Source organism: Tanticharoenia sakaeratensis NBRC 103193 (assembly GCF_000963885.1).
Classification (GTDB): Bacteria; Pseudomonadota; Alphaproteobacteria; order Acetobacterales; family Acetobacteraceae; genus Tanticharoenia; species Tanticharoenia sakaeratensis.
The window spans coordinates 114690-172360 of the sequence record NZ_BALE01000010.1; the positions used below are offsets into that span (position 1 = coordinate 114690).

Annotated in this window: 49 protein-coding genes and 1 pseudogene (2 of these 50 cut by a window edge); 36 read left to right on the forward strand and 14 right to left on the reverse strand. The window is 64.8% G+C overall.

Annotated elements, in window-relative coordinates:
• A protein-coding gene (locus tag B8446_RS04385; protein WP_048847614.1) for a P-II family nitrogen regulator crosses the window boundary here: on the reverse strand, positions 1–130 show its 5' portion. The gene continues 209 nt to the left of window position 1, outside the view; 130 of the gene's 339 nt are visible here — the first part of the coding sequence; its start codon is at positions 128–130; its stop codon lies off the left edge, out of view.
• Between the two features lie 165 nt (positions 131–295).
• Between B8446_RS04385 and B8446_RS04390 the strand changes: the two genes are divergently transcribed.
• The 4 genes and pseudogenes from B8446_RS04390 (at position 296) to B8446_RS04405 (ending at position 4039) form a co-directional block, all read left to right on the forward strand.
• Complete coding sequence (locus tag B8446_RS04390) at positions 296–1489, forward strand: UbiH/UbiF/VisC/COQ6 family ubiquinone biosynthesis hydroxylase (RefSeq protein WP_048847616.1); 1194 nt, start codon at positions 296–298, stop codon at positions 1487–1489.
• Between the two features lie 15 nt (positions 1490–1504).
• Entirely contained in the window at positions 1505–2338 is an 834-nt protein-coding gene (gene cysE, locus B8446_RS04395) for a serine O-acetyltransferase (RefSeq protein ID WP_048847619.1), read from the forward strand.
• 265 nt (positions 2339–2603) lie between these two features.
• Positions 2604–3608, forward strand: a pseudogene (locus B8446_RS16750) (Gfo/Idh/MocA family oxidoreductase).
• On the forward strand, positions 3605–4039 hold the full coding sequence (locus B8446_RS04405) for a DMT family transporter (RefSeq protein WP_048847621.1): 435 nt from the start codon (positions 3605–3607) through the stop codon (positions 4037–4039). Before B8446_RS16750 ends, B8446_RS04405 begins: the two are co-directional and overlap by 4 nt.
• A 4-nt stretch (positions 4040–4043) precedes the next feature.
• Here the strand turns inward: B8446_RS04405 and B8446_RS04410 are convergent, their stop codons facing one another.
• Positions 4044–5318: an MFS transporter gene (locus tag B8446_RS04410; RefSeq protein WP_048848027.1), complete on the reverse strand. Its 1275-nt coding sequence runs from the start codon at positions 5316–5318 to the stop codon at positions 4044–4046.
• Between the two features lie 277 nt (positions 5319–5595).
• Between B8446_RS04410 and B8446_RS04415 the strand changes: the two genes are divergently transcribed.
• The gene (locus B8446_RS04415) at positions 5596–6504 is read left to right on the forward strand and encodes an EAL domain-containing protein (protein ID WP_048847622.1); all 909 of its coding nucleotides are present in this window, start codon (positions 5596–5598) and stop codon (positions 6502–6504) included.
• A 132-nt stretch (positions 6505–6636) separates the two neighbouring features.
• Here B8446_RS04415 and B8446_RS04420 read toward each other — a convergent pair whose 3' ends face one another.
• Positions 6637–7362 (reverse strand): pirin family protein, encoded by a 726-nt coding sequence (locus B8446_RS04420; protein ID WP_048847623.1) that lies wholly within the window; start codon positions 7360–7362, stop codon positions 6637–6639.
• 110 nt (positions 7363–7472) lie between these two features.
• Here B8446_RS04420 and B8446_RS04425 point away from each other — a divergent pair, with 110 nt between their 5' ends.
• The 5 genes from B8446_RS04425 (at position 7473) to purF (ending at position 12651) form a co-directional block, all read left to right on the forward strand.
• Positions 7473–8396 carry a LysR family transcriptional regulator gene (locus tag B8446_RS04425; protein WP_048847625.1) on the forward strand — a complete coding sequence of 308 codons (924 nt, stop codon included), beginning with the start codon at positions 7473–7475 and terminating at the stop codon, positions 8394–8396.
• A 44-nt stretch (positions 8397–8440) separates the two neighbouring features.
• Positions 8441–9646, forward strand: coding sequence for a 5-aminolevulinate synthase (gene hemA / locus B8446_RS04430; RefSeq protein ID WP_048847627.1), 1206 nt, complete (start codon positions 8441–8443; stop codon positions 9644–9646).
• Positions 9647–10024: 378 nt separating this feature from the next.
• Complete coding sequence (locus B8446_RS15980; RefSeq protein WP_148505839.1) at positions 10025–10387, forward strand: hypothetical protein; 363 nt, start codon at positions 10025–10027, stop codon at positions 10385–10387.
• Positions 10388–10590: 203 nt separating this feature from the next.
• The gene (locus B8446_RS04445) at positions 10591–11124 is read left to right on the forward strand and encodes a CvpA family protein (RefSeq protein ID WP_048847631.1); all 534 of its coding nucleotides are present in this window, start codon (positions 10591–10593) and stop codon (positions 11122–11124) included.
• A gap of 93 nt (positions 11125–11217) precedes the next feature.
• Entirely contained in the window at positions 11218–12651 is a 1434-nt protein-coding gene (gene purF / locus B8446_RS04450) for an amidophosphoribosyltransferase (protein ID WP_048847633.1), read from the forward strand.
• 22 nt (positions 12652–12673) lie between these two features.
• On the opposite strand, the gene B8446_RS04455 is transcribed toward purF, so the two are convergent.
• The 5 genes from B8446_RS04455 to B8446_RS04475 all read right to left on the reverse strand — a co-directional run bounded on the left by B8446_RS04455 (position 12674) and on the right by B8446_RS04475 (position 16507).
• Positions 12674–13066, reverse strand: a complete 393-nt coding sequence (locus B8446_RS04455; RefSeq protein WP_048847634.1) for a YbjN domain-containing protein — start codon at positions 13064–13066, stop codon at positions 12674–12676.
• A 102-nt stretch (positions 13067–13168) separates the two neighbouring features.
• The gene (locus B8446_RS04460) at positions 13169–14095 is read right to left on the reverse strand and encodes a 2-hydroxyacid dehydrogenase (RefSeq protein ID WP_048847636.1); all 927 of its coding nucleotides are present in this window, start codon (positions 14093–14095) and stop codon (positions 13169–13171) included.
• A 98-nt stretch (positions 14096–14193) separates the two neighbouring features.
• On the reverse strand, positions 14194–15027 hold the full coding sequence (locus B8446_RS04465; protein WP_241767631.1) for a fructosamine kinase family protein: 834 nt from the start codon (positions 15025–15027) through the stop codon (positions 14194–14196).
• Entirely contained in the window at positions 15024–15539 is a 516-nt protein-coding gene (locus B8446_RS04470; protein ID WP_048847638.1) for a low molecular weight protein-tyrosine-phosphatase, read from the reverse strand. Before B8446_RS04470 ends, B8446_RS04465 begins: the two co-directional genes overlap by 4 nt.
• A 14-nt stretch (positions 15540–15553) precedes the next feature.
• Positions 15554–16507 carry an AEC family transporter gene (locus B8446_RS04475; RefSeq protein WP_048847640.1) on the reverse strand — a complete coding sequence of 318 codons (954 nt, stop codon included), beginning with the start codon at positions 16505–16507 and terminating at the stop codon, positions 15554–15556.
• Positions 16508–16736: 229 nt separating this feature from the next.
• Between B8446_RS04475 and B8446_RS04480 the strand changes: the two genes are divergently transcribed.
• From B8446_RS04480 to B8446_RS16700, 9 genes are all read left to right on the forward strand, one after another.
• The gene (locus tag B8446_RS04480) at positions 16737–17036 is read left to right on the forward strand and encodes a hypothetical protein (RefSeq protein ID WP_048847642.1); all 300 of its coding nucleotides are present in this window, start codon (positions 16737–16739) and stop codon (positions 17034–17036) included.
• A gap of 713 nt (positions 17037–17749) precedes the next feature.
• Positions 17750–19948 carry an AfsR/SARP family transcriptional regulator gene (locus B8446_RS04485; RefSeq protein WP_048847644.1) on the forward strand — a complete coding sequence of 733 codons (2199 nt, stop codon included), beginning with the start codon at positions 17750–17752 and terminating at the stop codon, positions 19946–19948.
• 147 nt (positions 19949–20095) lie between these two features.
• Positions 20096–20617, forward strand: a complete 522-nt coding sequence (locus B8446_RS04490) for a DUF3576 domain-containing protein (protein ID WP_048847646.1) — start codon at positions 20096–20098, stop codon at positions 20615–20617.
• 38 nt (positions 20618–20655) lie between these two features.
• Positions 20656–23253, forward strand: a complete 2598-nt coding sequence (gene leuS, locus B8446_RS04495; protein WP_048847648.1) for a leucine--tRNA ligase — start codon at positions 20656–20658, stop codon at positions 23251–23253.
• A 5-nt stretch (positions 23254–23258) separates the two neighbouring features.
• Positions 23259–23924 (forward strand): lipoprotein, encoded by a 666-nt coding sequence (locus tag B8446_RS04500; protein WP_048847650.1) that lies wholly within the window; start codon positions 23259–23261, stop codon positions 23922–23924.
• A gap of 7 nt (positions 23925–23931) precedes the next feature.
• Positions 23932–24936 carry a DNA polymerase III subunit delta gene (gene holA / locus B8446_RS04505; protein WP_048847652.1) on the forward strand — a complete coding sequence of 335 codons (1005 nt, stop codon included), beginning with the start codon at positions 23932–23934 and terminating at the stop codon, positions 24934–24936.
• Positions 24937–25287: 351 nt separating this feature from the next.
• Positions 25288–25749, forward strand: a complete 462-nt coding sequence (locus B8446_RS04510; protein ID WP_048848030.1) for a GNAT family N-acetyltransferase — start codon at positions 25288–25290, stop codon at positions 25747–25749.
• Positions 25750–25938: 189 nt separating this feature from the next.
• Positions 25939–26988 carry an SDR family oxidoreductase gene (locus B8446_RS04515; RefSeq protein ID WP_048847654.1) on the forward strand — a complete coding sequence of 350 codons (1050 nt, stop codon included), beginning with the start codon at positions 25939–25941 and terminating at the stop codon, positions 26986–26988.
• 116 nt (positions 26989–27104) lie between these two features.
• On the forward strand, positions 27105–27236 hold the full coding sequence (locus B8446_RS16700; RefSeq protein ID WP_264921613.1) for a hypothetical protein: 132 nt from the start codon (positions 27105–27107) through the stop codon (positions 27234–27236).
• On the opposite strand, the gene B8446_RS04520 is transcribed toward B8446_RS16700, so the two are convergent.
• The 6 genes from B8446_RS04520 to minC all read right to left on the reverse strand — a co-directional run bounded on the left by B8446_RS04520 (position 27227) and on the right by minC (position 32764).
• Positions 27227–27955 carry a DUF72 domain-containing protein gene (locus tag B8446_RS04520; protein ID WP_048847657.1) on the reverse strand — a complete coding sequence of 243 codons (729 nt, stop codon included), beginning with the start codon at positions 27953–27955 and terminating at the stop codon, positions 27227–27229. The genes B8446_RS16700 and B8446_RS04520 overlap by 10 nt on opposite strands.
• 11 nt (positions 27956–27966) lie before the next feature.
• Complete coding sequence (locus tag B8446_RS04525; RefSeq protein ID WP_048847659.1) at positions 27967–30273, reverse strand: TonB-dependent receptor; 2307 nt, start codon at positions 30271–30273, stop codon at positions 27967–27969.
• Positions 30274–30431: 158 nt separating this feature from the next.
• Positions 30432–30806, reverse strand: coding sequence for a YidB family protein (locus tag B8446_RS04530; RefSeq protein ID WP_048847660.1), 375 nt, complete (start codon positions 30804–30806; stop codon positions 30432–30434).
• A gap of 27 nt (positions 30807–30833) precedes the next feature.
• Positions 30834–31109, reverse strand: coding sequence for a cell division topological specificity factor MinE (gene minE, locus B8446_RS04535; RefSeq protein ID WP_048847662.1), 276 nt, complete (start codon positions 31107–31109; stop codon positions 30834–30836).
• Positions 31106–31921: a septum site-determining protein MinD gene (gene minD, locus B8446_RS04540; protein ID WP_048847664.1), complete on the reverse strand. Its 816-nt coding sequence runs from the start codon at positions 31919–31921 to the stop codon at positions 31106–31108. The genes minE and minD overlap by 4 nt, the downstream gene beginning before the upstream one ends.
• 120 nt (positions 31922–32041) lie before the next feature.
• Entirely contained in the window at positions 32042–32764 is a 723-nt protein-coding gene (gene minC / locus B8446_RS04545) for a septum site-determining protein MinC (RefSeq protein WP_048848032.1), read from the reverse strand.
• A 258-nt stretch (positions 32765–33022) separates the two neighbouring features.
• Here minC and fzlA point away from each other — a divergent pair, with 258 nt between their 5' ends.
• From fzlA to rpoC, 17 genes are all read left to right on the forward strand, one after another.
• The gene (fzlA, locus tag B8446_RS04550) at positions 33023–33691 is read left to right on the forward strand and encodes an FtsZ-binding protein FzlA (protein ID WP_048847667.1); all 669 of its coding nucleotides are present in this window, start codon (positions 33023–33025) and stop codon (positions 33689–33691) included.
• A 26-nt stretch (positions 33692–33717) separates the two neighbouring features.
• Entirely contained in the window at positions 33718–34899 is a 1182-nt protein-coding gene (locus tag B8446_RS04555; RefSeq protein ID WP_048847669.1) for a BaiN/RdsA family NAD(P)/FAD-dependent oxidoreductase, read from the forward strand.
• Positions 34900–34962: 63 nt separating this feature from the next.
• Positions 34963–35514 (forward strand): type 1 glutamine amidotransferase domain-containing protein, encoded by a 552-nt coding sequence (locus B8446_RS04560; protein ID WP_048847671.1) that lies wholly within the window; start codon positions 34963–34965, stop codon positions 35512–35514.
• 113 nt (positions 35515–35627) lie between these two features.
• On the forward strand, positions 35628–36440 hold the full coding sequence (gene lpxA, locus B8446_RS04565) for an acyl-ACP--UDP-N-acetylglucosamine O-acyltransferase (RefSeq protein ID WP_199484044.1): 813 nt from the start codon (positions 35628–35630) through the stop codon (positions 36438–36440).
• A gap of 191 nt (positions 36441–36631) precedes the next feature.
• Entirely contained in the window at positions 36632–36901 is a 270-nt protein-coding gene (locus B8446_RS04570; protein WP_048847673.1) for a hypothetical protein, read from the forward strand.
• Between the two features lie 63 nt (positions 36902–36964).
• Positions 36965–38206 carry a DNA recombination protein RmuC gene (locus B8446_RS04575; protein WP_048847675.1) on the forward strand — a complete coding sequence of 414 codons (1242 nt, stop codon included), beginning with the start codon at positions 36965–36967 and terminating at the stop codon, positions 38204–38206.
• 78 nt (positions 38207–38284) lie between these two features.
• Entirely contained in the window at positions 38285–39010 is a 726-nt protein-coding gene (locus B8446_RS04580; RefSeq protein WP_048847677.1) for a response regulator transcription factor, read from the forward strand.
• Positions 38997–40463 (forward strand): sensor histidine kinase, encoded by a 1467-nt coding sequence (locus B8446_RS04585; protein WP_084712073.1) that lies wholly within the window; start codon positions 38997–38999, stop codon positions 40461–40463. Before B8446_RS04580 ends, B8446_RS04585 begins: the two co-directional genes overlap by 14 nt.
• 158 nt (positions 40464–40621) lie before the next feature.
• Positions 40622–43807 (forward strand): efflux RND transporter permease subunit, encoded by a 3186-nt coding sequence (locus tag B8446_RS04590; RefSeq protein WP_048847678.1) that lies wholly within the window; start codon positions 40622–40624, stop codon positions 43805–43807.
• A gap of 50 nt (positions 43808–43857) precedes the next feature.
• The gene (locus B8446_RS04595) at positions 43858–45156 is read left to right on the forward strand and encodes an efflux RND transporter periplasmic adaptor subunit (protein ID WP_048847680.1); all 1299 of its coding nucleotides are present in this window, start codon (positions 43858–43860) and stop codon (positions 45154–45156) included.
• On the forward strand, positions 45153–46868 hold the full coding sequence (locus tag B8446_RS04600; protein ID WP_084712074.1) for an efflux transporter outer membrane subunit: 1716 nt from the start codon (positions 45153–45155) through the stop codon (positions 46866–46868). The genes B8446_RS04595 and B8446_RS04600 overlap by 4 nt, the downstream gene beginning before the upstream one ends.
• A 131-nt stretch (positions 46869–46999) precedes the next feature.
• Complete coding sequence (gene rplK, locus B8446_RS04605) at positions 47000–47434, forward strand: 50S ribosomal protein L11 (RefSeq protein ID WP_048847682.1); 435 nt, start codon at positions 47000–47002, stop codon at positions 47432–47434.
• A 3-nt stretch (positions 47435–47437) separates the two neighbouring features.
• The gene (gene rplA / locus B8446_RS04610) at positions 47438–48133 is read left to right on the forward strand and encodes a 50S ribosomal protein L1 (protein ID WP_048847684.1); all 696 of its coding nucleotides are present in this window, start codon (positions 47438–47440) and stop codon (positions 48131–48133) included.
• A gap of 355 nt (positions 48134–48488) precedes the next feature.
• Positions 48489–49013 carry a 50S ribosomal protein L10 gene (rplJ, locus tag B8446_RS04615; RefSeq protein WP_048847686.1) on the forward strand — a complete coding sequence of 175 codons (525 nt, stop codon included), beginning with the start codon at positions 48489–48491 and terminating at the stop codon, positions 49011–49013.
• Between the two features lie 132 nt (positions 49014–49145).
• A complete protein-coding gene (gene rplL, locus B8446_RS04620) occupies positions 49146–49523 on the forward strand; it encodes a 50S ribosomal protein L7/L12 (protein WP_048847688.1) in 378 nt (125 codons plus the stop codon).
• A 247-nt stretch (positions 49524–49770) separates the two neighbouring features.
• Positions 49771–53949 carry a DNA-directed RNA polymerase subunit beta gene (gene rpoB / locus B8446_RS04625; RefSeq protein ID WP_048847690.1) on the forward strand — a complete coding sequence of 1393 codons (4179 nt, stop codon included), beginning with the start codon at positions 49771–49773 and terminating at the stop codon, positions 53947–53949.
• A 123-nt stretch (positions 53950–54072) separates the two neighbouring features.
• On the forward strand, positions 54073–57671 hold the 5' portion of the coding sequence (rpoC, locus tag B8446_RS04630) for a DNA-directed RNA polymerase subunit beta' (protein ID WP_048847692.1). 592 nt of this gene lie beyond the right edge of the window; only the first 3599 of its 4191 coding nucleotides appear in the window; the start codon lies at positions 54073–54075; the stop codon falls past the right edge of the window.

Below are 57671 nucleotides of genomic sequence, written 5' to 3' on the forward strand. Positions count from 1 at the left end.
CGGTCTGGCCCTTCTGGCGGCCGAAACCCTTGACCTCGGTGACGGTCAGACCCTGTACGCCAAGCGGGGTGAGTGCCTCGCGCACGTCATCGAGCTTGAACGGCTTGATGATGGCGGTAATGAGTTTCATCGGAACCGATCTCCTAAGGCGCGCGCACGGACCGGCAGTCCCGGCCGCCATGGGCCGCGAACGGCCCCTGTCATGATGGTCCGACCATAGCCAAATTTATGCCGCTTGCGAACCGGCTTGCGCGCCGCCTTGGCGCGGGCCCGCGTTGGTGAGACAAGCGTGCGCATGACCGAGATCTGCATCAATGGCGCCGGCCCCGTCGGCGCAGCACTCGCCTGCCGCCTCGCCGCGTCGGGCTGGCGTGTCCTCGTGGTCGATCGGGCGGGCCTGGCCGAAGCCGAGGACCCGAGCCTCGACGGGCGCGCCTATGCGATCGCCGAAGGGGCGCGCCGAATGCTTGAGGCAGCCGGCGTCTGGCAGCATCTCGGCGCGATCCCGCAGCCGATCACGGAAATCCGCGTGGCCGACGGCCGCCCCGGCGAGCGGCCATCCGCCCTTGGCCTGCAGTTCGCATCCGACGATCGCCCGTCCGACGATGTGCCGTTCGGCTGGATGATCGAGGCGCGTGACCTGCGAACCGCCCTGAACGCCGCCTTGCGCACGCAGCCGCTCATCACTGTCGCGGCTCCTGACCAGGCCCGTTTTTCATTCGGGCGGGACGGCGTGTCGGTCGCGCTCAATTCGGGCGCGACCCACGAGGTCAGGCTCGCCATCGCGGCGGAAGGCCGCCGCAGTCCCCTGCGCGAGCAGGCCGGGATTGCCGTCACGCGCATTCCCTATCACCAGTGCGGACTGGTCGCGATGATCGGCCATGAGCGCCCCCATGACGGAACGGCACTCGAGCAGTTCCTGCCGCAGGGGCCCTTCGCCCGGCTGCCTATGCGCGGCACGGATGCCCATCCGAACCGTTCCGCGATCGTCTGGGCCGAAAGCGAGATCCGCGCGCGTCGTTATTACGATCTTCCCGATGCTGCATTCGCCGCCGAAATCGCCGAACGGCTGCGGGCCGAGGACACGGGCGCGATCACAATGGCGGGGCGTCGCTGGATCTATCCCCTGTCGGCGCAATATGCGCATTCCTATATCGCCGATCGGATGGCGCTCGTGGGCGACAGTGCCCATGGTATTCATCCGATTGCAGGCCAGGGGCTCAATCTCGGCTTTCGTGACGTGATCGCGCTCGCACGCACCCTGGGTGAAGCGCGAGGTCAGGATCCCGGAAGCCGCGACTGCCTCATGCGTTATCAGCGCGCGACACGGCCCGGCAATCTCGCCATGCTGGCGGCAACCGACGGGCTAGAGCGGCTGTTCGGCAACGACAACCCGGTTCTGCGCCTGGGCCGCGATCTCGGCATGGCGGCGGTCAACCGGCTCCCCCGCCTGCGTCGCGCCTTCGCGCGCCGGGCGATGGGTCTGTAGAAGGAAACGCGGACCATGGGCAACACGGTGCGCCTGATCTCGGATGCGAACCCGGACGGCGTGGATCTCGCAGCACTCTGGCGCGTGATGCGGACGCAGGCCAATGTGTGCTGCGACGTGCTCATCCAGGGCGTGTTCGCGACCGGCATCAACGATCATGCGACGTTCGCACAGGCCCTGTCGGCACTGCTCGGTGACAAGCTGGCGGATCGGGCGATTGCGGCCCCCGCGCTGGCGTCTCTCGTCAGTTCATGCCTGGCCGACGAACCGGCCATCGCCGATGCGGCCGCCTGCGACATGATTGCGACGTGCGAGCGCGATCCGGCGTGCCCGGACTACGTGACGCCGTTCCTGTTTTTCAAGGGATTCCACGCGATCCAGAGCCAGCGCGTGGCCAACTGGCTATGGCGCAACGGGCGCCGTCATCTCGCCTACCATCTGCAGAGCCGGATGTCGGAGCGCTTCGGTGTCGACATCCATCCTGCCGCAACGCTCGGCCGTCGTCTGATCTTCGACCATGGAACCGGGATCGTGATCGGCGAGACCTCGATCGTCGAGGATGACGTTTCGATGCTGCAGGGTGTCACGCTGGGCGGCACCGGCAAGGAGATCGGCGATCGTCATCCGAAGGTGCGGCGCGGCGTGCTGATCGGCGCCGGCGCCAAGGTTCTGGGCGCGATCGAGGTGGGCGAGGGCGCGAAGATCGGCGCGGGCTCGATCGTGCTCGAAAACGTGGCGCCTTTCACGACCGTGGTCGGCAATCCCGCGCGGCGCGTCGGAACGCGGCATACGGCATTGCCCGCGCTCACGATGGATCAGAGGCTGCCGCCCGTCGATTATGTGATCTGATCCGGCTCGGCAGGGGCGCGCAACCGCCTCCACCCGCCGCCCGTTGGCCGTCCGACGCCCGCGCCGGGTGACGAAGGTGAGGAATGCGAGCCTCATGAGCGATGATCTGCCCGTATCGGGCGCCAACCTGCCGCCGTCTCCCTTGGACGTGGGCACGGTCCGGAACGGACGTGTGACCTTTCCGAACTGGCGAGGGGATGCGGATCCGCCCGAGCCAGAGCCTCCGGCCCCGTTGCCGCCGGACGAGCGGGTCGGCTTTGCGATCATGGGTCTCGGGCGACTGGCGCTCGGACAGATCCTGCCTGCCTTTGCACAATGTCGCCTTGCGCGCCCGGTCGCCCTCATTTCCGGAGATGTGGAGAAGGCGCGTGTGGTCGCCGCACAGTACGGCATCCCGCCTGATGCCGTGTATGGCTACGACGAATGCGACCGGCTTTCGCGCAATGATGCCGTTCGTGCGGTCTATGTCGTGACGCCGAACGGCCTGCATCGCGAGCACGTCCGTGCGGTCGCGGCGACGGGACGGCATGTCCTGTGCGAAAAGCCGATGGCCAATACCAGCGACGAAGCCCGGGCGATGGTGGCTGACTGTGCGGCGGCAGGCGTGAAGTTGATGATCGCCTATCGCTGTCAGTACGAGCCTTACAATCGTGAACTGGCCGAGCACGTGCAATCGGGCCGGTTCGGCCGTCCCCGTCTAGTTGTCGCGACCAACACGCAGGTTCAGGGTGCTGCCGATCAATGGCGACACAAGCCGGCACTTGCCGGAGGCGGGGCGCTGCCGGATATCGGGCTCTAATGCCTCAACGGCGTGCGCACACTGCTCGGCGAGGAACCGCTGGAGGTCTCCGCACAGATGGTCCGCGGGGACGAGCGGATTGGCGAGCTCGACGAGACGATCGCCTTCACGCTGCGATTTCCCTCAGGCGCCATCGCCCAGTGCAGCGCCAGCTACGCCGCCTACGAAACCAAGGATCTCCGCCTCTACAGCGAGGACGGCGCACTCGAACTGGAAAATGCGTTTGCCTATACCGGGCAGCGTCTGTTCACCCGTCATCGTCTTGGCGATGCGCGTGGCGTGGAAGAGACGCGCCTGGCGCACGCAAGCGCGTTCGCTCAGGAAATCGATCATTTTGCCGATGCGATCCTGCATGATCGCGCACCGCAGACGCCGGGCGAGGAGGGCGTTCGGGATCATCTGCTGATGGAAGCGATCTACCGCGCAGCAGGGCTCGGGCATCCGGTGGATGTATCGGACATCAGCATATGAAGATGCTGATGCTGGCACTTGCCGTGCTGGCTGGAATAAGCAACCCGATCCAGTCGGCGGCCAACGCGGCGCTGAGCAAGACGGTCGGCCCGATCCTGACGGTGGCGGCGGTCTATGCCGTGGCGATCGTGACGCTGGTCCTGGTGGCGCCGGTTCTCGGTGTCGGGAAGCCCGCGAAATTCGCCGAGGTGCCGTGGTGGGCATGGACCGCCGGCCTCTGCAACATCATCTTCGTGCTGGTCGGGACGACGGTCACGCGCAAGATCGGGTCCGCGACCTTTGTCGTGACGACGCTGACGGCCGCGGTCATCGTCTCGATCCTGCTGGATCAGTTCGCAGTCATGGGCCTGCCACAGCGGTCCATCACGCTGTGGCGTGTCCTGGGCGGTGGCCTTGCAGTCGCGGGCGTCGTCATGGTGGCCCGAGGATAGGAGGTCAGGTGACCTCCCCTTCCATTTCCTCGCCCGGCAGATGGGCAGGCTCGGCCAGGGCGACCGCTGCCGACAGGATGCTCGAGCCGATGACGAAGCCTTCCGCCGACAGCGGCAATGCCGCGCCGCGGCCGAACAGCGAGATTGCCTGGGCTGCGACACCCTGACCGATCGAGCCGATGGCATAGCCGAGACCCATGCCGAACGAGCGCGTTTCCGACGGAAACCGCTTGGACAGGTAATGCGGCACGAGCGCGAACACGCCCGACGCGGCGGCGCCGATGGTGAAGGACGCAGCGCACAGGATCGCATAGGTCGGTCCGCTCATGAACGGCCAGGCAACCAGCACGACGATGGCCAGCGCCACCAGCATGACCCGTACATCGCCGAAACGTTCCGCGATTCGCCCGCAAACCAGCTTCCCGCAGAGTGATCCGATGCAATACAGCCCGACCGGCCAGAAAACCTGCGCCGGGGTGAGGTGGTGGGGACCGCGCAGGATGGTCGGATAGAACGTGAAGATCGCGGCCTTCTGAAATTCCAGAAGCGTCATGATGACGACGGCCTGAATCGCGGCGGCATCGAAGCGGAAACGAACGCGCGGTTTCCTGGTCGCGGCCAGCTTGTCGCGCGTCTTCAGCCAGACCGGGCTTTCACCCACGCCTGCGCGGATGAACAGGGCGAGCAGGGCCGGCGCCAGTCCGATGACGAACAGCCAGCGCCAGCTGTAATGCGGCAGCACGATCGCCTGAACCCCGGCCGCGACGAGATAGCCGACCTCGTAGCCCGACATCATGAGGGCCGAGGCCATCGGGCGCGCCCGCGCCGGCACGCTTTCCATCAGCAGGGTCGCGGACGCGGTCCATTCGCCGCCGAAGCCGATCCCGAACAGGAACTGCACGAGCACCAGAACCGAATAGGTCGTGGCGATGGCCGTCGCGCCGGAGAATGCGGCGAACCACAGGACGCCCGCCATGAACGCGATCCGGCGGCCGTAGCGATCCGAAAGCCAGCCCCAGCCGGTGTTGCCGATCGCGCGCCCGATGCTCTGGATCAGGAGCACGGTGCCCATGGCCTTGAGCGGGACGCTGAAATCATGGGCGATGTCGGGCATCGCGAGCATGAGCGCGGTCTGGTCGAACGCGTCGAGAAACCATCCCATGAAGGCTGCGAACGTCACGCGCCAGTGGGGACGCAACAGGGTCAGGGACCCGACGTCCTGCCTTCCGTGCGAGTCGGTGCGGGACATGGGCGGGGATACGGCAGTCTGGTCCGTCATGGCGAGAAATCCTGTCTGGCGGGCCGAAAGAGGGGCATGCATGGCGGAAAACCATGCGCCGTTAGGGGAGTGTTATCTTTTGCTCCCGCATACCGGGGCGATTGAGGGGCTGTGCCGGAAGCGGCGTCGCTCACCAACGCTCACGGGTCCGGCCAGATGCCGGGCTCCCTGTCATGAACGAGGTTGCCGCTTGGACGCTCTGGCTTGGGATGAAACACCTTCGCATCTTGCGGAGCCGCACGATAGACCGCCGCCCGATGAACCTGCGACCCGTTCCATGGACCCGGCAATCCTGTCGGAAGCGACTGCCGGATCGCACGGGACGTTTGCCGCGACCCTGCGCCGCAGGCGGGCGCGCAGCCGGGCACATCCGGGCACGCTCAGCTTCCTGCCTCGCCTGGACGCCGTCGGCGGCCATCTGATCGGCGTGCAGGCGGACCTGCAGGCGATCGATCCGCTTCCGCGCCTGGCCTCGACGCGCGCCATCGGTCGCGCCACGGGGGCGAGGGGACGCCGGACTGCCGCATCGCTCCAGCAGATTCGCGATCGCGATGTGCTGCGCCTTGCCTGCCGTGCGGCGGCGTCCTGGCCGGAGGCGGTGCGCCTCATGATCGCATTGTCCGATCACGCGGCACCGCATTCGGATTTCGCATCCGAACTGCGCGACATGCTGCAGGAGACCGGCCTGCCGCCCGCACGGCTCGATCTCGCCTTTGCCGAGGACGGATTGGCAGCGGACGATCCCGCGCTGCATCCGATGCTGGCGGCCATGCGTGATTGCGGCATCGGCATCTTCTGGTCGGGTTTCGGCGGCGGCACGTCCAGCCTGACGTTGCTGCGCGATCTCGCGGATGCCGGCCTCATCAGCGGTGTCCAGCTGGACGCAGGCGTCCTGTGCACCAGCCCGGTCCAGTGGCGCGACAAGGCGCTGTTGGGTGAAGACGCGCCGTCGGCTGCGTTCTTCGCAGCCGAGATCGCGGCCATCCGTGCACTGGGCCTGCGAATACGCCTGGTCGGTGTCGATCGGCCACAGGCACTGGCCTTTGCCGGCAGCACCGGGTTTGACGAAGTTTCGGGCATGCTGGTCGCGCCGATGCAGAGCGAGACCGATTTTCTGGCTGAGGTGAACGGGGATGCGGACGCAGGCAAAGGACCTGCAAGGCGGAAATCTCGCAGGCCTGCGTGAACAGGGTCGATGTTCACCGTGCCCGCTGCATGAGCACGAGGCCGAAGCGCGAACAATACATCGTTCCGGCATGTGATAACGCAGAGGGTGTCGCTGGCCCCCTCGCATGTGGGGGCCAGCGTTTGTGCGGCCTTAGAGCGGCGCGCTCTCGACAAGCACGATCTCCGCATCATCAAGAGCACGGAGCGCTATGAACGACGTCTCCGCGATCGCCGCTCCGTCGCGCGGGTTCAGTGTGGCTGATGCACCTTCGACCTCGATTGCAACGCGACCCACCGACGGCACGAGATAGGCCAGCCTGTCGCGGTCGAGTTCGTAGCGAACCTGCTCTCCCTGGCGGAGACGTACGCCTGACAGCCGTGCATCCGAACGGATCGGAAGGACATCCGGATCTCCCGCATCGCGCGGATCACCCGAAGCCAGCAGCGCGAAGCGCCCGTTGCGCGCGTCCTTCGGAAACGGCCGCGTATCCCAGCGCGGTGCCTCGCCCGCACGATCCGGCAGCAGCCAGATCTGGAACAGGGTCGTCGGTTCCGCTTCGGCATTGGCCTCGCTGTGAACGATCCCCGTTCCCGCCGACATCACCTGCACGTCGCCGGCCAGCGTCCGGCCCTTATGGCCCAGGCTGTCTTCGTGCGTGATCGCGCCGGTCCGCACATAGGTGATGATTTCCATGTCCCGGTGCGGATGTGGCGGAAAGCCGGTGTCGGGCGCAATCTCGTCATCGTTCCAGACGCGCAGCCGGCCCCAGTTCATCCGGTTCCGGTCGTGATAGCTGCCGAACGAGAAATGGTGGCGTGCGTGCAGCCAGCCGTGATCGGCACCGCCGAGAGAGGCAAAAGGTCTGATGTCCAACATGAGGGCAATCCTCCGTCGCGTTTCGATCCTGCGGATATAGGCGCTTGGGTATCGTCAAGAAACGGCAATCACGCTACCAAACAGTTTCCATTTCTTGACAGGTGGTACGCATGGCCCGTTTGCCGGATCTCGAGGCGTGGGCGATCTTCGCCAAGATTGCCGAAACAGGATCGTTCGCCGCTGCGGCGCGGGCGCTCAGCCTGTCGCGGCCAACGGTGTCCAAGGCGATCGCACGGCTCGAACACCGGCTGCGTGGCGCGTTGTTCGTGCGGGGCGCGCGCCGTGCCACGCTGACACAGGCCGGACGCGCCGCCATCGCGCATGCAAGCGCCTTGCTTCATGAGGGGGAGGTTCTGGAAGCCACCCTGCGTGACGATCTCGCCTCACCCGCAGGGCTCGTGCGGCTGACCGTCCCCGTCTCCTTCGGAATCGCGCACGTTGCGCCTTTGATCGCGGGATTTCTGCGGGCCTATCCGGGTATCGAGCTCGACGTCGACCTGCGCGACGAAACCGTGGATCTCGGCACCGGCGCCTTCGATCTCGCGGTCCGGATCGGCCGCCCTGAGGCCGCCAATCTCCCACCGCCGGTCTGCACGGTTGCGCGCCTGCTGGTGGCAAGCCCTCTCTATCTTTCGAGATATGGCACGCCGCAGATGCCTGAGGATCTGGCGCAGCATGCGGCGATCGGGTTCAGCCAGACACAGGCCCCGGACCTGGTGCGCCTGCATCATGCTCGTCTTGGCGAACGCAGCATGCGGCTGCGCACGCGGATGCGCGCCAATAACGGTGACGTCGCGCTCCCTGCCTTGCTGGATGGGGTAGGGCTGGCCGTGCTCCCCCATTTCATGGTGGCGGAAGCCCTGCGCGACGGCCAACTGGTGCGTCTGCTACCAGAGTGGCGGATCGCACCGCTGCATCTGCGGCTGCTGGTTCCGGGCGACAATCCAAGCGCTCCGGTCATCCCTGCACGCATACGCGCCCTGCGTGATTGGCTGGCACGCGGACTGGCCACAGATGAAATCCCCGTGTCATAGTCACGGGCAATTGTTCTGAAGCTCGCTGAAAGACCGCCGAAGCCATGGATTACGACGCCTATTTCCGCTCAGCACTCGATGGTCTGCGTGCTGACGGCAGCTATCGCTACTTTGCGGAGCTGGAGCGACGTGCCGGGAACTTCCCTCGGGCATTCCACCATGGGATCGGCCGCGAAGTGACGGTCTGGTGCTCGAACGACTATCTGGGCATGGGACAGCATCCGGCCGTTCTCGAAGCCATGCACAAGGGCCTCGACGAAGGCGGCGCCGGTGCCGGTGGAACGCGCAACATCTCGGGCACCAACCACTATCACGTGGCGCTCGAGGCCGAACTCGCCAGCCTCCACGGCAAGGAAGCGGCCCTCCTGTTCAACTCGGGTTATCTGTCGAACTGGGCGACACTCGGCACGATTGCCGCGCGACTGCACAACTGCGTTGTCCTGTCGGATGCGGCGAACCACGCTTCCATGATCGAGGGCATCCGTCATTCCCGCGCCGAGAAGCAGATCTTCCGCCATAACGATGTGGAGGACCTGGAAGCGCGCCTGAAGGCGCTGCCGCGCGACGTGCCCAAGATCATTGCCTTCGAATCCGTCTATTCGATGGATGGCGATATCGCGCCGATCGAGCAGTTCTGCGATCTGGCCGACCAATATGGCGCGATGACCTACCTGGACGAGGTGCACGCCGTCGGTCTCTACGGCCACCAGGGCGGCGGCATCGCCGAGCAGCGCGGTATCGCGCACCGTCTCGATGTGATCGAAGGGACGCTGGGCAAGGGCTTCGGCGTGGTCGGCGGGTATATCAGCGGCAGCGCCGCGCTGTGCGATTTCGTGCGCAGCTTCGCATCAGGCTTCATCTTCTCGACGGCACTTCCTCCGATGATCGCGGCCGGCGCGCTTGCCAGCGTGCGTCATCTGCGCAGCAGCCAGGCCGAGCGTGACGGCCACGCCCGCGCCGTCGCGTCCCTGCGTGCGAGGCTGGACGCGGCGCGCATCCCGCATCTGGCCAACCCGAGCCATATCGTGCCGGTCATCGTGGGCGATGCGGAACGCTGCCGGATGCTGTCCGATCGGCTGCTGGAGCGGTTCGGCCACTATATCCAGCCCATCAACTACCCGACGGTTCCGCGCGGTACGGAGCGCCTGCGCATAACGCCGGGTCCCTTGCACACCGATGCCGATATCGAGGATCTGGCGCAGGCTCTCGCGACGTTGTGGCAGGAACACGATCTGGCCCTTGCGGCGTAAAAGGCATCACGCGTCATAACGAGAATGAACTCTCTGTAACCTTCTCACGTTCTTCTTTTGATGACACTGCGGATCGGGCTTTCCGGTCCGCCAGATCGAAGGAGACGTGATCGCGATGTGCATGTTCTTCTTTCAGGTGCTTGGCGAATATCGCGCTCACCAGACGCACCAAAAAAACAGACAGGCCCCGACACGGCCTGTCGCGCGCGCCCGCATCGTGCTTGTGAATGATGCAGTGGCGGGATCAATAGCGATGACATCGCGGCATGATTTCGATGCGGAGGCCGGGCACAAGCCGAAAAGGACCGGCGGCAGACCGAAACCGGCAGCTGTTGCCTAGTGCATGACGCGATCTGTATCTGATCGTTTCGGAATCGTTTGACGGTCTGGTCTCGCCGCGCCCATGGTCGTGCGATGCATGCCTCCACCCGAGAGCCGTCATCACCGTTCCACGCGTCCGAGATCCGTGAACTGGCGGAGCGTTTTGGCAAGGCGGCCACCCTGTGCGTAGGCCTCGCGGCGGAGAACCAGCACGACGAGCTGGTGGACGCCAGTGCCGAGCTGATCCTCATCCTGCGCCGGATCTGGCGGATTCGTCATGTTGCGCCGGAAGAAGTCTGGACGGAACTCGATCACCGCCTGCAGCTCGGAACCCTGTTGCTTCGACTTCAGCAGGACGCGAGACGCCTCCCGCGCCGAGGCAAGGGCCACTGGCACCCTGGCTCGACCAAGCTGCCTTGAGCCCTCCGAGAGAGGCAGATCAACTGCGTATCCGTAGTGTCCGAAGCATCGTTGCCGGCGCCGGTGCTGGCTTCTGACACGCGCGACACGATGCGGCTGTTATCGCCAAGGCCGTACCATTCCACCCCCGTCGCTCGACTGATGGTGTCAGTGCTGATCTCTTCCTATATCGACGTCATGAACCGGATGGAGAGGGTGACGGCGTGATTGTGACGAGTGCCGATGCAGTGGCGCTGACGATCCTGGCCCTTTCAGCGATCTGGGGGCTGGTCCGCGGCTTCGTGACCGAAGCACTGAGCCTTGGGGCGTGGATCGGGGCCATCGTCTGCGCGTTCTGGTTCTATCCGCTGACGCTTCCCTACATCACGCCTCATCTGCCGGACCATCCAGTTGCCGTGGGCGTGGGGTTCGCCGTAGTCTTCGTGCTTGCCCTGATCCTGCTGTCCATGATCGCCAATGCGGTCGGGCAGGGGCTGCGCGTCGTGCTGGCCGGTGGACCGGATCGCCTTCTGGGGGCCGTCTTCGGCATCGCGCGCGGCTACATGGTCCTTGTCGTGCTGTTCATCGCACTCCATCTGGTATCTCATGGATGGCTCGACGCCCTGATGAGCGGGAGCCAGCTCGGCCCCTACATCGCGCGCGGTGCCGCCTGGCTGCAGGCTTCAGCCGGCGGGTGGATCCCGACATCGATCAACGCGCCGCCGCTGTGGTCGTCAGGCATCTGGAGTCACGGATAAGCTTGCGTTCAGCCGGACGCTGGGCCATGACGCGCCCTTGGCGCGGCGCAGGCCGCCAACCGTTGCCCGCAATGTCCCGGGGAGTGTTGCACGATGACCGTCAGTCAAGTGTCGTCCGATATCGGTCGACCTTACGAGGAATGCGGGGTCTTCGGCGTCTGGGGCGCGCCCGATGCGGCGGCCCTTGCTGCGCTCGGCCTGCATGCGCTGCAGCATCGCGGGCAGGAGGCGGCGGGAATCGTCTCCCATGACCGCGAGCGCTTCTATCAGCACAAGGGACTTGGGCTCGTCGGCGAGGTCTTCGGGGACCAGCGCACGATCGCGACCCTGCCGGGCGATGCGGCCATCGCCCACAACCGGTATGCCACGACAGGCGCGACACTCCTGCGCAACGTGCAGCCTCTCTACGCCGATTTCGAGTTCGGCGGCCTCGCGGTGGCGCATAACGGTAACCTGACCAATGCTGCGACGCTGCGTCAGGCCTTGGTCCGCCGCGGTTGCCTGTTTCAGTCGACGACCGATACCGAGGTCTTCGTCCATCTCATCGCCATCTCGCTCTACGCCAATGTGCTCGACCGGCTGATCGATGCGGTCAAGCAGGTGAAGGGCGCGTATTCGCTCATCGCCCTGACCGAGGACGGCATGGTGGGCCTGCGTGATCCGCTGGGCGTCAGGCCGCTGATCCTGGGCCGGATGCCGGGCAACGGCGCATGGGTCTTCGCAAGCGAGACCTGCGCGCTGGACATCATCGGCGCGGAATTCGTGCGCGATGTGGAGCCGGGCGAAATCGTCGTCATCAACGCGGGCGGCCTGCGTTCGATCAAGCCGTTCGCCGAGTCCGGTTCGCGCTTCTGCGTGTTCGAATACATCTATTTCGCGCGGCCCGATTCGGTCCTGGAAGGCCATCCCGTCTATCAGGCACGCAAGCAGATCGGCATCGAGCTTGCGCGCGCGAGTGCCGTCGATGCTGATGTCGTCGTGCCGGTGCCGGACTCCGGTGTGCCGTCGGCCATGGGCTACGCGGCCGAGAGCGGCATTCCGTTCGAGCTGGGCATCATCCGCAATCACTATGTCGGCCGCACCTTCATCGAGCCGACGGATCAGATCCGCAATCTAGGCGTGCGCATGAAGCACTCCGCAAACCGCGCGGTGCTCGAAGGCCAGCGCGTGATCCTCGTGGACGATTCGATCGTGCGCGGGACGACTTCGCGCAAGATCGTCGACATGGTGCGCGCGGCCGGCGCGCGCGAAGTGCACATGCGCATCTCGTCTCCGCCGACGATCCATCCCTGCTTCTATGGGATCGATACGCCCGAAGAGAGCAAGCTTCTGGCCGCGACCCACAGCATGGAACAGATGCGCGAACTGATCGGCGTGGACAGCCTCGCCTTCATCAGCTTCGACGGGCTTTATCGTGCGCTGGGCTATGAGAACCGGGGCGCCGCGCAGGGCCACTACTGCGACGCATGTTTCACGGGAGACTATCCGATCTCGCTGGTCGATCGGGACGGCGCTCTGGTCGCCTGACGACCGGAGGCCGATTTTCAAGTCACGCAAAGATCTCGCGTGACTTGAGGATCAGCGCGATGAAGCGTTCGGTCATCGCCTGGAAGACATAGCGGCCATCTTCGGCCAGGAAATTCATCCAGGCGTCCATTTCGATGATCAGGCTGCGCGAATCGTCTTCGAAATCGATGAAATAGGCCTTTGCCCAGCGATATTTCGCTGTGTAGTCATGGCAGGACTCGAGCGTTGCCGTCGTGTCGGCCGTCTCGAAATGGGCAGCATATTGCAGGCTGTCCTCATAGATCCGGATGCCGAACTTGTAGCCTTCGGCCGCGGTATAGACGATGGCATCGTCCTGCCGCCGCTCGGCCCGGTAGCCCAGCGCATGCAGCCATTCTATGACGGTGCCGACTTCCATGTCGAGCGCTTCGTCCATGACGCCTCCCGAGGGATGTTGTTGCCGCCGAAGCGGACCCACCGCGGTCTTGCAGTGAAAGCGATGGGGAGATGGGCCGCCGGGACAGCGGTTTAAAGACGGTCAGATCACAGGTGTGAGGAGCGGCTTGCCATCGAAATGGGCATACAGATTGTCCACGACAAGCTTACCCATGGCGGCACGCGTTTCCTGCGTGGCGCTCGCGCGGTGCGCCTGCAACACGACGTTCTCCAGCGCGAAGAACGCCTCCGGGACGTTCGGCTCGTGGGCGAAGACATCGAGGCCCGCGCCCGCGATCCGCTTCTCCTGCAACGCGCTCAGCAGTTCCTGCTCGTCGACTACGCTGCCACGCGCGACGTTGACGAGGAAGCCGTTCGGGCCGAGCGCGTCCAGCACGGCGCGGTTGACCATGTTGTGCGTGGCCGGACCACCCGGCACGACAAGGATCAGGATGTCGGACCATGTTGCGAGCGAGAGCAGGTCGGGCTCGTAACGCAGGGTGCTGTCAGTCTTGCGGCTGCGGTTGAAGTAGGCAACCTCCGTGCCGAAGGCGAGCGCACGGCTGGCGATTGCCTGTCCGATATGGCCAAGACCCGCGATGCCGACCTTCTTGCCCGTGATGCTGCGCTCCAGTGGGATCGGCGTGGTCGGCCAGAGGCCCTTGCGCACGAAGCGGTCGCCGGAAGTGACGCCACGCACGACGTCCAGCATCAGGGCGATGCCGAGATCGGCGACATCGTTGGTCAGCACGCCCTGCGTCGTGGCGACGCCGATGCCCCGGCGCTTCGCCTCCACGAGGTCGATGCGATCCGTGCCGACACCGTTGACGGAGATGACCTCGAGCATCGGCAGCGCAGCCATGATGTCGGGAGCAAGTCCCGAACCGCCGCCGGTCGCGACACCGCGGATCCGGCCGGCAGCATCGCCAAGGGCCGCGATTCCCTCGTATTGATGCAGGACGAAGCGCTCGCGCAGGGCCGCGTCCACGGCCGGCACAACCGGATCGATCAACAGGATTTCAGGCTTCATCGCGGTCTTCATTCCTTTGACTGGGCCGCCCGGCGGACCATGCCGGGGGAGAGGGCGGTCGTGGTGTTAAGCCATAACCGGCAGCGTCCCGGGAGGGCTCAGGCCTTCACCTCCGCGAGCAGTGCCGTCACCATGTCGTGATACGCACTGCCGAAAAGCCGCAGATGCACAAGTGCCGGCCAGAGGCGATAAAGCGTGACCCGCTCCGCAGAGCCCGGCTCGCGCGGGCCATACGCCTCCCAGAAATCGGATGTGGGCCGGGCGAAGAGTGTCAGCATCGCGAAATCGGCCTCGGCATGCCCGATGCAGCAGGCCGGATCGACGAGAGCCGAGATGCGGCCGTCCTTTGCCAGCACATTGCCGCTCCACAGATCGCCGTGCAGTAGGGCGGGCGTCGGACGGGCGGGCAGACGATCGGGTATGGTGCGCGCCAGCGATTCCAGACGACGCGCAATCGCGGGAGCGACATGCGGGACGTGAACAAGGAGACGCTGCTCTGCCCAGAACAGCGCCCAGTCGTCCCGAAAGCCGTTGCCGATGGTCAGGTTTCCGAAGGCGAAGTCACGCGCCCATCCATAATGCCCGGACGGAGCGAGGGCCGTTGGGTCAGCCGCATGCAGCGTGCGCAGCACGCGGCCGAGATCAGTCCAGGCACTGCGCATCGGGTCCGTGCCATCGATCCATTCCAGCACGAGGACCGTATCGTCGACTGCCAGCACCTCGGGTGCCGGTGCGCCTGCGGCGCGCAGGGCCCAAAGCATGTCGGCCTCGATCCGTGGCGCAGGGCCGTTCTTGACGACGACCGGGCGTCCGTCATCGAGCCAGACCGTCATGATCTCGGACAGGTCGCCACCGCCCATCGGCCGCACGCCTGTAATGCCGCTTCCCATCAGGACCGCCGCAGCGCGGGCGAGCTCCATGCCGGACGTCACGGACGTCGCGCCGGCGACTGACCGGGGCGAGGGCCCCACAGACGGTCGGCCAGATGCGCCGCCGCTTCCGACACGTCATCAAGCGTGGTCTCGAACCCGGCGTCAGGGCCGTAATAGGGATCGTCCACTTCTTCTCCCGCGCGGTGAGGGACGGCATCCAGCAACAGCATCACCTTGGCCGTCGAACTCCGGGGCGCCATGCGCCGCAGCCCTGCGAGATGAGAGCGATCGAGCGCCAGAATATGCGTGAAGCGCGTGAAATCGGCCGCCGTTACCTGTCGTGCGCGCTGGCCGTCGATATCGAGGCCACGTCGTCTCGCCGTGGCGCGTGCGCGCCGGTCGGGCGGATCACCGACATGCCACGATCCCAGTGCCGCCGAATCGATCTCGACATGTTCGATGCCACGAATCCTGGCCTCCTCGCGCATCGCACCTTCGGCCAGTGGGGAGCGGCAGATATTGCCGCTGCAGACGAACAGGAGGGCAGGGGCGCGCGTGTCGTCCGGGGTCAATGGATCTCTCTCTTTCAGGACGCGGGCGCGGCGGCTCCAGTCGCCCAGATGAATGCCGCCATGGTCACGATGGCGGTCAGGGTGCCGAAGAACAGGATCGACGCGGCTTCCCGTTCGCGCAGTCCGTAGCGCATGGCCAGGATGACGGTTGCCGAAGCCGTCGGGATCGACATCGTCAGGACGCTCGCCTGCGTCTCATGCGGCGTGAGATGCAGCAGCCATGCGGCGAGAAGTGTCAGCCCCGGGATCAGCATGTTGCGGCAGAAGACGACCCCGGCCACGAGACCGTCGAAGCGCACGCGTCGCGCATACAGAACGATACCGGTTGCAAACAGTGCCGCACCCCCTGTCGCATGGCCGAGCAATCCGACGGACGGCTTGAGCGCCGGCGGCAGATGCAAGCCGCACAGCACCAGGACGAGCGCCAGCAGCGGCGTCCACACAACCGGCTCGCGACAGGAATGAAGGACGTGGGCCCACAATCCCGGGCGCGTTTCGGGATCGCCATGATCCGTCCCGATGAGGATCAGCGTCAGCGGCAGTTGGAACAGGTTCAGCGTCAGGGATCCGGCGGACACCGGAACCGCGCTGGCGGCGCCGAACAGTTGTCCCAGAACCGGAATGCCGATGAAGGGTACGGACGGGTCGCTGATCGCAAAGGCGAACAGGGCGCACTCGCCGGTTCCCATCCGGGTTGCGAGCCGAAGCAGCGCGAACGCGACGAGGAAGCTGGACGCCATGGCGACGATCACCATCGCCGCGACAGGACCTGCTGCGAGGACATGCGCGCGATCCATGCCGAGAATGGCGCCGAACAGGCTCAGCGGCAGCGCGTAGAGCATGACCATGCGGATCAGGACCGAGGCCTGGGCAGGGTCGAACTGACGCCGATAGCCCGCAAAATAGCCGAGACCCAGTGTCACGAGGATGGGCAGAATCGCCTCGATGATGGTCACGGTCAGCGTCAAAGGCCGCGGCCTCCCCGGTTCAGCAGTTTGTGATTGGACCCCTATACCGTTGCCGGTGCCGATCGACCTAGAGGCGATCGCACGGGTGCGCTACAGGCAACCCTTGATCACGGGGTGCGAACGTTTCGCATGCGTCGCGCGTTGGGGCGAAAACCTGCCGGGTCCGGACAGTGTGTCCAGCCATCGCCACGCGAGAGCATGAAGCCCGCGAGAGCCTGAAGAGAGTGACGTGGAACATATCGAGGCATTTCTCATCAGCCTGATCGCCGGACTGTTTTCCCTCATCCTTGCCGCGATTGTCGCGATCGAGCATGCGGCGCGGGGCGTGCTTGCCGGGGTCGGCATCACGGGGTCCGTGCAGACGGCCCTGCTGGCCCTGCTGCTGCTCGGCCTCATCATCGTCGCCCTGCGCCTGTTCGGGCGTCTGTTTGGTGCGTTGATCGCGATCGTGCTGCTGATCGTGCTGGCGCATGCCGTCGTGACGCCGCATAGGGCGGACGTTTCGGCGTCGCAATCGGTCACGATGTAAGGAGGGTGGTGTCCGCGGCGGGATTCGAACCCACGGCCCCAGGATTCATACCACTTCGGCTTTCGCCGCCGCCTTCTTCTGGAAGGCGTTCGTGGTCTGGACTGTCTCTTCGCCCTGGGTCCATCGGACCGGTAGGCGCCACCCGTACAGTCTCTACACCTTCCGGTCCCTGACCTCGACACGAGAGTCGGCGACCGGCTTGGCTCGGGATCGGCACGGCGCGCAAGAAGCACCAGAGCGTTCCCCGACTTTGAGCGGATCCGTCGCGCGGTTTCCCCTCGCGACGCCCAATTTTGCCTTTCGTGCGGCACGAAGCCGTCCGACGGGCGTTTCAGGAATCCTGTGCTCTATCCGGCTGAGCTACGCGGACACACACATGCCATGCTATAACCAAAGGGGAAGAACCCGACAAGAAGCGCGTGCCGCACCCCGGCGCACACGCCGGCGGAATGCTGTCAAACGGCCAAAATCACCAAAGAATGGTATAGAATCGTTAATAGCGCCAAGCGGGGCACTCAAGCATAGACAAACGCCGTTATTTCCATCATCACCCGCACTTGTCTGCCGCTGCATCATGCGTGCCGGTCAATTGAATCGTCGTTTTTCCGGGCCCGGTCTTGGATCGTGTCGCCTTGGCAAGAATCTTCCTTCGGTCGGTTCTTGAAGATTGGCTGGATGGATGTCGCTTGCGGAATAGGGTGGGGGGCGTGCCAATGAACAGGCTTGCAAGCGGAAAGCTGCCTGCGACCGATACGGCGCTCCTGCGCCTGCGACTGCTTGGCCGAATGGAGGCCACCAACCTGACCGGCGACAGCGTCCTGCCGATCGGTGGGAAGACACGCGGCCTGCTCGCCATTCTGGCACTTGGAGACCGCAAACCCGTCACGCGCGCAAGGCTTGCCGAACTGCTGTGGAGCCGACGCCCCGACGATCTCGCGCGCGCATCCCTGCGGCAGGAAATTCATCGCCTGCTCGATGCGCTGAGCCCGCTCGGCGTCGACGTGATCGACGTGCAACGCCATGCGCTCGCGCTCAAGCCCGCGCTCACATCGGTCGATGCGGAACGCGTGCTGACCATGACGGCGCGTACGCTCGACCTGACGCCTCAGGCTGGCGACGTCCTTCTCGGGGAACTCAACGGGCTCGATCCGATGTTCGACGAGTGGCTGTCGGAGCAGCGCGCGCGCATCCTGCGCCATGTCCGTGCGGTGATCGAAGGCATCCTTCGCGAGAGCGCGGACCCGGCTGCGATCGCCGATGCGGCCGAGCGCCTGCTCGGGCTGGACGAGTTGAACGAGGTCGCCTGGCGTGCCCGGCTCGATGCGGCCCAGCGCCGGGAAGAACATGGCGAAGCCATCCGCATCGCCGATCTCTGCATCGATGCCTTCCAGGCCCATCTCGGCGCCCAGCCGGGGCCGGAGACAATGGCGGCGATCCAGGCGGTACGAAACGGCCGGAGCATTGCCGGCGCACCCGGCCAGACCAGCGCTGGAAGTGCCGAACGCGCCGAAGGCAGCGCGCCCTGGAATCCTGCCCGGTCTGCGACACCTGCGATTCGTCCCGGCACGCTTCAGGCAACGGCCCTTTTCGTGGCGCCGGTCTCCCTGCAGGGAAGCGGCGCCGACGTTGCAGGATACGACGCGCTTTCCGAGGATCTGTCCGACACGCTGGATATCGCCCTGTCGCAGTTCGGCATGGTGAGCGTCGTCAGTCAGTCCGATCCCCTGCTGTCCGATCCGCGCCACGGCGTCGCGCCGGGCACGGACTATGTCCTCAACGCGATCCTTCGTCCCCCCGCGCGGCGCGGGACCGTGATCGCACCGCCGCATGGCGGCGGACCGTCCGCCTATGCCGCCGTGGACGAAAGCGCTGCCGATCCGGGCGGCGCACCTGCCGCTGCGGGCGATCGCGTTGCCGCCGCGCGTCTCGTGCTGCGCCTGCTCGATCTTCGTGATGGGGCGACCGGTCATGGGGGCGCCGGAACGGGGGCGATCGCGTGGGCGATGCGTGTGGATCTGCCGGCGGACATCGCGGCCCGCGAGGCGTTCATCGAACAGCTGGCGATCGAGATCGGCTGGTCCCTGATGCTGATCGAGGCGCGGCGCGCATTGCCGCGGCCGAGCGCGGATCTGGCCCCGAGCGCGCTTGCCCTGCGCGCAGTGCTCCTGCTTCTGCGCCGCGACCCGCTTCTGTTCGACGACTGCGCGCAGATGCTCGAACTGGCGGTCCAGCGGGATGCGCAGCAGCCGATGATCTGGGTGGGGCTGACGTTCCTGCGCCTGTTTTCGGGTTTCGAAGGGGACGCATCAGCGTTCGAGGGAGCGTGCGATGCGGCGCAGGCTCTGGCCTCTCATCTGCCCGACTCGATGCTGGCCAGTATTCTGCTCGGCCTCGCACTCACCATGTCGCCTGGACGTCAGGCGCAAGGTGGCGCGGTCCTCGCACGTTATGTGGAACGGGCAGGCACGGTGTCGGGCGGCCTGATCGGCCCCAGGCTGGCGGAGCCGGCACTGATGCTGCAGCGGGTGATCGCGGGCGAGCATGCCGCCGCCGCAGTCCTGTTCGATCGCTTCCAGGCGAGCCGTGTCGGCCATTCGGCGGATGCGATCGCCGATCCGCTCGGTCTGCTGGTTGCCGTGCTCTGCGATCGCCTGGAGGAAGCGCTCAGCCTCGGACGCGTGCTGGTCAGCCAGTACCCGCGCCAGACGCTGCCTCTGATCGCAACGCTTGCAGCACTCGGCGGGACCGGGAATGTGAAGAAAGGTGATAGCGAGGTCGCCGCATTGCGCGCGCAGCTTGAGCGTCTTCATCGCGGAATGGACGCAGCCCGTGCCGTGAGAGGCCTTGTCTTTCTGCCGGAAGCGGATCGCGCGCGCCTGGTCACATACCTGCAGCGCGCCGGACTGGCCTGACCACGCGCCCTGCGCTTGGCGATTGTTGCGCCACAGGATAAGAAAGCGACCGTCCGCGCTCATCGCCGAGGGGCGTGGGACCGCGCCCGATGCGACGGGCGTTGAGAATACGCCCGCTGGCACGGGCCCGCTCGACACAGGATTCTCATGACCGCACGCTCGATCGCACACACTCTCTCAGCAACCGGCCGCCTGCGCCGCTTTGCGCCGTTCGTCAGCGTGCTGGCGATGGCCGCGTGCGTGAGCGCGTGCTCGAGCGCCCGCGATCCCGACAGCCTGACGCGTCCGCGCAATCACCTGATCGGCGAGGATCGCGGTGCGACCGGCGGCGACGATCAGCTTCAGGGTGGCGTGAATGCCTATCTGTGGCGCGGTGCGCTCGACACGCTGTCCTTCATGCCGTTCGCGTCCGCCGATGCGGTGGGTGGCGTGATCCTGACTGACTGGTACCAGCCGCCGGCCAGCCAGAACGAGCGCTTCAAGATCGCGGCTTATATTCTCGATCGCCGGCTGCGCTCCGATGCGCTGCGCGTTTCGATCTTCCGTCAGGTTCGCCAGGGCGATGACTGGGTCGACACGCCCGTCTCGGCCAGCACGACGTCGGACATCACCACCCGTATCCTCGCCCGTGCCCGTCAGCTTCGCGCCGACAACGGCAACCGCGACTGATCCCGACCAGCGTTTTTCCGGAGCACCCGACCGTCGTCATGTCCGAGACCGGCCCCGTTACCTATGATTTCACTCTGGCCGAGCCTCGCTGGCAGACGGCCTGGGCCGATGCGCGTGCCTTCTCCGCGCCTGACGTGCCGGAGCCGGGACGTCCCAAATGCTACGTTCTGGAGATGTTTCCCTATCCGTCCGGCCAGCTTCACATGGGCCACGTGCGGAACTATGCGCTCGGCGATGTCGTGGCACGATACAAGCGCGCGCAGGGCTTTCAGGTGCTGCACCCTATGGGGTGGGACGCATTCGGCCTCCCGGCCGAAAATGCGGCGCGCGAGCGTGGCGTCCATCCGGGCACCTGGACGATGGACAACATCGCGGCCATGCGCACGACGCTGAAGCAGCTTGGCTTCTCGTTCGACTGGGACCGTGAGATCGCAACCTGCCTGCCGGAATATTACGGCAAGCAGCAGAAGCTGTTCGTGGACATGTATCGCGCGGGCCTGGTCGAGCGTCGCCAGTCCGCCGTGAACTGGGACCCCGTGGACAACACCGTGCTCGCCAACGAGCAGGTGGTCGACGGTCGCGGCTGGCGCTCGGGTGCGCTCATCGAGAAGAAGCTGCTGTCGCAGTGGTTCCTCGCCATCACGAAGTTCGCGGGCCCGCTCCGCGATGCGCTGGCAACGCTGGATCGCTGGCCGGAACGCGTGCGGATCATGCAGGAGCGCTGGATCGGCCGTTCGGAAGGTGCGCGTGTGCGGTTCCCGCTGGTGTCGCCCCCGGAACCCTTCGATGCCGATCTGGATGCCGTCGAAGTGTATACGACGCGCCCGGACACGCTATTCGGCATGAGTTTCGTGGCCATCGCCGCCGACCATCCGCTGGCGCAGAAAGTGGGCGTGCGCAATCCTGATGCGCAGGCCTTCATCGAGGAATGCCGCCGCCTCGGCACGTCGGAAGAGGCGATCGAAGCTGCGGAAAAGCGGGGCTTCGATACGGGCCTGCGTGTCGCCAATCCGTTCGATCCGGAGCGTCAGAGCCCGGTCTGGATCGCGAATTTCGTGCTGTCGGAATATGGCACCGGCGCCGTGTTCGGCTGCCCGTGTGGCGATCAGCGCGATCTGGATTTCGCGCGCAAATATGGATTGCCGGTTCCGGTGGTCGTGCTCCCGCAGGGCGAGGACGCCGAGACGTTCACGATCGGCGCCACGGCCACGACAGGTGCCGGCACGCTGATCAATTCGGGCTTTCTGGACGGGCTGGCGACCACGGATGGCAAGCGGGCTGCAATCGAGCGGCTCGAAGCCATGGGTGTTGGCCGCGGCGTCGTGAACTGGCGTCTGCGTGACTGGGGCGTTTCCCGTCAGCGCTACTGGGGATGCCCGATCCCGTTCGTGCATTGCGAGAGCTGCGGCGTGGTCCCCGTGCCGGACGATCAGCTCCCGGTCGTCCTGCCCGAAGACGTTCGGTTCGATCGGCCCGGCAATCCGCTGGATCATCATCCGACATGGAAACATGTCGCCTGCCCGCAATGCGGCGCGGCGGCCGTTCGCGAGACCGACACGTTCGACACCTTCGTCGACAGCTCGTGGTATTTCGCGCGCTTCACGGCGCCGCATGCCGATGCGCCCACCGTGCCGGCCGCAGCAAACGGGTGGCTGCCGGTCGACCAGTACATCGGCGGTGTCGAGCACGCGATCCTGCATCTGCTCTATGCCCGTTTCTTTACCCGTGCCATGGCCGAGACCGGTCATTTCGCGGTCGAGGAACCGTTCGCCGGGCTGTTCACCCAAGGCATGGTCACGCACGAAAGCTACCGCGACCAGAGCGGCTGGCTCTATCCGGACGAGATCGAGCGCCGTGCTGATGGCGCGTTCCGCCGCGATACCGGTGCGGTCGTCGAGATCGGCCGGTCCGAGAAGATGTCCAAGTCCCGCCGCAACACGGTCTCGCCGGTTGCGATCATCGAGCGTTTCGGCGCCGATACCGCGCGGTGGTTCGTCCTGTCGGACAGCCCGCCCGAGCGCGACATGGAATGGACGGAAGCCGGCGTCGCTGCGGCCGCCCGCTTCGGACAGCGCCTTTATCGTGTCGTCACGGCCGTGGCGGCCAGCCCGTCCGTATCCGATGACGGGACGATCAGTCCGGCTGCCGAGGCTTTGCTGCGCGCCACGCACCGCACGATCGCCGCGGTCACGTCGGCACTCGACGACATGACGCCCAACGTGGCGGTGGCGCGACTGCATGAACTGACATCGAGCCTTGCCGAGGCGGAACGCGCCGAGGGGGCGGGGCTCGATGCGGCGCGCCGCGAAGCCGCCCGCACGTTGTGCCTGCTGGTGGCACCCATGATGCCGCATCTGGCGGAAGACATGCTGGCCCTGATCGAGCCGGGTGGCCCGATGGCTGTTGCACGGCCGTGGCCCAAGGCCGAGGAGAAGTGGCTTGCGGTGACGCAGGTGACGCTCGGCGTGCAGGTCGGCGGCAAGCTGCGCGGCACGATCGAAGTGGCGCCTGACAGCCCGGCCGAGACGGTCCTGTCCCTGGCGGAAGCAGCGGTTGCTCATGCGATCGACGGGCGGCGCATCGTCAAGCGCGTGCATGTGCCGAACCGAATCGTCAATTTCGTCGTGGCAGGGTGAAACCGATGCGGGCGCTGCGCTGGTTCGGACTTCTGGCGCCCCTCGGGCTTGCGGGCTGCGGATTCCAGCCGCTCTATGGACATCAGGGCGCGACGCGTCCCGATGTCGCCAGCGAACTGACGCGCGTCTATGTCGCGAACATTCCCAACCGCTACGGCCAGGAACTGAGGCTCGCCCTTCAGCAGGAGCTGGGCGGCGCGTCTCAGACCGAACCGGACGGATATACCTTGCAGGTCTCGTCGTCGGCCTCGGAACAGGCGATCGACATTCACAGTGACAACACCTCCGGGCGCATGCGCGTGGAAGGTCATGCGCACTGGTCCCTGTTCTCGGTATCGCCCAGTCCGGCCCTGCTGGCGCAAGGCGACGCGGTCACACTGGACGGTTACTCGCCGACATTCGAACAGTTGTTCGCCCAGACACTTGATGACGAAAACGTCCAGAAGCGGGTGGCCGAAACGCTCGCGGGCACGATCCGCCAGCAAGTCGCCATCTGGATCAGCTCGCACGTGAAGCCGCCGGTCGAAACGCCGTCCGGTGCGCCGGGTTATGTCGATCCGACGGCGCTTCCGACGGCCAATGGCCCGCCGGTCGAGAAGGCCGGCCCGGACGGGTTCCCTGCGTCGGCGACCGGGCGGCTCGATCCGTCGCAGAACGGCGACGACCAGTAAGTCTTTCATGAAGATCGATGCCCGCTCGGCTGCGCGCACGCTTGAACAGGCCGGAAAATGGCGGGCCATCGTGCTCTATGGCGATGATCATGGACTGATCCGCGAGCGCGCGCAGGCGGCGGTGCGCGTCGTTGCGGAATCGCTGGACGATGCGTTCCGTGTCGTGGCGCTCGAGCGCGAGCAGCATGTCCGGCTTGAGGAAGAGACGCAGGCACTCTCCCTGATCGGCGGACGTCGCGTCGTCTGGTTGCGCGACGGCAATGACGCCATCGTGCCGATGCTCAAGCGCGTCCTGGATCAGGACAGCGACACGCTGATCGTGGTGGAAGCCCCGGGCCTGATGTCACGCGCGAAGCTGCGCGCACTGGCCGATCAGGCGTCGTCCATCGCCAGCATCGGCTGCTATCCCGAGGAGGGACGGAACCTCTCTGCGTCCGTTACCGCCATGCTCTCGGAACGTCGTGTGCGGATCGATCGCGATGCGCTCGACTGGCTGACCGGTCGGTTAAGCCCGGACCGTGCGATGGTGCGCGCCGAGATCGAGAAACTCGTGCTGTATGCCGGTGAAGGCGGAACGCTGGATCTGGATGCTGTCACCGAAATCGTGGCCGATGCCGGTGCTGCGTCCCTGGATGATGCGATCTGGGGTGCGCTGTCCGGCGATCGGGCGGGCGCAGATCGTGCGCTCGAACGCGCACTGGCGGACGGGGTCAATCCCGTAGCGGTCGCGCGGGCCATGCTGGGCGCGCTGGGCCGTCTCCAGCGGGTCAGGGCAGGGATGGACATGGGGCAGTCCCGGGGCGACGCCATCAAGGCGCTGCGTCCGCCGGTCTTCTTCAAACGCCTGGCGGCTTTCGAACGTGCGCTCGAACGATGGTCCGCCGCCGCATTACTCCGTGCACTGCGCCGGACGCAGGCGTTCGAACTGGCATGCAAACAGACCGGTGCTGCCGACATGGCGCTGTGCCGCCGCCATATCGCGGAGATTGCGGCGGCCCGCCGCTCTGCATGAACATGGTTCCAGGCATGATGTGGTCGGCGAGGGCTGCATGAATGCGGCTGCCGACCAACGTCGGGAAGGACAAACCTTTTCGGGGTGCGGCAAGGCAAGGGTGCAAGCGACAAGATCGCGATCGCCGACGATGCAGGATCGGTCCCGTAGCCAGGCGCTGCAGAGACTGGCGCCGTATCGCGGCGTCCGGCACGCGACGATCTCCATAGTTTGCGGCCCGGCTGCCCGCACGCATATCACGGTCCACGTGCATACGCGCCCGACAGTCCCGGGATCGCCTGTCATCGAGCGCGATCGTTCGCGTATCCTGGGTGCAGGGTTTATCCTGCCGATGTGCCAGCGAGGATGCAGATGTTTACGCTCCGGATCGATGACCTGTCAGGCGATCAGACACGCGATCTCCTGAGACTCCATCTCGAGGGGATGCACGCGAACTCGCCACCGGGCAGCGTTTTCGCACTCGATCTGTCCGGATTGCAGATGCCGGAGGTCACCGTATGGACGGCGTGGCATGGCGACAGGATTGCCGCCGTCGGTGCGCTGAAAATGCTGCCGGATGGCGATGCGGAGGTGAAGTCGATGCGCACACATCCTGATTTCATCCGCAGAGGCGCCGGAGCACGAATTCTCGAAGCGATCATCTTTCATGCACAGGCGCGCGGCGTACGCCGCCTGAGTCTGGAAACCGGAAGCGGTGCAGCATTCGAACCGGCGCTTGCCCTGTATAGAAAGCGCGGTTTTCACAACGGTGACGCGTTTTCTTCGTACCAGAAGAGCGAGTTCAACCAGTTCCTGCATCTCCCGCTCGCATGAAGCATGTGTCTTTTGGCTACGCCGGGTGCGAGGATCAGCGCTCGCAAGCCCGGTAACGTCATCCAGTCTGTCGCCCTTGCAGGACTGTCATCACGCATCCGTGAGGCAACCCGCTCTCCTGACCGCGTTTGTCTCAGCACGTCGGCCCGCCCGGCAACATTCTGACAGATAGCGACCAGGACCAGCCCCATGAGTGATGACCAGACCCCCGACACCCGTAATCCGGCCGAGCCGCAGGCGTCGTCCGGGCGGCGTTCCGTTCTGACGGGTGCGACCCTCGGGCTGGCCGGCATGGTGGCAGGCGGTCGTGTATCGAGCGCACAGGCCGAAGGGAATCCTGCGGGAAGTCCGGCAGCGCCGATCGCCGATCCGCGCACGCTCTATCCTCATGCCCCGTTCGAGTCCCAGCCGCAGGAGTGGCCCGGTCTCCAGTCGCGCATGCATCCGCGTCCCGATTGTGGCGAGACGAGCTATCACGGCAGCGGCCGGATGGCGGGCCGCCGTGCGCTGATTACCGGCGGCGATTCCGGCCTTGGCCGATCGGCTGCAATCGCATTCGCGCGGGAAGGAGCCGATGTCGCGATCAACTATCTGCCGCAGGAAGAAGAAGACGCGCGCGAGGTGATCGCCCTGATCCGCAAGGCAGGACGCAAGGCCGTGGCGCTGCCGGGTGACATTCGCTCCGAGGCCTTTTGCCAGAAGCTGGTTGCCGATGCCGTCGCCGGCCTGGGCGGTCTCGACACGCTCGTGAACTGCGCCGGGCGCCAGCATTATCATGAGAGCATTCTCGACCTGTCGACCGAGGATTTCGACTGGACGCTGAAGACCAATCTCTACGCGCTGTTCTGGATCACCAAGGCCGCCGTGCCGCACCTGAAGCCGGGCAGTTCGATCGTGAATACGGCATCGTCCAATGCCTACAGCCCGTCGCAGATCATCGTCGATTACAGCATCACGAAGGCTGGCATCGCCAACCTGACCAAGAGCTTGGCAAAGCAGCTTCTGTCGAAGGGCATCCGGGTCAATGCTGTGGCACCGGGTCCGTTCTGGACGCCTTTGCAGGTTTGCGGCGGGCAGCCGATGTCGGCTGTCGAGAAATACGGCACGACCGTTCCTTTCGATCGCCCTGGCCAGCCGGCTGAGATTGCGCCGGTCTATGTGACGCTGGCGTCCACGGATGGCAGCTACATCACGGGGCAGGTTTACGGCATCACCGGCGGCACCGGCGTGCCGGGCTGATTTCGTGACATTGCATTGCTTCGCCTGCACGGCCGGCGAAGCAGATATGCATTAACTGAGTGTAATCCGGCGGAAAGGAAGGGCGTAAAAGGCGGTCAGAAAAGGAGTTGTTCATCATGAACGTGCACGTCTCCACACACACCGCCCGTGAAGCCTTCCGCGCCGAGCCCCACAAATTGCTGATGGGCACCTGCATCGCAGGCGCGACGCTGTTCTGGGGCGTCGCCCTCTGGGTCGGCTATTTCTGAATACGCGCCGTCAGCGCCGCCTTGAGGCGTCTGCCGTCATCTGACGCAGCACCCCAGGCGGTATTGTCGAAAATGCACCAGACAGGTGCATCGAGTTTCTCGATCCGGTTTGCGAGCGCGGCGATGAAGGCATCGTCGTAAGCGGAGACATAGATTTCCGGCGCGCCATGCAGCCGGATGTAATGCAGTGGCGCATTACTGGAGGTGCGGTTTATTACGGGAATGACTGCTGGGTCCGCATCCACCCGCGCGACCTGATAATCCCGAAGCAGATCTTCAGCGGCGTCGGACGCCCAGCTTGGATGACGCGGCTCGCAGGCCAGCGCGCCATCGAATTGTGCGCGCAGCGTCTCCATAAAATGCGCCACGCGATGATGGTCGAAGACAAGTCGCGGAGGGAGCTGGATCAGCAGCGGCCCGAGCTTTTGTCTAAGGCCGGTCACGCCATCCAGAAAGGCTGCGATCAGCTCATCCGTATCCGCGAGCTTGTGCTCATGCGTGATCGTCCGCGGGAACTTGACCGAAAACCGGAAGGTCTCCGGCACTGTGTCTGCCCATCGCACGTAGGTGGTGCGGCGATGTGGCCGATAGAATGAGGAGTTGATTTCCACCGTGTCGAACAGCGCGGCGTACCGCTCGAGGTGGCTGCCCTCGGCAGGATACAGATCGGCATGCCGCGGCGGAATGCTCCAGCCCGCCGTGCCGATCCGTATATCCATGCCGGGATCCTTCAGAAGCGCTGGGAAATTCCCGTATAGATCGTCCGGCGCAGACCCCACTGCGGGGCGCCGACACCGATGCCTGACCCGGTGCGCAGTTCATAGCGTTTGTCGAACAGGTTGATCACGTCAAGCCGGAGCTGCGTGCGCTTGAGGAAGGACAGGTGGAACAGGTCCTTGAACGACTGCACGGCGCTGAGGTTGAACGTCTCGTATTGCGGCACGGAAATGCCGTTCGGGACCGCACCGTCGGCCCGCAGGCCGCTGCCATACACCATCGTGCCGGAGACGCGTAGCGAATGGCCGGTCTTGTGGAAGAAGCTGTAGGCCGCGCCCGCCGAAGCCGTCCAGCGCTGGTCGTGATCGAGATGGATCCAGCGATGCTGGATGTAGGCCAGATCATCCGGATCGAAATTCCACTGGGCCGACGTGATGTCCTTGCCGATCGCGCGTGACCACGCGGCATTCCCGTAGAGCGACCAAGGCCCATGATCGTAGGTCGTCGAGAATTCGTAACCGTGGACCTGCCCGCGTCGATAGTTGAACGCGGACAGAATGACCGGGGAGCCGAACTGGCCTTCATCGATCAGGTTATGCGCCAGCTTCAAATAGGCATCGAACGAGGCGTGCCAGCCGGGCAGGATTTCCTGTGCGATGCCGCCGTCGAAATAGTGGTCGCGCTCTGCCTTGACCGGAGAGTCCTGCAACGTGCCCGGTGCGGCCGAGGTGTTCGCGAAAGCCGCAAGTGACGTGCCGCCAACCTGTTCGAACGGCGGCGGTGTCAGATAGCGGGAATAACCGGCATGCAACGCGCCGCCGCGCCAGGGCATGTAGACCACATTGATGCGCGGGCTCAACTGCTGTGCGTGCGTATATTCCGAGACGCCGTCGTAGCGCAGGCCGTAATTGATGATGAAGTTGTGGGTGACGTGCCACTCATCCTGCGCGTACAGGCCCCAAATCCAGCCGGTCAGCCCGCTGCCCTGATGGATGGTCGTGGGCGTCGTGGAGTAGACCGGATTGCCGTCGCCATCGTCACCGATCTCCGAGAAAACCGTGGAATCGGTCTTCGAGATATTGCGCTCGATGAAGGCCTGTCCACCGAAGCGGATCGTGTGGTCGTGGCTGACGTGCCAGGTGAAATCCGTCTGGTTTCCTGACGAGAACACGCCGCGTTCCGCCCGTTGCGCGATGCCGTTATAGACCAGATCGCCGACCGGATCGGGCGAATAGCCAAGGCTGCTGTAGCGCACGAAGGCGGACGTCTGGAGGTTGATGACGCCCAGCTCCTTTTCGAGCGAGAGGATGCCGAAATCCGTGATTTCCTTCTGGCGCTCGTTCAGGCTCGCGCTGTCGACGCTGCCGTAAAGCTGCTGGGACAGCGAGCTGCCGAGATAGGAGGAATCCGCGAACTGCCTTTGCTGACCGGGATTGTTCGGAAGCTGGTATTCGGCGTTCGAAACGCCTGCGATCAGGCTGACGCGGGTCGTGTCATTGGCCGTGTAACGGACATGGCCCAGAAAATGATACTGGTTCGACAGGTCATGGATCGCATTGAAGCTCGATGTCGGGTTTTCGATGCCGACGCGGTCATGCACGAAGTCGCCCGTCGCGAAGAAATCCCATTTTCCATGCGAAAAGCCGTATTGAAGCGACGGGAAGAAGTAATCCCTCGCACCGCCATAGATCGACAGATCGCCGCCCGGGTTCGTTGTCCCGTTCTTCGTCGTGATGTCGATGACGGCGGCCTGGTCGAAGCCGTATTCGCTGGGAAGGGCGCCCGTCGTCAGGGACATGTTATTGGCGAAACGCGTCATGAGCGCCTGTCCGAAGACGGTCAGGCCTTCCGGAAGCTGAACGCCGTCCAGGCGGAACTGCACCTCGTTATGGTCGCCGCGCACGTGGATCTGGCCATAGCTGTCCTGCGCGACACCCGGCGCCTGCAGTAGGATCTGGTTGAGCGGGGCGTTGTCGCCCTGCGGCACGGTATCGATGCCCTGACGGGAAAACGAAAAGACGGTGGCGCCGGTATTGGGCTGCAGGCCTACCCGTTCCGCATCGAGATGCGCCGTGACGACGACCTGTTCCGGCTGGGCTGCAGTCTGACCGCCCTTCGTTGCGCTGGGAGTGCCTGCCGTCCGGATAGCCGTGACGTTGGCCTGATCGGTTGCGATCCTGTGCAGCTTCGTGCGGGCTTCCTGTTCGGCCGGTGTGGAAACGCCGAACGACGCGGTCTGCGCATAAGCCGCACTCGTGGTCCCGCAGAGCAACAATGTCGCTGTGAACCGCGAGGGACGCGAGAAGAGACGATAGAGCATGACAGTCCTGACCGATGCGAAAACGAAGCAAGTGGCGGGACGATATTTGCTACGTTATAACATTGCAATGGCAGGAAAGCCGTCGATCGTCATCGTGGACTGCATGGTGTGGCGGCAGGGTCACACTGCCGCCACACGTCAGGTCCGCGAAATTCCGTTCAGACCTGGGTTGGTGCGCCGGTCTGGCCGGTGGCTGTTCCTTCGGGCGTTGCGTGGTCAACGGCGGCCGGAAGAAGTTCGGCCAGCGCCGGCATGATGACGGCAGCCGGGAGACCGGTTTTCGAGACGATCTGCTGGACCTGCTGGTCGCTGAGCAGGGAACGGATTTCATCCACGGAAATCGGCAGGTTTTCGCCATTGCCGATCCAGGAGCGCACCTTGTCCTCGAGCCCGCTGCTGCGGGCCTGATTGATGAGCATCTGGAGGCCTTCGCCCTGCAGCATGTTGCCGAGCGAACCGCCGACCTGCTCGCCGGCCTGGTTGCCCAGCGCACCCATCGCCTTGTTCATCAGGCCGCCCAGAAATCCGCTCATCGTCCGCTCTCCGTGTTCTCTGTCAGGTCAGGCGCTCTGACGCGCCGGGGCCTGAAGCTGCGGGACCTCGACGTCGATTTCAAGGAGCGAACATCCGGTTGACCGGTCGACCTTGATCTGCACCTTGTCCTGATCCACGGAGACGTGGCGCGCGATGACCTCGAGAATCTCGCGGTGCAGCTTGGCGATCAGTTCCGAATCTCCGGTATCGCCGTGACGCTCATGCGCCAGCAGGATCTGCAGCCGGTCGCGTGCGACCGCGCCGGAATTGCGCTTGGCAAAGAGATTGGTGAGAAAGCTCATGCGACCCTCTTCTTGAACAGCCAGTCGAAGAGGCCGCGCTTCTCGACCGGCACGCTCACATCGATCTTCTCGCCCTCGAGCCGGCGTGCCGCCTCGAAATAGGCGCGTGCGGGTGCGCTGTCCGGGTGCGCGAGCGTGACCGGCGAACCGATGTTGGACGCGCGCAGCACGTCCTCGCTCTCGGGAATGATGCCGAGCAACGGAATCGACAGGATTTCCAGCACGTCCTCGGTCCGCAGCATCTCGCCACGGGCCGCACGGGCCGGATCGTAGCGCGTGAGAAGGAGGTGCTTCTCCATCTTCTCGCCGCGTTTGGCGCGCTCGGTCGTGCTGTCGAGCAGGCCGATGATGCGGTCGCTGTCCCGCACGGAGCTGACTTCGGGATTGGTGACCACCACGGCCTGGTCGGCGTGATACATCGCAAGTTGCGCGCCGCGCTCGATGCCGGCCGGGCTGTCGCAGACCACCCAGTCGAATTTCTCGCGCAGCTCGTCCATCACGCGCGCCACGCCGTCGGCGGTCAGCGCATCCTTGTCGCGTGTCTGCGAGGCGGGGAGGATCGACAGCGTCTCGCAGCGCTTGTCGCGGATCAGCGCCTGAGCGAGCTTCGCATCGCCCTGAACGACGTTGATCAGGTCGAACACCACGCGGCGCTCGGCCCCCATGACGAGATCGAGATTGCGCAGGCCTACGTCGAAATCGACGACCACCACGTTCTGGCCGCTCTGGGCAAGGGCAGCGCCGAGGGCAGCAGTCGACGTGGTCTTGCCCACACCGCCCTTACCCGAAGTTACAACCAGAACCTTCGCCATCTGCGCTCCAAAAAAAACCTGCGTCCACGCCCGCGCGACTCGTCGCGGGAAGATGGAGAGACTTTAAGGATCGTTCGGCGGACTTCGCAATCGTGAAATGGTTGCGTCAAAGTATTCTTTTTAAGGCAGTTTCCGCACGATCAGGTTTTCGCCTTCGAGAAGCGCCTGTGCCGGGTGTCCCAGAACTTCGTCCCCGATGTCCTCGGCGGTCATGTAATAGCCGTCGATCGCCAGCAGTTCGGTGCGCATGTCGCGGGCGAAAATGCGGGATTCCGGATGGCCGCCGAAGCCTGCGATCGCCCGCCCGCGCAGGCTGCCGTGTACATGGATCGAGCCCGAGGAGACGATCTCGGCGCCTGAGGAGACGCTGCCGATCACGATCACGTCGCCTTCCAGATGAACGATGCTCTGGCCCGAGCGCACCGGCTGTTCGACCACGAGCGGAACCGGATGTGCAGGTGCCGTGGCCGCAGGCACGTCCGCGATCGCGGCATCCGGCACGTCCGTCTCCGGAATGTCGATGGCGCCCGATGCCCGGCCGCCGCCCAGCGCATCCGGCCAGTCCCAGTCCGCAAGCTGGGTCCATTCGCGCGTGCAGCCCTCGATCCCGATTACGCGGATGTCGCGTGCGACAAGCGCCGGCAGGAGCTCGGCAAGCCCTTCGTCGTCGGGATCGAGCAGGCTCAGATCGAGAATGATCGGCTTGCCCGCAAGGAATGCGGCCGAGCGTGCGATCTGGGCGTCGAGACCCGCGAGCCAGGCAGTCAGAGGACGTTCCGGCGACAGCACGAGGGCCAGGAACGAGCGGCCGCGTGCGCGGATCCGCACGGGGGCGGGCGGCACGTCCGCAGCCGGCGTCTCGTGTGTCGAAGGCGGCTGCGCGGGAGCCTCGGGCCCGTCCGGCGAGGGCGCGTTCGACGGCGACGCATGCGGCGTGGATGCGTTCGATGGGGGCGCGTTGGACAAGGCGGCTCGGACTTTCCGGGAACAATAAGGACTGTGTTCGTTACCTACAGGGTGCGATTTGGACTGTCGAGCAGCACGCGCGGAGCCTCGATCCTGGGGCCTTGTTGCGCGGATGAGCGATGATAGATTGCGCGCATGAGGATCCTCCATCACCTGCCGCTGTCGCCGCAATGCCGCCAGGTCCGCCTGGCCCTGGGCGAGAAACGCCTGCCTTATGAACCGCTGACCGAACGCGTCTGGGAACGCCGCGAGGAGTTCCTCGCGCTGAATCCGGCCGGCGAAGTGCCGCTCCTGGTCGAGGAAAACGGCCTGCTGATCCCCGGCGCCGGTGTCATCTGCGAATATCTCGAGGATGCCTATCCCGACACGCCGCTGCTCGGCCGGACGCTGGCCGAACGCGTGGAAGTGCGCCGGCTCATGGCCTGGTTCGAAGGCAAGTTCACGCAGGAAGTCTCGCGCAACCTGCTGGGCGAGAAAGTGGACAAGCGACTGTCCGGCCGCGGCAATCCCGACGGCGGCGCGCTGCGGGCAGGATATGCGAACATCCGCTTTCATCTTGACTACATCGGATGGCTTGCCGAGCACCGCACATGGCTTGCCGGCAACATGCTCTCGCTCGCCGATTTTGCCGCCGCCGCCCATCTGTCCTGTCTCGACTTCATCGGCGACATCGACTGGTCGAAGGCGCCGGCGGTGAAGGACTGGTATGCGCGGGTGAAGTCGCGGCCGTGTTTTCGTGCCGTCCTGAACGACCGGATCAGCGGCTTCACGCCGCCCGATCATTACGCCGATCTCGACTTCTGAAAACGCCCGCTTCAGACAGGGGTGACATGATGCCCGATCGCTGCGATGTGGTCGTGATCGGCGCAGGTGCTGCCGGTATGATGGCGGCAGCCCGTGCAGGGCAGCGCGGGCGCGCGACCGTCCTTCTGGATCATGCGCCCGAGCCGGGACGCAAGATCCTGATTTCCGGCGGCGGGCGGTGCAATTTCACGCATCTCGACGCCAGTGCCGAGCGGTTCCTGTCCGAAAACAGGCATTTCGCCCGCTCGGCGCTCGCCGGCTACACGCCGCGCGATTTCCTTGCCCTGGTCGAACGCCACCGCATCGCCTGGCATGAAAAGACGCCGGGACAACTGTTCTGCGATAACTCGGCGCGCGACATCGTCGCGATGTTGCAGGCAGAGTGCGATGCCGCAGGCGTTGCCTGCCACTGGCCGGTATCGGTCTCGGTCGTGACGGTGGAGCACGGACGAGGTACGCGCTTTCGCGTCGTGACCGATCGCGGCGCAATGGCATGCGCATCGGTCGTGCTTGCGACCGGTGGCCTTGCCATCCCCAAGCTCGGGGCGACCGATTTCGCGCTGCGCACCGCGCGGCAGTTCGGCCTTGGGATCGTGGAAACCGCGCCGGCCCTCGTCCCGCTGACGGATGCGAATGCGGATGCGTCCCTTGCGGGCGTATCGCTGTCGGCGCGCGCCAGCATCGGCAAGATCGGGTTCGCGGATGGGCTCGTCTTCACACATCGGGGACTGTCCGGTCCGGCGATCCTGCAGATCTCGTCCTACTGGCGTCAGGATGACATCATGCTGGACCTCCTGCCCGGACGCGACGCGTTTGCAGCCCTGCGGGAGGCACGATCGGCGCGCCCCCGCGCGCAGGCCGCCTCTGTTCTGCACGGTCTGGTTCCTGCGCGTCTGGCTGCGAAGCTCGCGGGGGAACTGGCCTTGCCGGACGTGACTGCGGGCAATCTACCCGACCGCGTCCTGCGCGTGATCGCCCAGCGGCTGTCCGCCTTCGTCTATCGACCCGGCGGGACGGAGGGCTATGCCAAGGCCGAGGTGATGCGCGGCGGGATAGATACGCGCGATCTCGACCAGAAGACGCTGGAGGCGCGCAACGTCCCCGGCCTGTTCTGTGTAGGCGAGGCCGTGGACGTTACCGGCTGGCTCGGCGGCTACAATTTCCAGTGGGCGTGGGCCAGCGGTCACGCGGCCGGGATGGCAGCCTAGGAAACCGACCGGGACGTATGCGTTGCACTTTCCATCGGAACTGACATTCGATGGAGAACGGTCATGGGCAAGCTCGACGGGAAGAAGGTCGCGGTTCTGGCAACGGACGGCGTCGAGGAGATCGAATACAACGAACCGGTCAAGGCGCTGCACGCCGCGGGCGCACAGGTGACACTGGTATCGATCGAGTCCGGCCAGATCCAGGCCATGAATGCGGACGTCAAGCCGGCATCCAGGCTCGAGGTCGGCGCACGAGCGCGAGACCTGCGATCGAACGGGTTCGCGGCACTGGTGCTGCCGGGCGGGACAACCAATCCGGACAAGCTGCGGATGGACGACGATGTCGTTGAGTTCGTGAAGGGCTTCGTCAGCGAGCGCAAGCCGATTGCCGCCATCTGTCATGGCGCCTGGACGCTCATCAATGCCGGCGGTGTCTCGGGACATACGATGACGTCATGGCCCTCGCTGCGGGTGGACCTTGAAAACGCGGGTGCCACCTGGGTCGATCAGGAAGCGGTCCAGCACGGAACACTGCTCACGTCGCGCAATCCGCACGATCTCCCGGCATTCTGCCAGGCGCTGATCCCGCACGTTCTGGGCGAACGCGCAGGCTGATCCCGCGCGCACTGCAACAGCGGGAAACAGTTCCTGACTTGCCTTAAATCCGCGCCCATGCGGTGAGTGGAGACACGCACCGGTGTCCTTCATTTTCACCGTATGAGGCCTGCTTGACCGCCATTCTTTCGATTCATCCCACTACCGACATTCATCCGACGGCCGTCATTGCCGAGGGCGCGTGGATCGGGGAGGGGACATCGATCGGCCCTTACAGCGTCATAGGCCCCGACGTGCGCATTGGCGCGGGCAATCGGATCGGCCCGCATGTCGTGATCGATGGCGTGACCGAGATCGGGGATGGCAACCAGATCTTCCAGTTCGCATCCGTCGGTGCTGCGCCGCAGGATCTGAAATGGCATGGCGAGCGAACAAGACTGGTCATCGGCCACCGCAACATCATCCGCGAAAACGCCACCATTCATCCGGGCACCATCCAGGGCGGCGGCGAAACGGTCATCGGCGACGACAATCTGCTGATGGTGTCGAGCCACGTCGCGCATGACTGCAGGCTCGGCAATCACGTCCATCTGGTGAACGGTGCCACACTCGCCGGCCATATCGAGATCGGCGATTACGCCATCCTCAGCGGCCTGTGCGCCGTGCATCAGCACGCACGGATCGGGCGTCACGCCTTCATTGCAGGTGGCGCCATGGTAGCGCAGGACGTGCCGCCGTTCTGTCTCGTGCAGGGGGATCGCGCGCGTCTGGTCGCGCTGAACGATGTCGGCCTGCGCCGCGCCGGCTTCGTCGAAGCCGATGTCCTGGCACTGCGGCGCGTGTTCCGCGCCCTGTTCAAATCGGGTCTCGATCGCGCAGCCCGGATCGAAGCCGCGCGGGCCGAAGCCGATCGGGCGCATTGTGCCGCGGGACACGAATTGATCGAGTTCGTTGTGGCATCGCGACGCGGGCTTGTTGCCGCCTGACATTACGGTATGCGCGTCAGCCGATAGGCGCGCGGGCTGCAGGCGCAACATCCGGGCCGCCGCACGACCGAAACGTTCCCGCCATTGTCCTGCCTTTTTCGCGGGCGAGTGCTGGTCAGCTGCGGCGGCGGAACCGCCGTGACCGCGGTCCGTTCTGCCGTTTCAAGACCGAATGATCAGGAGCGCCTTCCATGCCGTTATTTCTCGACAGTTCGCGTGTTCGCACGACGGGCCGCGCAGCGCGCGCGGTTGCGACTGTCGCATCCATGCTGGCCCTTGCAGGCTGTGTCGGCACGGCGGCCCCGGGGCCGGTTCCGCCCGGCACGCCGGTGACCGGCCTGGGCTATACCTGCAAGGCCGGAATCTACACCTGCAAGATGCCCTACAAGGTTCCGCTGGGCGCGTCCTGCAGCTGCCCGGGGCTTGGTGCCGCATCCTACGGGAACGTTCATCTGCCATAGCGGCCTGATTCCGGGTGCGGCGAGCGGGCGCGCCCGGACCGCTTTTGTTCTATCATCTCGCTCATGATGCCTGATTCTCTTATTCCCTGGCTGATCACCGGCTTCGCCGTCATCGCGGCCATTCTGGCCTGGCTGCGCGGCGGTGATCGCGGCGGCGCGCAGAAGCTTGCGGCCTTGAGCCAGACGCTTGAACGGGACGCCTATGCGCGGGCGGGCGAAATACAGCGCCTGCATGCCCAGAATGCGGAACAGACACGCGCGCTGCACGAGCATGTCGAGCGCGGGCAGATCGATGTGCTCGACCGTCTTGCGGCGCAGACCCATCGCCAGACCGTCGATCAGGCCGAGGCGCGGGTGGGACAGGCCAACGCCCTGCGCGAGATGGCGCAGGAGAACGGCCGCCAGCTCGCCCTGATCCGTGAGGCGGTGCAGGAACAGCTTCACAGCGCGGTCGAGAAACAGATGCAGACGTCGTTCCAGCGTGTGCTGGAGCAGTTCTCTGCCATGCAGAAGGCGCTCGGCGAAGTCACGGCGGTGACGGCGCAGATCGGCGACCTCAAGCGCCTGTTCAGTAACGTCAAGGCGCGAGGCGGGTGGGGGGAGGCCCAGCTCCGCGCCCTGCTGGACGATGTGCTGCCCGAAGGCGCCTATGACAGTAATTTCCGGGTGGGCGATGGCGGCGAGGTCGTGGAGTTCGCGGTCGTCATGCCGATGCGCGGCGGGCTGAAGCCGCGTCTTGCCATCGATTCGAAATTTCCGACCGAAGCCTACGAGCGTCTTCTGGATGCCGCCGAACGCGGCGATGCGGACGGTGAGCGAACCAACCGGCGCCTGCTGGAAGGCCAGGTCCGGCTGGAAGCACGCAAGATCGCCGAGAAATACATCCGCCCGCCCGTAACCGTCGAGTTCGCGGTGCTTTATCTGCCGACCGATGGCCTTTACGCGGAAATCGCGCGTGCCCCCGGCCTGATCGACGAGATCGGGCGCCTGCAGCGCGTGATCGTGATGGGACCGTCTCTCATCCCGGCTCTCCTGCGCACGGTTCACCTGGGTTATGTTACATTGGCGCTGGAAGACCGGACGGATGCGATTGCGCGTCTGCTGGGTCTGACGCGACAGGAAATGCTGCGGATGGACGGGGTTCTGGACAAGCTGGCGCGGCAGACAGGCACCCTGTCCGGCACGATCGACGAGGCCCGGCGGCGCACACGCGTGCTGGGCAGACGCCTGCGTGCGCTCGATCCCGACGATCAGGGCGAGGCAGAGCCGGACGGCGCATTCGATGCGCCGGGCAGCACATCGTGATGCTGCGGCGCCCGGATGGCCTTCGTTTGAAGCCGAATTTAATGGGCGCGTTGAAGCGCCTCGGCCATTCATGGCGACATGGACGACACACCCCTCAACGAGGCGACGGACGGCGCGCCGGACGCCATGCCTAGCGTCCTGTTTGTCGAGGATGATGAACGCTTTGCAGGCGAAGTCGGCGAGGAGCTGACCGCGCGGGGCTTTTCCGTCCACCTTGAACATACGGGACCGGCCGGTCTCGCCGCCGCGCGCGCGAGCCAGTACGATCTGATGATTGTCGACCGCATGCTGCCGGAACTGGACGGTCTCAGCATCATCGAGACCCTTCGCGCCCAGAACATTTACACGCCCGTCCTCGTCCTGTCGGCGCTGTCCGCAGTGGACGATCGCGTGAGCGGCCTGAAGGCCGGTGGCGACGATTATCTCACCAAGCCCTTCGCGATGGAGGAGCTGGCCGCGCGTCTCGAGGCGCTGATGCGGCGACCGAACGATACGCGCGCCACGATGCTGCGCGTCGGGCCGATCGAGATGGACCTGATCGAGCGCAGCGTCCGCCGGGACGGTCGCGACATCGACCTGTTGCCGCGCGAATTCCGGCTTCTGGAATACCTGATGCGCAGGCCCAATCGCGTGCTGACGCGCACGATGCTGCTGGAAGACGTCTGGAACTACCGGTTCATTCCGCAGACCAACCTGGTGGACGTGCACATCGGCAAGCTCCGCCGCAAGATCGACGGGCCGGGCGAAACCCCGCTGATCCAGAGCATTCGCGGCGCGGGGTTCATGTTGCGTGTGGCGGACTGATCTTTTTCGTACCGCGACCTTCCGGCTGACGCTGGCGGTCGTGGGCGCCATGGTCGGCGCGATGGTGCTGCAGTTCGGCCTCGTCTACGTCCAGATGACGCATTTCGAGGAGCGACGCTCCAACGACCTGCTTCAGCGCGAGGCGGGGATCCTGCTGCGCGATCCGCCCGCGCGCCTTCTGAATGCGGTCAACGAACGCACGGCGGGCAATCTGCGCGTCGTCATCAACGGAGCTGCCGTCTTCGACTCCGGCTTTCATTATATAGCCGGTGACCTCAGGACCTGGCCCGAAGGGCTGGTGATCGACGGCGAAGTGCATCAGCTCACCGTCCATCCGCCGGATGACGACCCCTACGACATGCGGTTTCTGGCGGTCCGTGCGCCGGGCGACCGGATTCTCGTGCTCGCGCGCTCGCTGCACATGCTGGACGAACTGCGCTACATGACGCGCCGTGCCGTCTGGATCTCGGTCGTCCCGATCGTCGCCTTCTCGCTGATGACCGGCATCATCCTGAGCCATCGCGCCCTCTCCCGGGTCGGCGAGATGCATGAGGCGATCGAGCGCATCATGGGCGGGGACCTGCACGAGCGTCTGCCCGCCGGGCGAGGGCGCGACGAACTGGAGCGCCTCGCGGGCTCGGTCAACCGGATGCTCGATCGACTCGAACACCTGCTTGACGAGATCAGGGACGTCGGCAACGACATCGCGCACGATCTGCGCACGCCGCTGACGCGCGCGCGTGCCCGGATGGAACGTGCGCTCGCCCGACCGGCCGACAGCGTGACGCTCGGGCAGGCGCTGGCGCAGGCCCAGAGCGATCTCGATCAGTGCTTCTCCATCATCACAGCCCTCCTGCGGATCGGTGAAATCGAGAACGGGAGGCGCCGGGCCGGCTTCGGCCCCGTTTCCCTCCCTGATCTGGTGGCCGATATCGTCGATCTTTATGATCCGATCGCCGAGACTGAGGGGCTGGTCCTGCTGGATCAGGTCAATGGAGCGTCGCTCGGTTCAGCCGACAGGCTGGTCGTCTATGGCGATCGCGATTTGTTGATCGAAGTGCTGGCCAACCTGATCGACAACGCAATCAAGTTCACGCCAGCCGGGGGAACCGTCGGAATTGCGGCCGAGCGTCGCAGCGACCGGGTCCTGTTGCGCGTCTTCGATACGGGGATCGGGATTGCCGAAGGCGAGCGAGGCGCCGTGCTGGGACGCTTCTATCGTTCCGACAAGAGCAGGCACGTTCCCGGCAGCGGACTGGGGTTAAGCCTCGTTTCGGCGATCCTGCGCCTGCATGACGCGCGGCTTGCGATCGACGCCCAGAGCGGCCGCACCGAGAACCCGGGAACAGTGTTCGAGATTGCATTCCCCGCAGTGGGCAATTTACAGTCGTCGGGCGAAATCCGGCCCGAAAATCCGAGCCTCCCGACGACCCGAACGCCGGTCGCCTCCTGACCTTAAATCTAAATTTCGTTGTCGTGGCCCCGCTGAGCGGTATGGCTGCACGTAACGAAAAGGGGGCTTTCCTTGATGACGTTTGAGGCCATACGCCACGACCGCGCAGCCGCCGTGCCGGTTTGCGGCCGCCACACGGGCAGGACACGCGCCCGCTCATGAACCAGGTTGTCGTTACCGCGCTCAAGCGGCCCTACACGTTCGTCGTTCTTGCCATCGTCATCCTGATCTTCGGAATCAGGGGCATCATCACGACCCCGACCGACGTCTTTCCGAATATCCGGATCCCCGTCGTCGCTGCCGTCTGGTCCTATACCGGCCTGATGCCCGACGACATGTCGGGCCGCATGGTCTACTATTACGAGCGCTCGCTGACCGCGACGGTCAGCAACATCGAGCACATCGAGAGCGGCTCGTATTATGGCCGCGGCATCGTCAAGATCTTCTTCCAGCCCGGCACCAACACGGCGGTCGCGCAGACGCAGATCACTTCGGTCTCCCAGACCGTCATCAAGCAGATGCCGACCGGTGCCACGCCGCCGCTGATCCTGACGCTCGATGCCTCCTCGGTTCCGGTCCTGACCCTTCAGGTCGACAATCCGAGCATGAGCGGGTCCGACATCTACAACATGGCGTCGAACCTGATCCGGCCGGAGCTGGTCTCGGTCGCAGGTGCGGCCATTCCGAACCCATACGGCGGTCTCGCACCGGACATCATGGTCGATATCGACCCGATCAAGCTGCTCGCGCACAAGCTCTCGCCGGTCGACGTCGCAAGCGCCCTGAACCGCCAGAACATCGTGCTGCCGGCCGGTGACCAGAAGATCGGTCCTTACGACTGGATGGTGCGCACCAACTCCGCGCCGATCGATCTGTCCGTCTTCAACAAAATGCCGGTCAAGCAGGTCGGCAACTCGGTGATCTATCTGCGTGACGTCGCCTGGGTACATCCGGGCGGGCCGCCGCAGATGAACGCCGTGCTGGTGCGCGGTCATCAGGCCGTCCTGATCGTCATTCTGAAAAGCGGTGATGCGTCCACGCTGGACGTCGTCTCCGGCGTCAAGAAGCTGCTGCCGCAGGTCGAGGCGACACTGCCTGCCGGCACCACGATGAAAGTGCTGACCGACGCGTCGGGCTTCGTGATCGACTCGGTCGAGGACGTCGTTCAGGAAATGGTCACGGCGGCCATCCTGACCAGCCTCGTGGTCCTCCTGTTCCTCGGTTCGTGGCGTTCGACGATCATCGTCGCAACCTCGATCCCGCTCGCCATCCTCTGCTCGGTGATCGGCCTCGGAATTGCGGGACAGTCGATCAACGTCATGACGCTCGGCGGCCTCGCGCTGGCCGTCGGTATTCTCGTCGACGACGCGACCGTCATGATCGAGAACATCGATGCCCATCTGGAGATGGACAAGGATCTCGAGACGGCGATCATCGACGCCGCCAACCAGATCGTCATCCCGACCTTCGTGTCCACGACCTGCATCTGCATCGTGTGGCTGCCGCTGTTCGAACTGACGGGTATTTCCGGCTGGCTGTTCATGCCGATGGCCGAAGCCATCATCTTCGCGATGATCGCGTCCTTCATCCTGTCGCGCACACTGGTGCCGACCATGGCCAACTGGATGCTCGCGGCGCAGGTCGCAGCCCATCGCGATCCCGAGCGCCACAACCGCAAGCCGGGTTTCTTCGGCCGGTTCCAGCGCGGTTTCGAGCGTCGCTTCACGGTATTCCGCGAGCGCTATCAGGAGGTGCTCATCGGCCTGATCGCGATCCGCGGGCGCTTCGTCATGCTGTTCCTGCTCGCCGCCGTCTGTTCGCTGGGGCTGCTGTTCTTCGTGGGCGAGGACTTCTTCCCCGAAATTCGCTCCGGCACGCTGCAGATGCACATGCGTGCACCTCCGGGCACCCGTATCGAGGAAGCCGGCAAGATCGCCGGGCTCGTGGATGCGAAGATCGAGCAGATCCTCCCGGGCAAGGTCGAGCAGATCGTCAACAACTGCGGCCTGCCGTTCAGCCAGCTGAACCAGGCCTATATCCCGACGCCGACCACCGGCAGTCAGGATTGCGACGTCACGATCTCGCTCAAGGATGACGCGAGCCCCACGGCGGAATATCGCCAGGAGGTGCGTCGCGGTCTGATCGATGCGTTCCCCGGCACCATCTTCACGTTCCAGCCCGCGGACCTGACCGCGAAGATCCTGAACTTCGGCCTGCCGTCGCCGCTGGACGTCCAGATCGTCGGGCGCAACCTGAGCGGCAACTATGCTTTCGCGACGCGTCTGGCCCAGCGCCTGCGTGAGACGACCGGCGTTACCGACGTCAGTATCGAAGAGCCGATGTCGCAGCCGACGATCCTGGTGAACAACCGGCGTACTTTCGCGCTTGGCACCGGTATTACGGAACAGAACGTCGCGCAGAACGCGCTCGTCACGCTGTCGGGATCGGCGCAGGTCGGTCAGACCTACTATCTGAACGCGGCCGGCACCTCGCAGCTGATCGACGTCCAGACGCCGGCCAATTTCCTTCAGACCATGAACGACCTCGAGATCGTTCCGGTCGACAAGGGCGACAACAACCCGACGGGCCAGAATCCGCAGCTGCTGGGCGGTCTCGCCGCGTTCGAACCCACGGGCACGCCGGGCGAGGTCGCGCATTACAACATCATGCCGGTCTTCGACGTGTATGCCGCCAACGAAGGCATGGACCTCGGCACGGTCTCGCGCGCCGTCCAGAAGATCGTCGACGAGATGCGTCCGGGCCTGCCGCATGGATCGACGATGATCCTGCGCGGCCAGGCGACGACGATGAATGACGCCTACTTCCAGCTGATCGTCGGCCTCGCGATGTCGATCACGCTCGTTTACCTCATCATCGTCGTGAACTTTCAGTCGTGGCTGGATCCGTTCGTGATCATCATGGCCCTGCCGGGCGCGCTCGGCGGCATTTCGTGGAGCCTGTTCCTGACCCACACCGCGCTGTCGGTGCCGGCTCTGACAGGCGCCATCATGTGCATGGGAACGGCGACCGCCAACGCGATCCTGGTCGTGGCCTTCGCACGCGAGCGGCTGGATCACCATGGCGACGTCATCAAGGCCGCGATCGAGAGCGGGTACGAGCGTATCCGCCCGGTCCTGATGACCGCGCTTGCGATGATCATCGGGATGATCCCGATGTCGATCAGCAACTCGGACAACGCACCGCTCGGCAAGGCGGTCATCGGCGGCCTGCTGGTGGCGACGGTCGCGACCTTGCTGTTCGTGCCCTGCGTGTTCGCATTGATGCATTACAGGAAGCCGCACGACGGCGCCCCAGAACAAGGTATACAGGGAGACCACGCATGAGCGGTCACGACAGCCGGGGCGAGCCTATGTCGCACGGCGGAAACGGTCACATGGCGCAGGGGAGCGGCCCTCAGGGCACCCATCCGCGCGGCCGCGGGCGTAGCCGCCTCGTGCTGCTGGTCATGGTCGGACTTGCGATCTTTCTTGCGGCCTGGGGCATTCTGGGCCGTGCGGCCCATACCCGCGCGCTGGCGCAGGAAACGCATGAAGCGGCCCTGCCGCGCGTGACGCTGGTGCATCCGAAGGCCGGACCGGCCACCCGGACGCTCGACCTGCCGGCGAACCTGGCCGCATGGTACCAGGCGCCGATCTATGCGCAGGTCTCCGGCTACGTGAAGATGTGGTACAAGGACTTCGGCGCACGCGTGAAGCAGGGCGACGTTCTGGCGGAGATCAATACGCCGAGCCTGGATGCCCAGTATGCGGCGGCGAAGGCCGCGCTGAACGTCCAGCTCGCGCGTTATCACCTCGCCGTGCTGACGGCCGATCGCTGGGCAGCGCTGCGCGGCACCCAGGCCGTCTCGCGTCAGGAAGTGGACGTGCAGGCAGCCAACGCGGCGGCCGAGAAGGCCCAGGTCGAGGCGGCCCAGCATGAAGTCGACCGCTACGAGGCGCTCGAGAACTTCAAGCGGATTGTAGCGCCCTTCGACGGGATCGTGACGTCCCGCCTGGTCAATGTGGGCGACTACGTCAATCCCGGCGGCGGCAACCTGAACTCGAACGGACGGGCAGCCGAGCTGTTCTCGGTGGCCGACGTGCACCGCATGCGCGTGTTCGTCTCCGTGCCGCAGGATTTCGCCGCGGTGATCTCGCCGAAGGTCAGTGCCGACCTCTCCCTGCCACAGTATCCGGGCCGCAAGTTCAAGGCATCGTTCCTGGCGACCGCACGGGCCTTCAATGCCGACACCCGCACGGTGACGACGGAGCTGACGCTGCCGAACGACGACGGACTGCTCTGGCCTGACTCATACGCCACGGCGCATTTCGAGGCACCGGGTGATCCGTCTGTCTTGATCCTGCCGGTTTCAGCGCTCATCTTCCGCGCCGAAGGCACGCAGGTCGCGGAAGTCGTCAACGGACACGTCCATCTTGTGCACATCACGGTTGGCATCAACTTCGGCACCACGTTCCAGGTCATGGGTTCGCTCAAGACGACCGACAACGTGATCATGACGCCGACGGCGGACATCCTCGAAGGGCAGCAGGTCAAGGTCGTCGAGCCGACGAATGGCTACAACACGCAGCCGGCGCCGCAGGACACGTCCGACGAGAAGCATGACCCGAACGATGACACCCGGGCGATGCCCGAAGGCAACAACACCATTCCCGGGCACAAGGTGAATCAATGACCTGCCATGACCAGGGCGGGGCCGGCACGCGCCGGTTCCGCAAGGGGGGCGCCCTGCGGGCACTCCTCGTGGGTGGTCTGTCGCTCAGCGTTCTGAATGCGTGCGACCTGGCGCCCGACTATCATCCGCCGAACTACATCTATCCCAATGGCTGGGCCGGCCATGGCGTGATGACCGATGCCAAACCGGCCGACGGGGCGGTGCGCGGGAATTGGTGGACGATGTTCAACGATCCCGAACTGAACACGCTCGAAACGCACATGCTGCAGGTGAACCCCGACCTGCAGGCGCAGGCCGAGGCGTTTACTCAGGAACGCGACATCGCCCGTGAATCCGAGGCGCAGCTTTATCCCCAGGTGACGGGAAGCGCTGGCGGCACGAAGAACAGATCGTCGGAAACCAGGCTCTGGCGCGCCGTTCCCAGCAATGCGCCGATCTATGAATCCAGCGAATTCTACAGTGGCGCCGCAACCTGGGAGCCGGATTTCTGGGACCGGATCCGTAATACTGCCCATCTGCAGAAGAATCTGGCTCAGGCGAATGCAGCCCAGTACGCGCTGGTCCGTCTGACGCTCGAGGCGGAACTCGCGTCCGATTATATCGGCCTGCGCGGGCTGGACGCTCAGATCGCGGTGTACAAGGACTCGATCAACTATTATCGCACCGCGGTGCAGATCACCCAGATGCGTCAGGCCGGCGCCATCGCAGCCGGTCTGGACGTGTCGCGCGCCCAGAACCAGCTGTATTCGACAATGGCGACCCTCAGCTTCACGGTCGCTGCCCGCCAGGTTCTCGAACATCAGATCGCGGTGCTCGAGAATACGGTGCCTGCCGCGTTCCACATTCAGCCGACCAACGCGCATGCCATCGTCATGGGCGATGTGCACGTCGATTCAGGACTGCCGTCGCAGCTTCTCGAACGTCGGCCCGACGTGGCCCAGGCCGAGCGCCAGATGGCCGCCGCGTCCCGCGCGATCGGCGTCTCGCGCGCGGCCTTCTACCCGAATGTCACGTTCAGTGCCTCGGGTGGGTTCATGAATAACGGGTTCGACCTCGCCAATCTTGCCAACTCCATGTGGAGCTATGGCGTGCAGGCCATGGAGCCATTGTTCACGGGCGGCCTGCGTCGTGCGGCCCTGCAGCGCGCCTGGTCCCAGTACCGGCAGGCGGCCGACAATTACCGCTCCGTCGTGCTGCAGGCCTTCCAGGACGTCGAAGACAGCCTGACCCAGGCCGGGCTCTATCATGTCCAGCAGCTTCGTCAGGAACAGGCGGTGCAGGCGGCGCTGCGGACCCAGAACATGACGATGGCACTCTATACGGGCGGCCTGAGCGACTACCTGAACTCACTCATCGCGCAGCAGGACACGCTGCTGGCCCGCATCGAAGAGGTCCAGGCCCAGACGGGACAGCTCCAGTCGACGGTCAGGCTGATCCGTGCGCTGGGCGGCGGCTGGGATCGCAGTCAGCTGCCGGCTGTCAAGGATATCGATCCGATCCACGCCCTTCAGTACGATCATCTGCATCATGCGATTCCGGCAGGCGGGATCGATACCCACACCAGCCCGACGGACAACAACCTGTCCGGCACCGGCATGCCGCAGGCGATGGGCAATGTCGGCGGTGGCATAGACCAGATGATGACGGGGGAGGCGGCTCTGCCGGCCCGGGACGGCAGCCCGAATCCCGACGGAGCATCCGCGACTCCGTAAGGGGTTGACAGCGCCCGCCCCCGGGCGCTAGAGGGCCGCTCCCCACACGTTTATCGGAACGCGGGAGGGGCGGCCTGTCCGCTCCGCAAGCACCGCGGTCCGGGCGACACCAACTTCAGGGAGTCCCGGATATGGCCAAAAAAGTCGTTGGCTACATCAAGCTGCAGATCCCGGCCGGTAAGGCCAATCCGTCACCGCCGGTTGGTCCGGCCCTCGGCCAGCGCGGCCTGAACATCATGCAGTTCTGCAAGGAGTTCAACGCCAAGACGCAGGCTCTCGAGCCCGGCATGCCGATCCCGGTGGTCATCACGGCCTATGCGGACCGCACGTTCACGTTCATTACCAAGACCCCGCCGAACACCTACTTCCTGCTCAAGGCTGCGAAGATCAGCAAGGGCAGCCAGACGGTCGGCAAGGGCCCGAATGTCGGTTCGGTGACGATCGCGCAGCTGCGCGAGATCGCCGAGCAGAAGAGCAAGGACATGAACGCGAACGATCTGGACGGAGCGGTGCGCATGCTCGCCGGTTCCGCCAAGTCGATCGGCCTCACCGTGGTGGAGGGCTAACCGATGGCCAAGAACAAGCGACTGGAAGCGGCCCGCGCTGCGGTTGAGCGCAACAAGCCCTATTCGCTCGACGAGGCGATTGCGCTGGTGAAGGCCAATGCGCGCGCCAAGTTCGACGAGACGATCGAGCTCTCGCTGAACCTCGGCATCGATCCGCGTCATGCCGACCAGATGGTCCGCGGTCTGCTGTCGCTGCCGAACGGCACCGGCAAGACGCTGCGCGTCGGCGTGTTCGCTCGTGGCGCGAAGGCCGACGAAGCGCGCGAAGCTGGTGCGGAAGTCGTCGGTGCCGAAGATCTGGCCGAGAAGGTCCAGGCCGGCGAGATCGCATTCGACCGCTGCATCGCGACGCCGGACATGATGGCGCTCGTGGGTCGTCTGGGTAAGATCCTCGGCCCGCGTGGCCTGATGCCGAACCCGCGTCTCGGCACGGTGACGATGGACGTCAAGGGCGCCATCACGGCGGCCAAGTCCGGTCAGGTCGAATACCGCGCCGAGAAGGCCGGTATCGTGCATGCCGGCGTTGGCAAGGCTTCCTTCGATTCCGAGAAGCTTGCGGAGAACATCCGCGCGCTGGTCGATGCGGTGCAGAAGGCGCGCCCGACGGGTGCCAAGGGCACCTATCTCAAGAAGGCAGCTCTTTCGTCGACGATGGGTGCAGGTCTGCGCCTCGACGTCACGACGCTGGCGGCCGGCTGATCGGCGGGGCGGTCCGGGTTTCGATCCGGCTGCCCGCATGAGATGACGCCGGGTTCACGCCCGGCGGCATAGGGGTGTCCATCGATCCTGTCGATGTGCGCCCCGAACCTGTCCAAGACCGCACGTGGCCCGGTTCCGGGCCTTAATGGACGACCTGTCATCAGGGTCCGCGCGCGACAGACGGGGTGAAGGAATTCTTCAGATCGGCGTTCAGCCGGCTTGGGCGGGTTCCGGTAATCCGGTTGCAGGTGGACAGGCGAGCGGATCATTTGGCGTGTTGCGCTGAATGATCTGAAGGGCAATCCGGCCGGCGCGTTCCGCATGCGGGGCGTTCCGGCTCAAGAGGAGACGGAATATGGACCGTACGGAAAAGCGGGCCTTCGTCGACTTCCTCGCGGGTGTGTTCGGCAGCACGTCAATGGTGGTCGTGACCCAGAACAAGGGTCTCACGGTCGCCGATGTGACGGATCTGCGCCGGCGCGTGCGCGCTGCGGGAGCGACGTACAAGGTTGCGAAGAACCGGCTGGCCCTCCGTGCCCTGGATGGGACCCAGTTCGACGGCATCGCGCCGCTGCTGAAGGGGCCGACCGCGCTTGCGTGGGCGGAAGATCCGGTAGTAGTCGCGAAGACGATCGTCGAATTCGCCAAGACGAACGACAAGCTGGTGGTGCTCGGTGGCGCCCTGGGATCGCAGACGCTGAATGCGGATGGGATCCGGGCGCTGGCGGAACTGCCGTCGCTGGATGTGCTGCGTGCGCAGCTGGTGGGGCTCATCTCGACCCCCGCCACGCGTATCGCGGGTCTCACCCAGGCGCCGGCCGCCCAGCTTGCGCGCGTTTTCGGCGCCTATGCCAAGGCAGGCGAGGCGGAAGCCGCGTAAGTCACGAACCAAACCGCCCGTCCGGCAGGTCTGTCGGCGGGTCAGCAGCCGGTGATCGTCTTGTCTCGCGGAAATTTTTGATGCGTGCGGGATTGTCGCCGGGAACTCTGAGTATACATTAGGAACCGAACCATGGCCGATCTGAACAAGATTGTTGACGAGCTGTCCGCTCTTACCGTCCTCGAGGCCGCCGAGCTCTCGAAGCTTCTCGAAGAGAAGTGGGGCGTCTCCGCTGCTGCTCCGGCAGCCGTTGCTGCGGCTCCCGCCGCTGGTGCCGCTGCAGCTCCGGCCGAAGAGCAGACCGAGTTCACCGTGATCCTCGCCAAGTCGGGCGACAAGAAGATCAACGTGATCAAGGAAATCCGCACCATCACCGGCCTGGGCCTCAAGGAAGCCAAGGATCTGGTCGAAGGCGCGCCGAAGACCGTCAAGGAAGGTGTCAGCAAGGACGATGCCGCCAAGATCAAGAAGGTGCTCGAAGACAACGGTGCGAGCGTCGAGATCAAGTAATCTCGTCGACTGGTCAGCCGGATCGTCCGATCCGGCCGTCCACGTGGCGTAGAACACGGTCAGGGCGGGAATCATGCTGGTTCCCGCCCGATTTGCCGTTGGCGGCAGACATGCTCGCCTGCGGCGACGGCCACGCTCCTGACGGTGCGTGGCAGGATAATTGAATGGCCGGTCGTTCCGGTCGCCCGCGCGCTCAGGCGTTGCGGACGACCCGAAGGTCTGGCGGGTGACTGAAGGGGCAGGATACATGAACGCGATCACCAAATCGTTCACCGGGCGTAAGCGGATCCGCAAGAGCTTCGGGCGTATCCCCGAGGTCGCGCCGATGCCCAATCTGATCGACGTGCAGCGCGCCTCCTACGAGGCGTTCCTGCAGATGAACGTAGCGCCGGACAGCCGGCAGCAGACGGGTCTGCAGGAGGTTTTCCGCTCCGTATTCCCGATCAACGACTTCGCAGGGCGCGGTCGTCTGGAGTTCGTGTCCTACGAGCTCGAAGAGCCGAAATATGACGTCGAGGAATGCATCCAGCGTGGCCTGACCTTCGCGGCGCCGCTGAAGGTCATCCTGCGCCTGATCGTGTGGGACGTGGACGAGGACACGGGCTCGCGCTCGATCCGCGATATCAAGGAACAGCCGGTCTACATGGGCGACATGCCGCTCATGACGGACAACGGCACGTTCATCATCAATGGCACCGAGCGTGTCATTGTCAGCCAGATGCATCGCAGCCCGGGCGTGTTCTTCGATCACGACAAGGGCAAGACGCACGCGTCCGGCAAGTATCTCTTTGCGGCCCGCGTCATCCCGTATCGTGGATCCTGGCTCGACTTCGAGTTCGATGCGAAGGACCTGATCTACGTCCGCATCGATCGCAAGCGGAAGCTGCCGGTCACGACCCTGCTATATGCGCTGGAAGGTGAGCACTCGATCGCTGCCCGCGCCGCGAAGGAAGCGGAAGGCGGCGACGTCGACGCGCTCGACATCCGCGGCATGGATCAGGACGAAATCCTGTCCTACTTCTACGGCACCGTCACGTTCTCGCGCCTGCCGAAGGGCTGGGCGCGTCCGTTCGAGCCCGACGCCTTCCGTGGCCTCAAGCTGCTCGAGCCGCTTTATGATGCCGACACGGGCGAAGTGGTCGCCGAGGCCGACGCGAAGCTGACAGCGCGGATGGTGCGCAAGATCGCCGAGAACACGAAGGTCGTGCTCGTCGGTCGTGCGGACCTTCTCGGGCGGTTCCTGGCGCATGACCTCGTCAACGAACATACGGGCGAGATCTACGGCGAGGCTGGCGAGGAACTGACCGAAGCGCGTCTCGCGTCGATGGAAGAGGCCGGTATCACCGAGCTGCCGACGCTCGCCGTCGACAGCGCGCGCGGCCCGTGGATCCGCAACACGCTGGCGGTCGACAAGAACTCGTCACGTGACGAGGCGCTGATCGACATCTATCGCATCATGCGTCCCGGCGAGCCGCCGACTCCGGAAACGGCGGAAGCCATGTTCCAGGGCCTGTTCTTCGACGGTGATCGATACGATCTGTCCGCCGTCGGCCGCGTCAAGATGAACATGCGTCTCGAGGTTGATGCGCCGGACACGCTTCGCGTCCTGCGCAAGGAAGACATCCTGCGCACCGTGAAGATCATGTGCGAGCTCAAGGACGGGCGCGGGCAGATCGACGACATCGACAATCTCGGCAATCGTCGCGTGCGTTCGGTCGGCGAGCTGATGGAAAACCAGTATCGCGTCGGCCTTCTGCGCATGGAGCGCGCGATCCGCGAGCGCATGGGCTCGGTCGACATCGATACGGTCATGCCCCATGACCTGATCAATGCGAAGCCGGCGGCAGCTGCCGTCCGCGAGTTCTTCGGATCGTCCCAGCTCAGCCAGTTCATGGACCAGACGAACCCGCTGTCGGAAGTAACGCACAAGCGTCGTCTTTCGGCGCTTGGTCCGGGCGGTCTGACGCGTGAGCGTGCAGGCTTCGAAGTCCGTGACGTCCACCCGACGCATTACGGCCGCATCTGCCCGATCGAGACGCCGGAAGGGCCGAACATCGGTCTGATCAACTCGCTGTCCACCTACGCCAAGGTAAACAAATACGGCTTCATCGAGACGCCGTATCGCCTGGTGCAGGACGGCGTGCTGCAGGACGGCTGGAAGTATCTCTCCGCGATGGAAGAGGACAAGCTGGTCGTCGCCCAGGCCGATGCCGCGCAGAACAAGGAAACGGGCGAACTGACGGACGAGCTGGTCTCGGTCCGTCGGGCCGGTGACTTCCGTCTCGTGCCGCCCGATCAGGTCACGGCGTGCGACGTGTCGCCCAAGCAGCTCGTTTCCGTGGCGGCAGCGCTCATCCCGTTCCTTGAGAACGATGACGCGAACCGCGCACTGATGGGCTCGAACATGCAGCGTCAGGCCGTGCCGCTGGTGCAGGCTGATGCGCCGCTGGTCGGCACGGGCATGGAAGCGGCTGTCGCTCATGACTCGGGTGCGACCATCGTTGCGCGTCGCAACGGTGTCGTCGACCAGATCGACGGCGCGCGTATCGTCGTGCGGGCGACGGACGAGGCCGAGCTGACGCTGGGCGTCGATATCTATCGTCTGCGCAAGTACATGCGGTCGAACCAGTCCACCTGCATCAACCAGCGTCCGCTGGTCCGGGTGGGTGACAGCGTTCATGCCGGTGACATCATTGCCGACGGCCCGAGCACGGAGCTTGGCGAACTGGCACTCGGCCGGAACGTGCTCGTCGCGTTCATGCCCTGGAACGGTTACAACTTCGAAGACTCGATCCTCATTTCCGAGCGGATCGCGCGCGACGACGTCTTCACCTCGATCCATATCGAGGAGTTCGAGGTCATGGCGCGTGACACCAAGCTCGGTCAGGAAGAGATCACGCGCGACATCCCGAATGTCGGCGAGGAATCCCTGCGTAACCTCGACGAGGCGGGCATTGCCTATGTCGGCGCCGAGGTGAATCCGGGCGATATCCTGGTCGGCAAGGTCACGCCGAAGGGCGAAAGCCCGATGACGCCGGAAGAGAAACTCCTCCGCGCCATCTTCGGCGAGAAGGCTTCGGACGTTCGCGACACGTCGCTGAAGCTGCCGCCCGGCACGTCCGGCACGGTGGTGGACGTGCGCGTCTTCTCCCGCCGCGGCGTGGACAAGGACGAGCGCGCGATGGCGATCGAGCGCGCCGAGATCGAGCGTCTGACGAAGGATCGTGACGACGAGCGTGCCATTCAGGAACGCAGCTTCCTGAACCGGCTGCGCGAGCGTCTGATCGGCCAGACGGCCGGCGCGGGCTTCAAGGGAATCAAGTCCGGGACCGAGATCACGGCTGAAGTTCTGTCCGAGCATCCGCGTGGTGCATGGCGCAACATCGTCGTGTCGTCCGATCAGGTCATGGCCGAGATCGACGTGCTTCGTCGCGAGTTCGATGCGGCTGTCGGACGCATCCAGGCGCGTTTTGACAGCAAGGTCGAAAAGCTCCAGCGTGGCGACGAGCTGCCGCCGGGCGTGATGAAGATGGTCAAGGTGTTCGTCGCGGTGAAGCGCAAGCTGCAGCCGGGCGACAAGATGGCCGGACGTCACGGCAACAAGGGTGTCGTCTCCCGCGTGGTGCCGGTCGAGGACATGCCGTTCCTCGAGAACGGCCAGTCGGTCGATATCGTGCTGAACCCGCTCGGCGTGCCTTCGCGCATGAACGTGGGTCAGATCCTCGAGACCCATCTGGGCTGGGCCTGCGCCAATATCGGGCGCGGCATCGGTGACATGGTGGACGAGTATCAGCGCACCGGCGAGAAGAAGCAGGAGCTGTTGGATCGTCTGAAGGACGTCTATGGCGATGCGGTCTACGAGTCGGATATCGCGACGCTGCCGAACGAGCAGCTGATCGAGCTCGGCAACAACCTGCGCAAGGGCGTGCCGATCGCGACGCCGGTGTTCGACGGTGCGTCGATCCCGGACATCGAGGACATGCTGACCAAGGCTGGCGTCGACACGTCCGGGCAGTCCCAGCTGATCGATGGCCGTACGGGCGAACTGTTCGAGCGCAAGACGACCGTCGGCTACATCTACATGCTGAAGCTGCATCACCTTGTAGACGACAAGATCCACGCACGGTCGATCGGTCCGTACTCGCTCGTGACCCAGCAGCCGCTGGGCGGCAAGGCGCAGTTTGGTGGCCAGCGGTTCGGTGAGATGGAAGTCTGGGCGCTCGAGGCTTATGGCGCTGCCTATACGCTGCAGGAAATGCTGACCGTGAAGTCCGACGACGTGTCGGGTCGTACCAAGGTCTACGAGGCGATCGTTCGCGAGAACGACGACTTCGAGGCGGGTATTCCGGAGAGCTTCAACGTGCTGATCAAGGAGCTGAAGTCTCTGGGTCTGAACGTCGATCTGGAGCAGGGCCAGCCGTCCTGACGGACGCCCTGTCGGTCATTCCTGTTTGAATTGCGTGGGCTTCGGGCGTTAGCTTTTCCCGGAGCCCATGTTGAAAAGATTGCGGCCGGCGCGTGAGCGCGCCGTGCAGGGGGGTTTCGGCGTATGAACGAACTCATGAAGATCCTGGGGCAGACCGGTCAGACGGTCAGCTTCGACCAGATCAAGATCCAGCTCGCCTCGTCGGAGCAGATCCGCTCGTGGTCCTACGGCGAGATCAAGAAGCCGGAGACCATCAACTACCGGACGTTCAAGCCGGAGCGCGACGGCCTGTTCTGCGCGCGCATCTTCGGTCCGATCAAGGACTACGAGTGCCTGTGCGGCAAGTACAAGCGGATGAAGTTCCGCGGCATCGTCTGCGAGAAGTGCGGCGTCGAGGTGACGCTGGCCAAGGTGCGTCGCGAGCGCATGGGCCATATCGAGCTGGCCTCGCCTGTCGCGCATATCTGGTTCCTGAAGTCGCTGCCGTCGCGTATCGGCCTGATGGTCGATCTCACACTCAAGGATCTCGAGAAGATCCTGTATTTCGAGAGCTATGTCGTGCTCGAGTCGGGCACGAGCCCGCTCAAGCAGTTCAGCCTGCTGTCGGAAGACCAGTATCTCGACGCCATGGACGAGTATGGCGAGGACGGGATCGAGGTCGGCATCGGTGCGGAAGCGATCAAGAAGGTCCTGACCCGCATCGACTGCGACGCCGAGAAGGTTACGCTGCGCCAGGAGCTCAAGGACGCAACGTCGGAGGCCAAGCGCAAGAAGCTGGTCAAGCGCCTGAAGCTGGTCGAGGCGTTCGCCGAGTCCGGCTCCAAGCCGGAATGGATGATCCTGGACCTCGTCCCGGTGATCCCGCCCGAGCTGCGCCCGCTGGTGCCGCTGGATGGTGGCCGCTTCGCGACGTCTGATCTGAACGATCTCTACCGTCGCGTCATCAACCGGAACAACCGTCTGAAGCGTCTGATCGAGCTGCGCGCGCCCGACATCATCGTGCGCAACGAGAAGCGCATGCTGCAGGAGGCCGTGGACGCACTGTTCGACAACGGCCGTCGCGGTCGTGCCATCACGGGTGCGAACAAGCGGCCGCTGAAGTCGCTGTCCGACATGCTCAAGGGCAAGCAGGGCCGCTTCCGTCAGAACCTGCTCGGCAAGCGCGTCGACTATTCGGGCCGTTCGGTCATCGTCGTCGGCCCCGAGCTGAAGCTGCACCAGTGCGGCCTGCCGAAGAAGATGGCGCTCGAGCTGTTCAAGCCGTTCATCTACTCGAAGCTCGAGAAGTACGGTCATGCCACGACCATCAAGGCCGCGAAGCGGATGGTGGAGAAGGAGCGTCCGGAGGTCTGGGACATCCTCGAAGAGGTGATCCGCGAACACCCGGTGATGCTCAACCGCGCGCCGACGCTGCATCGTCTGGGCATTCAGGCTTTCGAGCCGGTGCTGATCGAAGGCAAGGCGATCCAGCTGCATCCGCTGGTCTGCACGGCCTTCAATGCCGACTTCGACGGCGATCAGATGGCGGTCCACGTGCCGCTGTCGCTGGAAGCGCAGCTCGAAGCACGCGTGCTGATGATGTCGACCAACAACATCCTCAGCCCGGCGAACGGCAAGCCGATCATCGTGCCGAGTCAGGACATCGTCCTCGGGCTCTACTACCTGAGCCTCGAAGTGCCGGAATATCGCGAGACGCCGGATGAGGCGGTGATCAAGGACGGTCAGATCGTCCGCGAAGCCCCTCCTGCCTTCTCGTCGGTTGGCGAGATCGAGTTCGCCATACAGGCGGGCGCGCTGAAGCTGCACGACAAGATCCGTCTGCGTCTGGAGACGAAAGGCGAAGACGGCCAGCCTGTGCGGCAGATGCTCCTGACGACGCCGGGCCGCGCCCTGATCGCGCAGATCCTGCCGCGTCATCCGGCGATTCCGTTCAGCCTCGTGAACAAGCAGCTCACGAAGAAGAACGTCTCGGACGTGATCGACGCGGTCTATCGCCATTGCGGTCAGAAGGAAGCAGTCATTTTCTGCGACCGCCTGATGGGCCTCGGCTTCCGCCATGCGGCACGCGCGGGCATCTCCTTCGGCAAGGATGACATGATCATCCCCGAGGCCAAGAAGGAGTTGGTCGAGCGCACGCAGGTCGAGATCAAGGAGTTCGAGCAGCAGTATCAGGACGGCCTGATCACGGCGGGCGAGCGCTACAACAAGGTGGTCGACGCCTGGTCGCGCTGCACGGACGAAGTGCAGGCCGCGATGATGAAGGAGATCTCCACCCAGGTGATCGGCAAGCCGACCAACTCGGTGTGGATGATGAGCCATTCCGGTGCGCGTGGGTCGCCGGCGCAGATGAAGCAGCTGGCCGGCATGCGCGGCCTGATGGCCAAGCCTTCGGGCGAGATCATCGAGCAGCCGATCATCGCGAACTTCAAGGAAGGCCTGTCGGTTCTCGATTACTTCACGTCGACCCACGGTGCCCGTAAGGGTCTCGCGGATACGGCTCTGAAGACCGCGAACTCGGGGTACCTGACCCGGCGACTGGTCGACGTGGCGCAGGACTGCATCATCGTCGAGAACGACTGCGAGACCGAGCGTGGCCTGACGGTCCGCGCCGTGATGGATGGGGGCGAGGTCGTCTCGTCGCTTTCCGAGCGGATTCTTGGACGCACGCTGGCGGCTGACGTTCTGACGCCGGCGACGGGCAACCTCCTGTTCCCGCGCAACACGCTGGTCGAGGAAGCCGAGGCCGAGGCGATCGAGGCGGCGGGCGTGGAAAGCGTGCTGATCCGTTCGGTCCTGACCTGCGACAGCAAGGTCGGCGTCTGCGGCCATTGCTACGGTCGTGACCTCGCACGCGGCACGCCGGTCAACATTGGCGAAGCTGTAGGCGTCATTGCCGCGCAGTCCATCGGTGAGCCGGGCACGCAGCTGACGATGCGAACCTTCCATATCGGCGGTGCTGCAACGCGTGGTGCCGAGCAGTCGATGGTGGAGGCGTCGCGTGACGGTCGCGTGACGATCAAGAACCGCAACGTCGTGCAGAACTCGCAGAACGTGCCGATCGTCATGTCGCGTAACTGCGAGATCCTGCTGACGGATGAGAACGGTGCCGAGCGCGGTCGCTTCCGTGTGCCGTATGGTGCGCGACTGATGGTGTCGGAAGGGCAGGAAGTCCAGCGTGGCCTGAAGATGGCCGAGTGGGATCCGTACACCCTGCCGATCATCACGGAGAAGGCCGGCACGGTCGAGTATCTCGACCTGATCGACTCCATCACGCTCGTCGAGCGGATGGACGAAGTCACCGGTCTTACCTCCAAGGTGGTCGTCGACTACAAGCAGGCGGCCAAGGGCGTGGACCTGCGTCCGCGTCTGCAGCTGAAGGACGAGCACGGCAACGTCGTGAAGCTCGATAACGGCAACGAGGCCCGCTACTTCCTCTCGCCTGACAGCCTGCTGTCGGTCGAGAACGGCGCGCAGGTCCATGCGGGTGACGCCTTGGCGCGTATTCCGCGTGAAGGCAGCAAGACCCGTGACATCACAGGTGGTCTGCCGCGTGTTGCCGAACTGTTCGAGGCACGTCGTCCAAAGGATCATGCGATCATCGCCGAGGGCGACGGCCGCATCGAATTCGGCAAGGACTACAAGTCCAAGCGCTGCGTGATCGTGAAGAATGACGAGACCGGAGAGGAGACGGATTACCTGATCCCGAAGGGCAAGCACGTGTC

Bases quoted from the DNA above. Each gene is read 5' to 3' on its own strand.
- B8446_RS04590 (WP_048847678.1), top strand. From the start codon at position 40,622: ATGAACCAGGTTGTCGTTACCGCGCTCAAGCGGCCCTACACGTTCGTC.
- B8446_RS04595 (WP_048847680.1), top strand. From the start codon at position 43,858: ATGGCGCAGGGGAGCGGCCCTCAGGGCACCCATCCGCGCGGCCGCGGG.
- B8446_RS04575 (WP_048847675.1), top strand. From the start codon at position 36,965: ATGATGCCTGATTCTCTTATTCCCTGGCTGATCACCGGCTTCGCCGTC.
- rplJ (WP_048847686.1), top strand. From the start codon at position 48,489: ATGGACCGTACGGAAAAGCGGGCCTTCGTCGACTTCCTCGCGGGTGTG.
- fzlA (WP_048847667.1), top strand. From the start codon at position 33,023: ATGAGGATCCTCCATCACCTGCCGCTGTCGCCGCAATGCCGCCAGGTC.
- B8446_RS04415 (WP_048847622.1), top strand. From the start codon at position 5,596: ATGGACCCGGCAATCCTGTCGGAAGCGACTGCCGGATCGCACGGGACG.
- cysE (WP_048847619.1), top strand. From the start codon at position 1,505: ATGGGCAACACGGTGCGCCTGATCTCGGATGCGAACCCGGACGGCGTG.
- purF (WP_048847633.1), top strand. From the start codon at position 11,218: ATGACCGTCAGTCAAGTGTCGTCCGATATCGGTCGACCTTACGAGGAA.
- B8446_RS04525 (WP_048847659.1), bottom strand. From the start codon at position 30,273: ATGCTCTATCGTCTCTTCTCGCGTCCCTCGCGGTTCACAGCGACATTG.
- B8446_RS04455 (WP_048847634.1), bottom strand. From the start codon at position 13,066: ATGGACGAAGCGCTCGACATGGAAGTCGGCACCGTCATAGAATGGCTG.
- B8446_RS04555 (WP_048847669.1), top strand. From the start codon at position 33,718: ATGATGCCCGATCGCTGCGATGTGGTCGTGATCGGCGCAGGTGCTGCC.
- B8446_RS04460 (WP_048847636.1), bottom strand. From the start codon at position 14,095: ATGAAGCCTGAAATCCTGTTGATCGATCCGGTTGTGCCGGCCGTGGAC.
- B8446_RS04390 (WP_048847616.1), top strand. From the start codon at position 296: ATGACCGAGATCTGCATCAATGGCGCCGGCCCCGTCGGCGCAGCACTC.
- B8446_RS04530 (WP_048847660.1), bottom strand. From the start codon at position 30,806: ATGAGCGGATTTCTGGGCGGCCTGATGAACAAGGCGATGGGTGCGCTG.
- B8446_RS04490 (WP_048847646.1), top strand. From the start codon at position 20,096: ATGACCGCACGCTCGATCGCACACACTCTCTCAGCAACCGGCCGCCTG.
- holA (WP_048847652.1), top strand. From the start codon at position 23,932: ATGAAGATCGATGCCCGCTCGGCTGCGCGCACGCTTGAACAGGCCGGA.
- rpoB (WP_048847690.1), top strand. From the start codon at position 49,771: ATGAACGCGATCACCAAATCGTTCACCGGGCGTAAGCGGATCCGCAAG.
- leuS (WP_048847648.1), top strand. From the start codon at position 20,656: ATGTCCGAGACCGGCCCCGTTACCTATGATTTCACTCTGGCCGAGCCT.
- B8446_RS04405 (WP_048847621.1), top strand. From the start codon at position 3,605: ATGAAGATGCTGATGCTGGCACTTGCCGTGCTGGCTGGAATAAGCAAC.
- minD (WP_048847664.1), bottom strand. From the start codon at position 31,921: ATGGCGAAGGTTCTGGTTGTAACTTCGGGTAAGGGCGGTGTGGGCAAG.
- hemA (WP_048847627.1), top strand. From the start codon at position 8,441: ATGGATTACGACGCCTATTTCCGCTCAGCACTCGATGGTCTGCGTGCT.
- B8446_RS04410 (WP_048848027.1), bottom strand. From the start codon at position 5,318: ATGACGGACCAGACTGCCGTATCCCCGCCCATGTCCCGCACCGACTCG.
- B8446_RS04515 (WP_048847654.1), top strand. From the start codon at position 25,939: ATGAGTGATGACCAGACCCCCGACACCCGTAATCCGGCCGAGCCGCAG.
- B8446_RS04580 (WP_048847677.1), top strand. From the start codon at position 38,285: ATGGACGACACACCCCTCAACGAGGCGACGGACGGCGCGCCGGACGCC.
- rplL (WP_048847688.1), top strand. From the start codon at position 49,146: ATGGCCGATCTGAACAAGATTGTTGACGAGCTGTCCGCTCTTACCGTC.
- B8446_RS04560 (WP_048847671.1), top strand. From the start codon at position 34,963: ATGGGCAAGCTCGACGGGAAGAAGGTCGCGGTTCTGGCAACGGACGGC.
- B8446_RS04520 (WP_048847657.1), bottom strand. From the start codon at position 27,955: ATGGATATACGGATCGGCACGGCGGGCTGGAGCATTCCGCCGCGGCAT.
- B8446_RS04420 (WP_048847623.1), bottom strand. From the start codon at position 7,362: ATGTTGGACATCAGACCTTTTGCCTCTCTCGGCGGTGCCGATCACGGC.
- B8446_RS16700 (WP_264921613.1), top strand. From the start codon at position 27,105: ATGAACGTGCACGTCTCCACACACACCGCCCGTGAAGCCTTCCGCGCC.
- minE (WP_048847662.1), bottom strand. From the start codon at position 31,109: ATGAGCTTTCTCACCAATCTCTTTGCCAAGCGCAATTCCGGCGCGGTC.
- B8446_RS04510 (WP_048848030.1), top strand. From the start codon at position 25,288: ATGTTTACGCTCCGGATCGATGACCTGTCAGGCGATCAGACACGCGAT.
- B8446_RS04500 (WP_048847650.1), top strand. From the start codon at position 23,259: ATGCGGGCGCTGCGCTGGTTCGGACTTCTGGCGCCCCTCGGGCTTGCG.
- B8446_RS04570 (WP_048847673.1), top strand. From the start codon at position 36,632: ATGCCGTTATTTCTCGACAGTTCGCGTGTTCGCACGACGGGCCGCGCA.
- rplK (WP_048847682.1), top strand. From the start codon at position 47,000: ATGGCCAAAAAAGTCGTTGGCTACATCAAGCTGCAGATCCCGGCCGGT.
- B8446_RS04425 (WP_048847625.1), top strand. From the start codon at position 7,473: ATGGCCCGTTTGCCGGATCTCGAGGCGTGGGCGATCTTCGCCAAGATT.
- B8446_RS04485 (WP_048847644.1), top strand. From the start codon at position 17,750: ATGAACAGGCTTGCAAGCGGAAAGCTGCCTGCGACCGATACGGCGCTC.
- B8446_RS04600 (WP_084712074.1), top strand. From the start codon at position 45,153: ATGACCTGCCATGACCAGGGCGGGGCCGGCACGCGCCGGTTCCGCAAG.
- rplA (WP_048847684.1), top strand. From the start codon at position 47,438: ATGGCCAAGAACAAGCGACTGGAAGCGGCCCGCGCTGCGGTTGAGCGC.